A 56,676-nucleotide genomic window follows, 5' to 3' on the forward strand; every position below is an offset into this window, starting at 1 on the left:
TTGGATAATTAAGATAAGGATAGTGGATGTAGATGTTGTAAAAAGAACTTTCAAACCAATTCAAGAAGTATACAAACAGTTTGAGGAGGAGGCAAAAAGAGTTGTTAGATGATAAAGAAATAGTACTAACCGCGTTAGAAAAAGTGGATAAGTTTCACGTTTACCTTGCTGGGATAGATGGTAGCGAGATACTTTTGGTCACTACCTTAAATGTTCCTAATGAACTTGAGATTGAGGGAATGAAGTTCAAGATAATTAAATATGACCCAGAAGATTATTTGAATCAAGTAGTTGAAAAAGAATATGAAATTTTTCGAAAATTTAAGATATACTATTTTGTGAAAGTGTATATGAGAAAAATACTTGATATGCTTTCATCTGCTGAAGTTGAACGAATGAGTATTGATCTTAAAGATAATCTCTCATAAATTTAAGTTTATAGTAAAAAATTAAAGAAAGAAAAGAGATTACACCAACAAAAGTCCATAAATATGTATATGTAAATAAGTTTATGAGAAGAGGAGCTATTATGGAGCCAACTATACCGCTAGATTGCCAGAAGAAGTTAGCAAATCCGGTCACGCTACCGCTTCTCTCTTTCCCTCCAATCACAGCTACCGCTGTAGAGCTTGTTGGTGTTATAATAAACCTGAAGAAACCTAAGGCTAATGCATCAGTACCAATAATTATCACGTTTCTTGAAAATGAAAAAAGAAGTAACGAGATAGTGTAGAGACTTATGAACAATAAAAATGTTCTTTTAACGCCTAATGACTTTATTATATATCCAGCTACAATAGTAGAGAAAATTCCGGTTAATGCAGTGAACGAGTATATAACACCAGCCACATACTCATTTCTAAATACACCCAGTAAATATTTATAAAGATATAGAACAAGTACCCAATATGTTAAATAGAATAAAAAACCTCCAATAGATATATATATGGAGTTCCTATCTCTAACTACACCCTTAAATTTAATTATATTTTTAGATAACTTTAAGGAAGGAAGATAGACTAGAGCTGAAATACCTAAAATTACAGAAAGTGCACTTATAAAATAAAATGAGAACTCCCAACCAAATGTTAAGGCTAAAAAGGGTATTATAATACCGGAAGCTACTATAGATAAGGGCCAAGCTATACTGTAAATGCTCATAGCAGTAGGTAAGTCTTCGCCATCAAATGAGATGCTGAGTAGTTTTACTGTAATAGGATATATCCAACCAGCAGAAAATCCCATTAAAAAGCTCATAATATACTCTACCATAATGAGAGGAACTGTCGCTGAGATAAAAGACGTGATTCCTACGCCCAATAAAGAGAGGAAAAGCAAGCGATTTACAGAAATACTGTCTGCTAACATTCCAGAAGGAATTTGGACTAGGATATAACCTACGAAGAAAAGTGCAAATATTATGCTATCTTCAGTAGTAGTTGTTTTCAATGCGGAAAGGGGTGCCACAATACTCCAGGTTACTCTGGAAAAATAGGAGAGGAAAAATGATGATGCTGAGAGAAAAATTACTCTCTTACCTTTCACAGCTTAAAAACATACTGGTAAGTTAAATAACCTTCGTGACTTACTACAAATTAGACAGAACATCATTGGGTCTATTTTCTCCTTATTTATCATTTTGGTAGTTAAAGCATTGATCATCTCACTAATTTCTCTATTTTCTCTAATTTTCTGAATTTTATCCATACTATCTTTCTTATGCCTCTCATATGCTGTTATTGACATGTTAACATATTTACAAGCATCACGTAATGATAAACCCTTACTTAATAAACTCATTATTAACGTAACCTTTAGAGCAGGTACAACGTTAATATATCCATCCTCACAAAATGTTGAGTAATGCATATATACTATCTCTTCGTAGAAACATTTAACAGCATTTATTGTTAGCCTTTATAATTGACCTTTAACAGCGTTTATCGTAATAAAACAATCTCTTAGAAGATAACTGAAATACACTTACATACATTTGTATACAAATGTATATTTGAATATACACGACTTTTTTAAGTAAGTAAGCTAAATAGATATATGGTGAAAAAGAAATGGCTGAAAAGGTTAGGTTCCCCGATGGAAGGGAAGTAGATATACACGACTTCATAGCCTTCATGTACGGTCTATCTAAAAGTGATGTAGAGGTACTGCACATATTACTACAAAATGGAAAGATGACTACTGACGATCTATCCCAAAAATTAAACGTAACTAAGGCCTCTATTAGTAAAGCATTAAATAACTTACTTGATAAGGGTTTAATACAGAGAGAAAAAGCTCCAGCTGAAAAAGAGGAAAGAAAGGGAAGACCAAACTACATCTATTGGGTAGAAAAAGATAAGTTATATAGAAAATTAGAAGCCGATCTAGAAAAACTTGCAGGGACAGTTAAAGAAGCTTTACAGAAGCACACTGCGTTAGAAATAGTTATTTAAACTTTTTCAACTAATCTATTTTATATGGCTGAATTCAAGTCTATAAGGCAAATTTTATCCATTCCTAACTTTGGTACTTGTAGTCAGTGTGGAAAAGAGGTAGATTACGCTGAATTTATTTTAGTACACAAAAATAGGGCTTATCTATTTTGTTCTAAATCATGCTTTAGAAAATGGTTAAGGGAGACTAGAGTCCACTATGGAGATTGAGAAGTAGTCCCTTGCTCTTGTTTCTTCTCTTCTTGCTTCTTCTCTTCCTTTTTGGCTTCCTCCTTCTTTGGCTTCTTAATTCTCTCTATATTAATTTCGAAGAAATACTTTACTTGCTCACCTTCACATTGTTTAGTCATTAAAGTTTCAGACTTACTTAATGGTGTGCACTTTACTCCATCTTCTCCTACTAGCTCATCCATAAACCTTCTTGCATTAGCTAATTTTCTAAATTTCCTCTCTATGATTATAGGCTCTTTTCCAGCTCTTTCAATCTTAACCTTCAAATTGTACTTTACAACTTTCATATTTCTTGCTAATCCATACAAAGTTATAAGTTTGATTACAAAATATAGTTAGCATGTTGCCCGCATTAACTACAAGCGGAATAATTTCAATCGTTATAGCATTTTTGTTAGGGTTACTAATAGGTTTTCTCGTGAAAAAGATCATCCAAATAGGTCTCATATTACTTGCTATCGTTATAATACTTATTGCAGTTGGTTACATAACGCCTCAAGACGTGATAAACTTCTTACATACATTATCAGCAAATCTGCCTTATGTAGTTTCAAGTGCTGAAAACTTGAAATCGATAATACCATATACCTCAATAACATTCATTATAGGATTCATAATAGGAATAATAAAAGGATAATTTACCTTAAAATTGATAATATATCTTGTAATTTTTTCTTTAATTCTGAAATTTCTTCTTTTAATTTTTCATTCTCGCTAATGACATTTTTATACCTCTCTGCACATTGTTCTTCAGTAACATATCTTATTATTCGCAAATTACTGAAAATTAATTTTTTGTTTTGATAGTCATATTCGGCATCTACTGATATCCTAATAACATCCAATTTACCTAGCTTCATCTCCTCCACAATTTTGGAATATAGTTGTTTATTTAGCTCACTCACATCTCTAATAATAACTTCCTTAGGAGCTATCTTACTAAAGGCTACTAATGCGACTCTCCTTAACTTATCAGCGTATCTAGCAGCAATTATGAGCCCAGTACTTAGTTCAAATTTATTTTGACCTAATGCAGAGACTCTAGTTGTAGTTTGTTCATATTCTTCTGCTCTTTCCATATCACGGTTAATCTCTTCGCTCATCAATTACTATAATATCATTTTACAGTAAAAAATTTTATGGTATCTTGGTTTCTTTACCTAAATTATCCTTTATTATAACTGTACCATTTTCATTATACGTAACTTGCACGGGATTCTTAACTAATTCCAACACTTTAGATGGTTTGGCACAATTAATTTTAAATTCACTACAAGTAACCTCGACAATCTTGTCTAAACTCCAAAGCGATAATGGTGCCTTCATGCGTCTAATAAGGACTATATCTGAAAACTCATTACACACTGAAAGATTTAATTCTCTACATCTATTCTTCAATTCATCGTTTTTTAATGGAATATTTTTTAGATTAATACATGATTTCCACTGTATAATACTTCTCAGAGCCTTAAAGGAGTTAGAGATAGTGGAAATTTCATCTTTTCTAAAAAAACTTGTAACTGCTGATGACATGAAGGAAAAAATTGATCTTCTAATCCTTTCACAAGTAAAATTATTCAAATTGAATTTAAGGTTCTTAGGAAATTGCCCACAGATTACATTAGAGTCATAAAGTAGATAGTAACAAATTGGATCACCTTTCTCACATATATCTATGAGTGTCTTTTCAGAAAGTGCAATTGGTGAGTAGCCTAAACTCGCAAGTTCAAGTATCAAATATTTATCCTCAGTTATAGCAAAAATATTTATATCTGAGATACCTTCTACGAAGTCTTCTTGCCTTGTGTAAGATCCGAAATATGCCAGTAGTTTAACTTTTTTGCAGATCTCTAAAATCTCACTCACATACAATACTACATTCCGTTGCAAATATCTTTATCACCGAGAGTCGTTTTATAAACTAATTTTTTTGCTCTGAGTAAGTATGTTTATATATGCCAAGTAAATTTTCATATAAGGGTTCAGAAATATATTATTATCCACTAAAAGAATTGGAAGAAAAAGGTTACAAAATAAGTGATCTACCCTATTCGATAAGAATACTTGTTGAAAACGTCTACAGAAATTTAGATGGAAATAAGATCACAGAAGAAGACTTAGAGAATATAGCAAAATGGAAAGTAGGAGAAGAATTAGCTTTTATGCCAACTAGGGTTGTTATGCAAGACTACACTGGAGTTCCCCTATTAGTTGATTTAGCAGCAATGAGAGAGAAGATGATTCAATTGAAAAAAGATCCTAAGATCATAAACCCAGTAGTCCCAGCTGACCTAGTTATAGATCACTCGGTACAAGTGGACTATTATGGCACGGTTTACTCACTAGAGTTTAATATGAAAAAAGAATTTGAAAGAAATTTGGAAAGATATCAATTTTTAAAGTGGGCTCAAGGAGCATTTAGGAACTTAAGAATTGTGCCTCCTGGAAAAGGGATTATCCATCAAGTAAATCTAGAATATCTAAGTACCGTAGTAACAAAAGCTGAAGTAAAGGGTTTGTTAACTGCATTTCCAGAGGTAATTATTGGAACAGATTCTCACACTACTATGATTGAAGGTCTTGGAATCCTAGGATGGGGAGTCGGTGGATTAGAAGCAGAGGCTGTACTCTTAGGAGAGCCATACTACCTTAATGTACCAGAGGTAATAGGTGTAAGGTTAACTGGTGAGATACAAGAAGGAGTAACTCCTACTGATGTAGTTCTTTACATTACGGAGTTATTAAGGAAGAAGAACGTGGTAAGTAAATTCGTTGAATTCTTCGGACCATCTTTATCATTACTTTCTGTACCAGATAGAGCAACTATAGCTAACATGGCACCAGAGTATGGTGCAACAGCAGCTTACTTCCCGATAGATGATGTAACAATAAGCTATCTTGAACTCACGAATAGAGATGGAGAATTTGTTAAAAGATATGCTCAACTACAAGATCTATTCTATGATGATTCTAGGAAAATAAGATATACAGATGTAGTAGAAGTGGATTTAAGTAAGATAGAGCCTGCAATAGCGGGACCTAGAAATCCTGATGAAAGAATAAGTCTGAGAGAAGTTAAAGGAAAACTAAGTAAAGAGAAAAAGAAAAAGGGCAAATATGTTGAGGATAACGCTGTAGTTTTAGCTGCAATTACTAGTTGTACAAACACTTCTAATCCAACTGTAATGTTAGGTGCTGGTATCTTAGCCAAAAAGGCTGTTGAAATGGGATTAAGAGTACCTCCTTACGTTAAAACCAGCACTGCACCTGGATCACCAATAGTAGCTGAGTACTTAAAGGAAACGGGATTATTACCATATTTAGAGGCTCTAGGTTTTCACTTAGTTGGTTTCGGATGTACAACGTGTATAGGTAATGCAGGGCCCTTACCAAAGCATGTAGAGGAGGACATTAAGGAGAATGGTATTGAAACATATGCAGTAATTAGCGGAAATAGGAATTTCGAAGGTAGAATAAACCCACTATTAAAGGGCACTTTTCTAGCCTCTCCTATATTAGTAGTTGCTTATGCATTAGCGGGAAGAATTGATATAGATTTTTACAATGAGCCAATGGGATACGATCCCAATGGAAAACCAGTATATTTAAAGGATATCTGGCCTTCCTTAAAAGAGATAAAAGCCTATATGAACATGGCCTTAAGACCAGAATTATACAAGAAGAATTCCAATATCTTTGAAGGAAACGAATTATGGAACACATTAAAAACTCCACAAGGAGATGTGTATAGTTGGGATGAGAAATCAACATACATAAGATTACCACCATGGTACACTGAAGAAAAACAGGAGGAGTTAGATGATATAGTTAACGCTAGAATACTATTATTGCTAGGAGATAAGATAACTACTGACCACATTTCACCAGCTGGTCCAATTACCCCTGACTCACCTGCAGGATTATACTTAAAAGAATTTAATGTAAACGATCTAAATACGTATGGTGCCAGAAGAGGGAACCATGAGATAATGTTAAGAGGGGGATTTTTCAATCCTAAGCTGAAGAATCTATTAGTGGAAAAAGAAGGAGGATATACTGTCCACTTCCCAGATAGGAAGATTGCTAGTGTATACGAAGTGGCAATGCAGTATAAGAAGGAAGGAGTTCCTCTAGTAATAGTAGCGGGTAAACAGTATGGAAGTGGAAGTTCAAGAGATTGGGCAGCAAAAGTAACCAAATTGTTAGGAGTCAAGGCTGTCTTAGCAGAGAGCTTTGAGAGGATACATAGAAGTAACTTAGTAGCTATGGGTGTAATACCTATACAAATTCAAGACTGGAGAAGTCTAGGAATAAAGGGAGATGAAACTGTTAACATAAAGGGTATTAAGGATCTTAAACCTAAAAAGGAGTTAGTTATAGAGTTTGTAAAATCTAATGGAGAGAAAATAACTACTAAGGGAATTGCAAGAATAGATAATAATGTTGAATTAACGTATGTCAAGAAAGGAGGAATATTAAATTATGTGCTAGAGAAATTCTTAGAAAATGAAAGGAAGAGTTAGAATAAGGGGAATTTACGCTACAGCCTTAACGTCAATTTTTTCTTCTCTTTCGTACGAAATTGTACAACAATCTATTGAGATAGCTGAGCGATTTATGCAGGAAATAAACAACTCACCTGCCGACATTACCATAAAGGATTTTGAGGACGATAGAGGCAAGATCACTGTAATGGGGAATGGAATTATTGAGGAGGATCTACATAGTATCTTCAAATACTCATTTCACTGGAGAAGTCCTATCAAACTATACTCTATCATAGAAACGGAAGAAAGTTGCACTTACTTGAACTTTAAAGTAGAACCTTGTTTAAAAGAAGGAATCGTTACAAAACCTCCTTATGATGGAAAAATAATATTAAGTGAGACTAAGGCTGTGAGTAAGTATGCAATGGTGTGGAGAGGGAAGGGAATAACTACTTTTTCTGAACATATTAGAGATGAGGAAGAAAGACTGAGGCTATTATCATTGAGTTCACCTCTTAATAGAAAGGGATATAACGTAAAGTGGAGAAGTAATGCAAAATATGCAACGTTAAATGAATTAAAAGAAGACTTGGAAAGATTAGTAATGAAATATGAAAATAGAGAATTTAAGGATCAAGGAGAGGATTTCCATTTAATAACTCTTTCATTACCAGATAAACTACAGTTGGACGAAGTCAGAAAGAGTGTAGTTGATACGGTTAAGTATCACCATATGTTAAAGCTAAGCTATAATAGGGAAATTGACTCTCTAGAAAAGAATAAGGAAGGTAGTCCGGGAAAACTATTGGAAGCACTAATTTCTGATTTCATGAAAATTGAACACATTAAGGCTGATGGAAAAGTAATCTATTTGAGAGGTGGGAAGGTAATTGAAAAGGAAGTTAATGATAACGGATATAGGATCGTTCTTAGGCGAGAGTTTACCAGTAATGGAATTCTGGACGGTATAGGCAAACGTATAGAGGATGGTGATTATGATATTGTGGAGTATAATTCTAATAAATGGTATCAAATTCATAAATATTATAGCGGAATAGATAACTCATTAAAGGGAGTCTATATTAATATATCGACACCACCAGAATTACTTAGAGGGAAAATAAGGTATTTAGATCTGGAAATTGATATCGCAATTAAGGATTCCGAAACATTAGTATTAGATGAGGATGAACTAACTAAAAAAAGCATTTACATGCCATCTTCATTGGTAAATAGAACTAAGGAAGTCGCTAATTATCTACTAAATCAAATTAGACAAAATGGGCTGATTTGATAAAATAATAGCAAAAATGTTCTATAAATTAAATCCCATACTTTGTTAAAAACTATTCAATTTCCTAGGAAAATATATAATGATAAACTAGGTTTTTGTTTATTTCTATCAACGTTAAATAAGAAATAATTAAATATTACTGAGGGTAAGATATACATATGAAATTAAATGGAATTGACATTTCATCTATAATTGTAGCTGAAACTAGTTACATAATAACTAGGTACGAGTTCGTGGATTTCCTGGCAGAGGAATATCCAGCTTACGTATCATATGATTTAAATAATAACGTTCTGCGAAAGCTTATAATATTTGATCCTCCAAAAATTGGTTTTAACTTCTACCCTAATTACAAATATACTGTAAAGGTAGTTAAAAGTGCTGATACCTTGTACTCACTTAAAGGTAGTGATAAAGTGCTGATAGCAATAAAAGCGTACAAAAAGGGAATAGGAGAGATTAGTGGATTAATGGCAAAGCTGTATTTTCTTGGGTCAAGGAATGAGAGACTCTACCGAATGCTAATTTTAAATGACGTGCCAATCATAGCGTCAAATAAAAAGGAATTAATGAACAAATTAATAGATTATTTAAGAGAAAATTATAATATTACAGTCTCTGATATACCTACAATAGTGGATGGGATAAAATACAGAGAAAGAAATGATATAAAGGTTTTGGACGTGGATTACTCTGCTATCATTCCCTAAGCTTTCTAGTGACCTCACTAGTAACTTCTTTCGATAGCCTCCTAGTCTGTTCAATAGTACCTATCCTTTTAGTGGTCTCTAGTCCCTCTGACAACCTTCTAGTAGTCTCCATGAAGTCTATCCTCCTAGTCTGCTGAGCTATTTCATTTAGCTGATTAAGAGTTTTGGTAGCTTCAATTAATTGTTCAGCCTGAACTTGTTTTGCATATTTCTCCAACAATTCATAGTACCTATATTCATTTATCAGATCATTGTTTATGCCTGATACAAACATGTTTTGGTCTTGTGCTTTCTTAACTTGAACAACTTGCAAAAGTGATTCTGACTTATTAGTTACTGGATCTTCATAATTAACTTTTACAGTTAAGAAGCTACCCTCATAATTGGCTGGTAAAATGGTTTCTCCAAAGATTTTAATAACGTTCTCTATCCCATTTACTTTTACGGGCAATGTAGCATAATTCAAAAGTTTTACGCTACCTTCAGCAGTTATATCAACTGTAACATTCTTTGCCGCTATTTGCGTCACAGCCTTTTGAGGTAGTTTTTGCGGTATTTCAGTAGCATCAGAAATATGATACATTACTCCACCTGTCTTATCGCTAATATTTTGTAATAGTTGCTCATTATAGTCATCACCTATTCCAAATGAATAAACTTGAATTTTTTCGTAATAGGGTAACTTCAAATAATTCCCAATATTAGTTTCATCTGTAGGATTTCCATCAGTTAGTAGCAATAGATAAGTTGGCATTTGATATTTCTTAGCTAAGCTATTTACAGTTAAGATCGCTGTATATAGTGCTGTTTGGCCTCCTGCAGTTATCTGTAATATCTCATTCGTCAAGTCCAAAGGATCGACAAACTCCTTAATTATATTCACATTTGATGAAAAAGTTATGAAGGAGACCTTATTACCCTTAGGTATCTTTTTGAATAACTCTATAGCACCTTGTTTAGCTAGCTCTATTTTATAACCTGACATAGATCCACTAGTGTCAAGAGCTATTATATAATGGAAACCTGTTGCAGAGCCCAATTTTTCTGGAACTAATAATACCTTAAAAATATACCTAACATCCCCACTAAATGAATACTTATGACTTGTATCTACTCTTAATGAAAGGGTCACATCTCATCACCTAAACATAGACGTATTCAAATTCACCATCTTTTTTTAAAATTAAAATTCCAGCTCTCATATGATGATACCTACTAGAAAAAACTGTAATGATCTTGCCACCCATATCAATCCTAAAACCATCAGCAACCTCATGTCCTCTTATTATACCTTTCAACAAATTATTTTCCAAAAAGTTATCAACAACGCGTTTTCCGAAGAAATATATCCCTTCTCCCCGAATACTAGGTAAGAAATCTAAATCATCAATTCCTTCTCTTGGATCATTCCACAATAATTGAAATGCTATCGGATTATCTGGGTTTACATCTGGTCTGGGTAATTTCTCAATCTCTTCGACCTTTTCCATCCCTATTGGTAAACCCCCATGAACACAAAAATAACCATTAACTACTACAGCATAAGGCATATAGGAGAAAAGCTCTACAAACATGCTGTAACTATCTTCACCCAACTTTTCCTTTACCTCCTTTTTAAATCCATAATACTCATTAGTTATAGGACTTTCATGATTTCCTCGCAAAACAATATATTTGTTCGGATTTTCTATCATTTGTCGTAAAATCAGAAGTAAGTTACCTAACTGCTCTTCTCCCCTATCAACATAATCCCCTAAAAACACTACTAAATCTGCATTATTAGCGAAATCGGAAAAAACCTTAGTAGTAACATCAATAGCCCCATGAGTATCTCCAACGAAAACTACATTACCGTTAATCTCAATATTTCCAACAAATGGAGACCCATACCTGGATTTATACATTTCAATAGCACTACTCACAATGCTCCTAATTTCCTCTAAACTAATCATTCTCCCACAATTCTTACTACAGTATTATTACCTAGTTTTATAATCGAATTAGGCTGAATCTTAATCTTCCCCTTAACTGGTTGAAATATCTTACCGTCGTAAATATAAGTACCATTAGTACTATTCAAATCCTCTAAATATAACTCATTGTTCTCAAAACTAATAATTGCGTGCTTTCTAGATACTTCCGGATCTGGAATCACTATTACATTTTCTGGACTTCTGCCTACCGATATAGAAGGAAATATGTCAAAATCTAAAGGTAATTTAGTTTTATTAAATGCAGGATTAGGAGTATTAATGAAAAGAATATAATACTTACTAACAGTAGTTGTAGCTGACTGAGGCTGTTCAGCTTTTACAGCCTCAGCTGGTTGTTCAACTACCCCTTGCTGAGATACTTTTTGCTCAACTACTGGCTGTTGCTCTGATGTTGCAGATTGTTGGACTAGTTGTTGCTCAACTACTGGCTGTTGTTCCACAGGCTGTTGATCACTTGTTTGTTGTTCAACGGGAGGTGCTGGAGTTTGTTCTACTTGTTGCTCTGGTTTTTTAGTGCCACACTTGATGCAAAATAAAGAGTCGTCCGCATTTTCATAACCACAAACTGGACATTTCCATGTCATGTTTGTATAAAAGGCGTCATAGTACTTAAAAATTTCTACTATAATATCATAGATATGACTATTGCTCTTAACTTAAAACAATCACATACTTACGCTTATAGTGATAGGCCAACTGAAGTAGGCTTTGTACTCTATATAACTCCTCAGCAAAGTACAGTAATGAGTAGCATACACTATATCATAATGATAGATAATAGCCCGTCAATGCGTGGTGAAAAACTCAATACTGCAGTACAATCAGCCCAAAAGCTTTTATATAATTTAGACTATGGTAATTACGTAACACTAATTCTCTTCTCTAACCACCCGGAAATTAAATATCAAGGACCAGCTAAAGGAATAATAACTTTCGATATAGGCAAAGGATATACCACTAGGCTTTATGAAGCCGTGAATTTCGCCCTTAATCTAGCTAAACAATCACAGGTACCTACTAAAATCATCATGTTAACTGACGGAAAACCAACTGATAAGAAGAACGTTAAGGACTATGAAAAACTTGATATCTCACCGAACACTCAAATAATTACTATTGGAATAGGCAGGGATTATAATGAGCGAATTCTAAAGAAATTGGCAGATAAATCATCAGGAAAATTTTATCATATAAAAGATATATCTGAATTACCGACTGTTTTTGAGAGCCAAAGAACCACATCAATATATGCACATAATTTGGATTTGAGGGTTCCTCAAGGCTTTATGCCATTTAACTATGATCTTCCCATAAGAATACCGATAGTAGAGAAGCTAATTGCAATTTACGGAAGTTTTATCATACCCGCTGGGAAGGAACCATACACCATTACGTTCGCTGCAGAATATGTTGACCCTATAGATAATCAAAAAAAGACGGTAACAAAAAGCGTTATTTTACAAAGAGGTAATCCGCAAGCTGTAGAAAGTCATATAGATAGAGACGTTATACTGGAGATAAAATACTATAGATTACTGAGAGAGTACTTAGAAGCTTTAGAGACTGGAAAAGATACAACTAAAGTGCTCAACGAGTTAAAGAGAGTTGCTGAAGAAACAAGGAGACCAGAATTAATTGAGGAGACTAAAAAGTTGAGTAATGATAGTAAGAGTGATTTATCAGAAATAACTAGAAAGATGCGACAATGATCTTAGGTAAAGCTTTAGCAAAATATCTCACAAACACTCTTGGCATTGAGACATTAAAAATCACTACTCTAAAAAAATTTTTCAAAACAGGATATCTACAATCAATTGCGATAAATATGTTTCTTTATGACGATTATGGAATATCTAAAAAACGTGATTATGGCAAGATTATATCTATTGAAGAGAAAATAAAGATTCTAAAAGGGAAAGGAATGGAAATTACAGATTACGTTTTTTTGAAAAATGGGGAGATAAAGGTACCCAGTAATATAGTACCGGAAAGTCCCCAATTCATAATAGATTTAGGGAATATGGATTTCTTACTAGACGAGGAGAAAACAAGTCTAGAACAGCAAATACGGGTTTCGATAAAAACCATCAGAGAATATTTGTTTGATTATAATCTGAAGTTAGCTCATACTCCTGCTTCTTTCAAATTGGAAGGGAGAAATAAAATAGAGATTCTCAATTATATTCCCAAAGATAATACCATTGTGCTAAATCCTTATGGTGAGATTACTGCAACTGAGGAGATGATAAGGAATACAAAGTTTTTCATAATTGGCGGGATAGTAGATAGGGGAAGAAGACTTAAGAACGCAACTTATGAATTGTCAAGAAAATATGGATATGATGAGTTACCGCAAGTCAAAATCTCTTTAAGGGGTTCAACAGTAGGAGTCCCAGACAGAATAAATTCAATAATAGAGATACTATTAAAAGTCATAACAGGATATAACTTGGAAGAAGCTATTATATCAACGCAATCAAATGCTGACAAAGTAAGTAGATTAATTAGGGAATTAAATATGTTAGAAAAATTTGATTATAACACAATAATCAACTTGAAAAATTGGCTAAAAATTAACGACAAATTATTGAAATTAGCATTGAAGAAAAGTAAATTTAAGGCTTGTCTCTCCCATGTGTAAAAGCTTCACCGGATTTTTTATATCAATCAAACTCTTCTTGAATCTTCTTCCTCCCTTCAACAAACTTTCTAGGGAATGGAATTTCCTTAACCTCTTCTATCTTAATACCACTACTTCGTAGTTCCTCTACTGCTTTTTTTAGATCTTCCTCATGAGTAGCGTACTTTACCGCTTCCTTCACTTTGTTAATGGAAGGATCGTTGGTCCTAAATCTTTCCGCACTAACGCTAACCCAATTATTATTATTTTTATAAACGAAAACAACATCTTGTAAATACCCTTGAATAACATGCTCTACACCAGCTATGTAATAATCCCCTATTTTGTAAACCTTTACCATCAATATCTTTAATAGCACGTAAAAACTTAAAATTATTTATGAAAAGTTACAATGTAGATTATGTCATAAAGGCTATTTCGACATTATTAGATGATGGTGAATTAGTGTATATTGGGTTAAATTCGATCCCATCGCTAATTGCATCTTTCATGGCCAGAGATCTTTACGGAAAAAAGATAAGAATAATAGGAGTAGCAGAAGCCTCAAATCCATCAAAAGTTACATTATCTCCATCTACTGGAAATCCATTCTTTGTGGAGGCTGCCCCAGTTATGATTACAGCTGACGCGTTTGACTTAGCACAGAAAGGTAAACTAGATGTTATGTTCCTAGGCCCAGCCCAAATTGACGAGGAAACCAATGTAAATTTAACTATAATTGGAAATGATTACTATAATCCCAAAGTTAAACTACCCGGGGGAGCAGCTACAGCATTCATACTGCCTCTAACTAAAAAGGCAATATTATGGAACCTTAAACACTCTAAGAGATCTCTTGTCAAAAAAGTGGACTTCGTAACTGGAACAGCAAAGTTTTCAAATAATAAAGTATTTGTAGTTACTAATTTGGGGGTTTTAAGATATAATAGAGAAGACAGAAAATGGTACTTAGATTCAATCTATCCATTTAGCTCATATGAGAAAGTAGTAGAAAATACTGAGTTCGAGATAAAGAGAAGAGATAATGAAAGATTAATAGACTTGACTGATGAGGATCTAAGATTTATCAATAATATGGATCCATATAATCTTAGAAGTGCTCTAGAAACTCTATGATTTTTTCATAATCTGCATCATAAAGTGGGAACATACTAGTAGGCTCTGCCCCTTTTGGTGCATGAACTACAGCGGTAACATGTTCTCCATTAATAGTTGGTCTCCTACCATAAAAGTAAGATCTAGGGACTATCTCTTCAGCGGTTATTATCACTTTTTTGGATGCTTTAGCTTTGTACTCATCTTCATACAGTGGACCTAGGATTTCCGCATTCCCCTCTTCATCAGCCTTATTTACATGTATAATAGCAACATCTGGGTTAATGGCTTTTACAAGTACGATTTTCTCTCCATTGAATGGGTCCTCAACAACTTTCCATGTGCCCTCTCTCTCATGAATTTTAATCAGATCAGACCCTATTATTCCCCTGACCGGCATAAACGGTACACCGAAGCTTCCAGCTCTTATCCCAGCAATAAAAGCACCACAAGTATCTTCCAATATTTCAACCTCTCTTTCTTCGATCATTTTCCTAAAATGCTTTGGAATACTTGAGAACCACTCCAAAGTAGACATGGCTATTCTCAATTTTCTTACCAATCCATATTTTAATAGGACCTCAAGACCAAAGCCAGGCTCTCTATCGATGAAATAAAGATTCTTAACTCCCCTCTTCACTAAAGCGTATATAAACGCCATAGGATTTCTATGTATACTTATACCACTTATTGTCACAGAATCTCCATTATTCACTAGTTCTACTGCATCTTCTAAACTCAAAAGTTTATTTTCCATATTTATAATTCTATAAAAAAGATATATATAAATGTCTTCTCCACTCAAAACTAGGATAAGACTCTCTTTTTAGTGATGAGTAAAGTAAAAATATACTATAAATATTCTTTCCAGATAGGATTTTGCGAGTTTTTGTAATGAGGAAAAACTTTATTGTTTATAAAGTTAGATATCTAACTATGATATTAGCTACAAAATATTCCGAAGTTTGGGATCTAATAACTGGACTAACAAGAAAGATAAATAAGGAGACTGATAAGGCTCTTGAGCAAATTGGACTATCATACTTTGAGTTCAAAGTAATGTGCGCGTTAGAAGAAGAAGGAAAAGTTCCAATGAGCAGAATAGCTGAGAAATACATGCTTACAAAGGCAGGGCTAACCAGCATCATTGATAGGCTTGAAGAAAAAGAACTTGTTAGAAGGGTAAGAAGTGAAAGTGATAGAAGAGTAATTTACGTTGAGCTAACCGAAAAGGGAAGTGAAAAGCTAATGGAAAGTAGGAAGATATTCTTAAGCGTGTTATCTTCTTTTCTAGGCAAATTGTCAGACGATGAAATAAGGGAAATAGAGAGACTCTTTAGTAAGCTTTTTTCCTAACTACTCGTATCTCAAAGCCTTATTTGGATCTAGCTTAGATGCATTATAAGCTGGTCCTAGTGCTGCAATGACGCTTAAAATTGTAGAAAATATCAACACTAATAACATAAAGGTAGGAGAGTAGATGGGTGATACTGAAAGACCTTTTAGAAAACTAAAGCCTAGTCCGAAATGCTCTTGTGTTAATATTAATGCCACTACTGAACCTAAAGCAAGTCCTATTATACTACCTATGAATCCCATTACACTAGCCTCAACTAAGAACATTGTGAGTATATCAAACTTTGTAAATCCTAATGCTCTTAATATCCCTATCTCCTTAGTTCTTTCTACGACTGTTGTAAACATTGTTGTGGTTACTCCCATGAACGAGACAATGAAAGATGTAGCACCTGCAGATACTAGCAACCCATTAAGAGATTGTAAAGTATTATCTATTAGCTGTATAAATTCCTCAGCCACTACAATATCTAAGGAATTTCCAAACTTTTGTTTTATTTCATTTGCAACTTCATTAACTTCGCCCAAAGAGTTCACTATTATTATAGCTCCACTATAAGAACTTGAAATTGATTGACCAAAAGACAAAGGTACTATTATTGACTTATCTATATCGACTCCGAGAAAGCTTCCATATTCATTTAAAATTCCGGTTACTAGGAATGTCTTACTGAAATTATTCCCGTTATAGAATATAATTGTTTGTATCACTTGATTTGGCCTTATTGGACTATATCCACCTTGCGGATTTCCCAATTGATAGCCTATCGACGCTTCATAATCAACCTCTGCAGCTGGAAAATAACCAGACGATAAGCTTATTGCCGGAGCTGCTACCTTAAGTTGGTTTATGTTAACTGCAAATACTGTTGCCCCTTCATACCCATTAGGTGTTCTAATTAACGCTGGAAATGAGTAGAACGGGATAACCATCTTGACTCCAGAAATGGCCTCTAATTGGAGTATGAGATATTGTGATAATGGCAATCCCCTTCCGGTAGGGGTTACTATAATATCATATGGTGAGAGAAAATTCGATATTTGTGAAATTATTGTATGCGAATAACCTAATACCATAGAATTTATTGAGATTATTGTAGCTGGTCCAACAACTATCCCAAGAATAGTAAGTATTGCCCTAACCTTTCTTTCTTTTAGTGAATTCAAAGCATAAGATATAAAATCCAGAATTTTCATTTTCTTAACCCCCTAAGACTCAAATAGATTATAATAACCAGCAGAGTTATTATCACCGCTATCAATAATACTGTAGTCACTGGTATTTTATCTTGAGAATTAGTTGACGTTGGATAAGATACGACATAAGATAATACATAATATGTCATATTAGGTTGATATAGTTCATTTTCGTAATTTGCAGTAATGTTGAACTTATATAAACCCGGGGGCAAGGTTAAGGTAAAAGAGAACGGTGTTGGACTATTTGGAGGTACGTTTCCAATGTAAATTGAGGAATAGTTATTAACAGATATTGTTACATATTGTGCGTTCTGAGAGCCGGTATTTATTAATAGTCCGTTAATTACCACTGTATTGTTTACGATCTGTGCTGAAACTTGAGTTATCTCCATTTTAACAAACCCTGTACTGAGCAAGTTTAATTGATATTGATAGGTCTGTGGAGATCCTTGACCCAACACATAGTTGAGAGTAACTACAATAGGTATCGACATAGTTTGCGGGATTTGTGGTATAACATACAATGGAACAGTGTAAATAAAGTGAGAAGGAAGATATGGAATGTAAAGCTGATTTTGTGAGAGGTAAATTTCTTGTGAGGGATAATTTAAGTCAAGCCTTATGTTATATATCGTAAAGTTGGCCAAGTTTTGAATCGTTAAGATCTCAGTATTGTTCGTATTATAATAAACTGTGGTTTTTAGAAAGGATATAAGTATTGGTGACTGAGACGAACTTACTAGAACTGGAATTGTAAACGTCCTCACTATTTCATTGGTAAAATAGGTATAAGTCAATTTAATTACCAGTGGGTACACAGCTGGTGGCAATCCTTGCGGAGCGTAGAGTGTATAGTAGAATGTTACTGATGAGTTAGGCTTTATGAAAGGAATTGTATTGTTAACAGATGTGATTATCTCTAAGCCTTGTGTGATGGGTATTAGATTTACGTTATAAACATATTCTACTCCAAGATTTACAACTCTGATTGGTACTAATGCATATTCTCCATCACCTATTACTGTTTGATTAGCCTCAATTATCACTGGAGCAGGAGGTAAAACATAGATACTATTTATTCCATCCACACTTTTATCTTGATTGTAAGAAATCTTGTAAGTGAAATTAAGTAGACCTACTGAGGTATTTGGAGTTATTTCCACCGGGATGGATATTGGTATAGAAGAGTACTGAGGTATTCCAGGTAAGAAAATGAACGGTTGTAAAGGAAATATGCCATTAGGAAATGTGTATGTAATGTTGACAGCAGTTATAGGTATTGGTAATGGATTATAAATGACCAGTGTTAAGGGAATTGTTCCAATTCCGGGGAATGGTGTTATTGTAGTATTCCAAATTGCCTCAACTATCCTAGGGGTTTCGTTATAGTAGATATTTGCATATGTTAGGTAAGCTATTGTTAATTTTTGATCGAGTGCAGTGTAATTAACCTCTATTGGAATAGGGTATATTGAAGGAATCACTCCTTGAGGTATGTAAATCTTGAAAGCGTATATTATCCTTTGTCCCGGTGAAAGAAAGCTAGGCGTAAAGTTTGAGGATATTGGTAGGAAGTTTGAGGGCAATTCTGGTCTTACACTAATTATAAAGCTACTAACGTTAGTTGAAATTGTTACTATGAGTGTAGTTATATTATCTGGAGTTGACTGGATGGGATCAGAATAAATATTGATCTTAGCTTGGGGATATATTGTTATATTTACACTTCTGTTTAAATATTGTTTATAGAAATATTCTAGAAAATTCGTAAATGAAAAAGAATAATTAAGAGTATACACTCCAGGTTTAACAAGGTTACTCACGTTTACTATCGAAGATACAAATATTGGTTCTCCAGCAGGTAAGGCTGGAATTGTAACTGTTAACTCTCTACTACCAGTTTGGGAAAATATTCCCTTGGGCAGGAATACGTTTAAGGTGACGTTTAACATAGGTTCAGTTGTGGGATTAAAAACGCTAAATGTAAGAGGTAATAAGCCCTCTCCTACTTGAGCGAATATCAATTGTTGCGTAGTTCCCCAAAATACTTGAGCTAAAACCGGAAAGGTTACGTTATAAATGGGTATAGTTATTTCTTGAATTATTTGACTTTCAGCACCATTAACTGCGTTTTGATATACGACTACTAATGGTACATCATAAGTACCCGGCTCAGCGTTATCATTTACATTGAGGAAGAACGTTATTTGCGAAGTTGTTAAAGACGTTGAGGTCACAGAACCGTAAGCTATGCTACTTCCCCCTTCAGATGTTATTGGCGTTCCAGATAAAATTAAATATGCGTAAACAATCTGATACCCTATAGGCTGTGAGACTAAAACATAAAATGGCGTATCGTTATAACCCGGATGTGCTCTTATTGGATTTTGTGGCGTTCCCCATCCCCAGCTAGATATGACGACAGTACTTTGTGAGTTTACAGGAATTATAGGGAGAATCAATGAAAGCAATAAAAAGATAACTATCAACTTCTCTATCATCTTTCTTCACCAACTATCTTTCCATCTCTGATGTAGATCTTTCTTCTTGTATAACTTGCAACTTCTCTATCATGTGTTGCTACTACTATTGTACTTTTAAACTCCTCATTAATCTTTTTGAATATATTCATTACAATTTTCGCATTATTACTATCTAAATTTCCAGTAGGTTCGTCAGCTAATATTATCTTTGGATTTTGGGCTAGTGCACGAGCTATGGCTACTCTTTGCTGTTGTCCTCCAGAAAGTTCTGATGGTTTTTTACTAATTAATCCATCTAATCCCACTAGTTTTAGAGAATTTATTGCTATTTCCTCCCTTTTCTTTTTTGGTATTCCTCTGGCTACTAGTGGTAATTCAACGTTTTGTAATACACTAAGTCTTTGAATTAGATTAAAGTTTTGAAACACAAAACCTATATACTCATTTCTGATTTTGGAGATCTCGTTATCACTTAGCTTAGTTACATCCTTCTCATAGACATATACCTTTCCTTGTGATGGTCTATCTAAAATTCCCAAGATCGATAAGAGAGTTGATTTTCCACTGCCAGAAGGGCCCAATATTGAAATAAACTCTCCTTCATCAATACTCAGATTTATATCTCTAAGCACAACAGTCTTGACATTCCCCTCATAAATCTTGGTAACGTTTTCAAGTCTTATTACGGACATATACATTGGGTATTACGTAAACTGGGTTAAAGATTTTTTCAAAGGCAATTGCCTATAAAGATTTAATACAATGGATTATGTTCCTATATTTATGAAGTATACCGATACCGCGCCAAGGCTTTTTATGAATACTGGAACCAAATTTCCTAGAAGAATAATTTGGTCTATGGGAATTTTAAAGAAAGCTTGCGCTAAAGTAAATGCAGACCTTGGATTATTAGATAAAAAAATTGCAGATGCAATAATAAAGGCATCTGAAGATTTAATTGATGGAAAATTAGATGATAAAATAGTACTTGATGTCTTTCAAACAGGATCTGGGACTGGACTTAATATGAACGTAAATGAGGTTATAGCAGAAGTTGCTTCTAGTTACTCTAACCTTAAAGTGCATCCAAATGATCATGTGAATTTTGGCCAATCGTCAAATGATACTGTACCTACAGCAATTAGAATCGCCGCAGTAGCTGAGGTCACGAATAGATTACTTCCTGCATTACAACAAATAATATCTTCTTTGAATAAGAAGGCAGAAGAGTATAAGGATGTTGTAAAAGCAGGTAGAACTCATTTAAGAGATGCCTTGCCGGTAACTTTAGGTCAAGAACTTTCAGCTTATGCTGACGCTTTCCAACACGAAAGTGAGCAAGTTATGAATATTTTAGAATATGTGAAGGAATTGCCAATTGGAGGTACTGCGACGGGTACTGGATTAAATACTCACCCAGAATTTCAGGAAAGAGTTATAAATGAAATAAATAGAATTACTGGTTTAGGGTTTAAACCTGCCAATAGGTTTAGGGCAATGAGGTTACTTACAGACCTCTTACTACTAAGTGGAGCGCTAAGGAATATTGCAGTAAACTTGTACAGATTAGGACAAGATATAAGATTAATGTTTTCCGGTCCTTTAACCGGTCTTAATGAAATCGACTTACCTACACAAGAAGAGATAGCTGGTAGCTCAATAATGCCTGGTAAAACTAATCCAGTCACAGTTGAGGCTGCTTTGCTAGTTTCAGCCCAAGTTGTTGGATTAGATCACGCAAACCAATTCGCTTCGATGTTAGGAGAGTTTGAGTTATCAATGGGCATTCCCCTAGTTGGTTATAATATTGTAACTCAAGTTAATTTAGTCTCAGAGGCCTTAGAGAAGATGTCAAAGTTAGTAATTGATGGAATGGTAGCAAATGTGGAGAAAATGAAGAGATATGCTGAATCCTCTCCCTCACTTATAACTATAGTATCCCCAGTAATAGGTTATGATAAAGCTGCTGAAATAGGAAAGAAATTAAATAAGGGAATGTCTATACGTGAAGCCTTAAGGGAATTAGGATATAGTGAGAATGAAATAAATAAAATATTAGATTTAAGCAAACTAGTTAGGCCTGGATTCACAGTAAAATGACCTGGAAAATAGAGAATTAAACACCTAGAACATGAAAGATTAAGTTATCTTTTTTTAACTCCTTCAATTATCCAAAATCCTTCCTTCTCTTTAACCATAACTACTCTAAATTTACTAGAAAACTTTCTTAAACCTTCTAACGGATCAATTCCACCAAATAATTTATCACGTAAAATCATGTATACCTTTGAGCCACTTTTAACTACTCTATTTACTTCTCTAATTATATCTAGATCTAGAACCTCAAAAATTATAGCAGAACTGAACGATGAGTCTCTAAAAGGGAATGGGTATGTGAAAATTACATCCTTAAAAGATATGCCAGAACAATTGACAGTACCAACACAGATCCCCTCTTGTCTATTTAGAGGTAACTGAAATGGAATTTCACTGGCCAGCCTACTTTTATCTACAAGAAAATCCACATAGTTTTTCAGAAATAAAATTTCACCTTGTAAAAAATCCTTCCCAATTAAAACGTTAAGTTTAGGTATATCTGACAGCTTTCCGTAAGCTAAACTTATAATCTCCTTAGATCCATCAACGACCTCTAACTTAATTGCATTACTGAGGTTAGTAATATCACCATTACTACCTATCAGATAGCCTACTTTCACATTATAAGCATATATGAATACTAATTAATATTTTTAGCTAGCTATAAACCTTGTGAATATCAGTTATCGAGAACATTCCTATAATATTTCCATTCTTGTTCTTAACTGGCAGATGCCTAATCTTATTTGATGCCATTATTTTTAACGCCTCAAAGACATCGATATCTTCATCAACAATTATTAGGTTCCCCATAGTAGCTGCTAATCTAACCTCATCGCTGGAGCTTAAACCTATAGCGATTGCCTTAATTGCGTCTCTATCAGTAAATATTCCCTTGGGGACTCCTTGTTCTGTCACTACTACTGACCCTACCCCCCTTTCTAGCATTAACTTACATACTTCTTGAAGAGAAGTATTTGCTTCAACTTGGAAAACTGGTGATGACATGAAATCTTTAATTCGTTTAAGCATGTATAAAAATTTTAAGTAGCTTCCCAATAAGCTTTTAGTTTCACTTTTTTTGGTTCTCCTCCATTAGATAACAGATCCTCTATTACCGATTCAAGATAAGTCTCCTCTTGAACTCCCCTAATAAGCCAATAGTCATTAACCAATAGTGCTGGAACTCCCCTAATTCCCATGGCGTGAGCTTCAGCTTCATCCTCATAGACTGACATCCTAGCCTTTTTAGACTTAAAATCTTCCTTAAATCTCTCAATATCCAAGCCTATCTTCTCAGCAATCTCAATCAAGACATTATCATCATTAACGTTCTCACCTTCCAAGAAGAACTTCTCTTGAGCCTTATCAAAGTAATCCCAATATCCATTATCACCCTTTTGGTATTCGGCAGCCTTACATGCCATTAAAGGAGGAAGAGACCAAACCCACGTTATTTTACCTTTACCTATTACTTTTTCCGGATCATAGTCCGGAAAATACCTTTTTATGATAGAAAATTCTTGTTTAAACAATTCTCTAGCCTCCTCTTCCGTTGGAGCAGCAGCTTTTAGATCATCGAGTGATGAGATTATCATAAAGGCCTTGTGCTTTACTACTATTTCGTCATTGAATTTCCTTACGACACTTCTTAACCTCCGAGATGTTACAAAACAAAAGGGACACAACACGTCATGGAAAAACGTTATTTTTACAACCATTATGTTACACCCTTTTCCAGAACTAGCTTACTCAAAGAAAGTTATTAAAACTTTTGAATGATTCACTTGCTAATATTTAGCTATAATATTATTTGTATTTAATATTTTTCTAAAATAAATAAATAATAACAAAATAGAATTAAGTTTTCCAAAATGAGTAAGCTTATATATAAAAAGTTATAACCGATATCTCGGTAAGACATGACCAATCATAAGTTACTAATGGTGAAGATTTATATAGTTTATATTTTAAGCTCAATTATGTCTGATAAAAGAACAAAAGTTATTGCATAATAAAATAATAAACTGCTAAGAAAAGAACTAACCCTCTTAGACATGTCATTTTTAAGGGTTTAGGCGTTCTATAGAGAGTTCCCGTGACTTTAATGAAGCCCAAGGGCTGAGAATTGGATACATGAAAATTCAATGAAGCCCAAACCCCTAATATAATTCCCATGGGAAACCATAAATAGTACTTGCAATTACTGGTCTAATATTCTATTACACTGTAATATATAGTGGATTTAGAGCTGATGAGATAGAAGAGATAAGCAGAGATCAGTTAAGAGAGAAATGACTATTTGATTTTAAAAAGGACTTTTATTTTTTTATTAAATTGTCTATACGTAGAAAAACTTTTTATCTATAGGCTAGATATCTAAATTATGGAATCGAAAAAGGTCTTATTCATAGTTGGGGAAGAGTTTGAAGATATTGAGCTATTATATCCCTATTATAGGGTAATTGAGGAGGGTTTTAAACCAGTAATAGCGTGGAAAGAGGCTAATTCGAAAGTTACCGGAAAGCACGGATATACTGTAATTTCTGACCTCTCGTTCAAGGACGTTAGACCAGAGGATTATGCAGCATTAGTTATACCAGGCGGTAGAGGACCAGAACACATAAGAACTTTAGAGGAAGTCAAAAATCTTACTAGAAAATTCTTTGAGTTAAAAAAACCAGTTGCGGCAATATGCCACGGGCCTCAAGTCTTAATTTCAGCTAATCTGGTAAAAGGAAGAAAACTAACCTCAGTTACGTCAATAAAAGATGATGTAATCGCTGCAGGTGGAGTCTATATTGACAGTGACGTCGTAGTTGATGAAAATTTGATATCCTCCAGAGTACCTAGTGATTTACCAGCCTTTGCTTCTACTCTAATCAAGGCACTAAAGAGCCTAAAATAAATTACTATTGACTTTTTTTCTCTTCCTCATTTAATAGCTCATTTATCTTTTTATTGTATTTTTCAAGGATTTCTGATATCTCCTTTTGTGCCTCTTCATAGATACTTAACAGCTTATCTAACTTTTCATTAACTCTAGAACCTCCCGCATTTTTTCCTCCTTTTCTCATTTCTACGGAGTCACTCAATATTTCATTAATTTTTTTGACGTACTCCCAAGCAAACTTATATGAGACACCAACTAATTTGGAAGCACTGGAAAGAGAACCAGTACTTTCAATTGCTCTTAATAATTTCACTCCACCTTTCCCTATAAGGGGTTTTCCCTCTTCTGTCTCAATCCAGATTTTAAATTTGAACCTCATAAATCTAACCCATTAGGATAAATTAGTTGCATAATTTTATCAATTTTTTGCTTAACTTCCTCAAGATTATTCCCTACGACGTTTATATGACCCAATTTTCTCCTCTTTCTCACTTCGCTTTTAGAGTACCAGTAAATCTTGCCATATTTTAATACTTCGATTGGTATTTTATCTGTACCTAAAATATTAACCATTCCGCTAGGAGATAAAATAGTGGTTGGGCCTAATTCCATGTCAACTATAGCCCTTAGGTGCTGTTCAAATTGAGAGATAAGAGCACCATCTAGAGTGTAATGACCCGAGTTATGAACTCTAGGAGCAAACTCGTTAATAAAAACCTTACCGTTGGTTACAAAAACCTCAACACCCATAGTTCCTACATAATCCAATTCCTCACTCAACCTCTTAGCTACATTAATAATCTCTTGATTAAAATAAGGCCCATAATTGTAAACTAGGATACCCTTTTCGTTGTAATTGTATGTGGGAGGATAGCTGACAAAATTCCCTTTTTTATCTCTAGCTATAATAACTGAAGCCTCAAAGTCAAAATTAACGTATTCCTCAACGATCATCTTTTCCTTCTTTTCTCTTAAGAATTGATATTTTTCAGCGTCATTAAATATAAAATATTGGCCTTTCCCATCATATCCACCTCTAGACTCCTTAATAACTCCTATGTTGTTAAACTCTTCCCTAAGTATTCTTAATGCGTCTTCACCATCCTCTGCTATAAAAAATCTAGGAGTAGGCAAGTTGTGCTCTCTGTAAAATAGTTTCTCTTTATAACGTTCTCTCTTTAACTCAACAGAATTGAGTCTAGGTAACAACTTTCCACTCTCTTGAGCATATTTCAGTGCTTCTTCATATACATGTTCGAATTCAAATGTAACTACGTCTGAGGAATCAACAAATTCTTTGTACTCCTGAGGAGAGAAGCACCTATCTGCAATCCTGCAAGCTGGAGCATTCTTATCGTTTTCTAATACGTAAAAGGTGAATGGGAATTTCCTTCCCTCTAGTATCATCATCCAACCTAATTGTCCTCCTCCCAATATTCCAATTTTAGGCTTCCAATCTAGTATTGAGAACATCATTGGTCATATCTTCTGAGAATTTTTTAATTTTATCTGCTAAACTCTTGTATTTTATTCCTAAAATTCTTATTGCCAATAGTGCAGCGTTTTTAGCACCACCTATTGCGACTGTAGCTACTGGTACTCCATAGGGCATTTGTACTATTGAAAGAAGTGAGTCAAGACCATTTAGATTCTTTGAGGGAATAGGAACACCTATAACTGGAAGACTTGTAAGTGAAGCAACCATGCCGGGTAAATGAGCAGCCCCACCTGCCCCAGCAATAATAACTTCTATTCCCCTCTTTTCTGCTTCTTTAGCATATTGCATCATAAATTCTGGGGTTCTATGAGCTGAAACTACCCTAGCTTCATATTCTACACCAAATTGTTTCAAAATCTCTACAGCTTCTTTCATATACTCCCAATCATTTTTACTTCCCATAATTACAGCTACTTTTGGCACACTTGGTAAGTGGGTTTTATGGTTAAATATCTTTTTGATAAAGATAATACTTGTGTTAGAAGTAAACCCAGCTGATGAGAATGAGGTATTTCAGATAATCAGTGAATCTAAAAAGGATAATAAGAAAGTTGGAATAAGGGGATTTGGGAGTCACACTAAAAGGGAAATCAAACCAGATATAATGATAGTTACAACTCAAAGACTCAATAATTTTGAAGTAAGCGAAAACAAGGTAATAGCTGATAGTGGTGCTGATGTTAAAAAAATAAGAGAAGAGGCATCGCAAAAAAACTTACTACTCCCAGCAATTTATGATGGAAGTATAGGTGGCCTATTGGCGCTTAATGAAATATCAAGTTTATCCACAGCATATGGTACACCTTGGAATTTCACGGAATGGGTAGATTTCATAACTACCTTTGGCAAAATTAGATGGAGAATTGTAATTGGTTCACAAGGTTTATTTGGAGTAATAACAAAGGCTAGTCTAAGACTATATGAGAAACCAAATAGGGTGTTTATATACGAAAAAGGGATAACTGATAAGAGGGAATTTAAACATGAATTAAGAAAGTTAATAGAACTGAAGCCAATTTCACTCCTAGTAGAATATGAAGGAGATAGCAAGACCTTTGAAGTACATGCATCATATATAAGTCAACATGACTTAGAGGGTTACTCTAAAGATGAGGGAATTCCTATGATATCAGAGGTATCTGATAAAAATAGTTATATAGTTGAGATAGGCGATTTTGTGGAGGACTTCATATCTGTTGCGGAAAGAGTCTCACCTTATTATATGTATGGAATATATGGGGTTAATTTACTCAAAGTTTACGTTACTGATGATTCATTACTAAAAGATTTCAAATATTATCCTAGAAATAAACCTAATCCGGTCTTTTATAAGCTTAAACGAATATTAGATTTCTATAACATTTTCGCATGATTAACAGTCGAATTTACTACATAACACATTCTCCATTTCGTTTATTAGATCTCTTAAATACACGAAGTTTTTATATAACATTTCAAGTCCATATTCAGTAATTTCAACTATAACATCATCTCCAACATATGCCTTCTCTTGAATATAACCTTTCTTCTCCAATTTTCTTATAGTTTTGACCAGATTCCTTCTTGGTATGCTTACGTATTCTTGTATTTCTTTAACGCTTAATTCACCTTCTGACAACAAAGTGAGAATTGCTAACTCTCTAACATTCATTGCAATCAATCCTTGATAAATAATATTATCAGGCCTAATAAAAAAGCTATAAGGCAACTACTTAATAATAAAATGCTTATATTTGGCATGAGATAATCTATTAGATATCCAAAAATCCACCCTAGACCTTGCATTATATTGATCAGTGCAAAGTCATATACGGTTTTCCTAGATGAGAAGTATTCTAAGGTCAACGGTACAATTGACTCCCAACAACCAAAAAAGATTGCAATAGTTGGGGATATAAAATACAAGGATGTTAAAGAGAATAGAAAGAGAGATAGTGAGAGAAAATATTTCTTTTTAGATATGAGTTTTGATGCTAGATAACTTAATACCATACCAAGAATCTCTGCTGAAGTCGCTATGATCCCAACAATCTCCTTAGTTAGATGAAAATAGTCATAGACTACCAAATAAATATATGGAAATTCCATTGCTATGGGTAAGATCAAGATTGCTGGAAGGAAAGACCTAATACCAATTTTAAAGTTCAATGAAATTCGGTTCAACGGATTATATGAAAGATTTACCATAGGTAGGAAAGACGTAGCAAGAACTATCCCACCTATCATAAAAAGCCATCTTAAACCTAGATATTGAGCTATAAGCCCGCCTACTGAAGGCATTACTATTGAAGGTAAAATCGATAATGACCATATTCTAGTTATAGTACCTTCACCAATTTCTGACATTAGAGAATAGTAGGAGGGAAGTGACAAAAATATGAAGTAATTAAGGCACATAAATATTATAACCTCTAAAATATTTCTGGAAAAAGGAAGCATTATCATACCTATCCCTCCTACTAGCATTCCAATAATTATTGGAAGAATTCTATTAACCTTGCTTATTTTAGCACCTATTAATGGAAGGGGCAAAGATACTGCTTGGAATACTACAAACAATAGGCTTAATTTGGATTCTTCCACGAAACGAGAAAGGTAAATAGATATAAACGGATAGTACATATAATACGCCGCACTCCATATTATCCAGCTTCCTAGCAATGATCTTTCCTTAGTATTCATATCATAGATTTAACTATCTAAAAAATAAGATTTCGTTATTCTCATTTTTCTGATAACTGCTTTCTAAAGCAAACTTTTTTAGTTAATTAGACATATTATATTACTGATCTAATATGGTAGTTGAATCGAATTGCGAAATACCAGAAAATCTTTACTACTTTATAGAAGGTAAGAACACAGTTTGGGCTAGATTGGAGGGTTCAGATACAATCGTTGTAGGGATAACTGATCTCGCACAAACAATGGCAGGAAAAATAGTTAAGGTAAGAATAAAGAAAAAAGGCACTAAGGTGGAGAAAGGGAGGCCAGTAGCCACTATGGAAAGTGGAAAGTGGGCTGGACCAGTTCCAGCACCAGTATCTGGAGAAGTAGTTGAGGTTAATGCGGAAGCAGAGAAAAGTCCAATAATTATAAATCAAGACCCTTATGGAAAAGGATGGTTAGTAAAGATGAAGATGGCCAATCCAGAGGAGTTGAAACAACTAATTAGTGGACAAGCTGCTATACAAAAATTAAAGGAGTTAATAGCTTCGGAAAAGTTAACATGCAAGAGGCTGTAAAATGAGCTGGAGATTTGTATCTCTCCCTCCTCAAGATGGATATCACATGGTAACTTCATTTGTATCCGTAGCAGAATATGTGAATAGAGGAGGGAAAAATACATTATTGGTTTTTTCAGTTAAGGAGCCCTTTGTAAATGTAGGAGTACATCAAGAAGTATGGTTAGAAGTTGATTTAGAATTTACCAAAAAGATGAAAATTCCAGTCGTTAGACGTGATTTAGGAGGAGGGACAGTAGTAATAACGCAAGGTGAGCATGACTATTTTATTGTTGTTAGGCAAGAAGATTCGCCTAGAAATCCCACTGAATTATATAAGAAATTCCTTACACCCGTAGTAAACGTGCTACGTTCATATGGATTAAACGCTGATTTAAGAGATCAAGATATAGTAGTCAATGGAAAGAAAATAAGTGGAAATGGAGCAATGACACATGGTAATTCAATCGTAATAGCTGGCAATATTTTGTTAAGCCTAGATGTTGATCTAATTAGTAAGTGCATAAAGGTTCCTACAGAAAAGTTTAGGGACAAAATGGCTAAGGATATGTCAGAATGGTTAACATCATTAGAAAAGGAATTAGGATATATTCCGCCTAGAGAGGAAATTAACAGAAAGCTTAAGGAATCCTTTGAAAAGGAATTAGGCATTAAATTCGAGGATGCAACCTTAACACCAGAGGAAATAGAGTTATGGGAGAAATTAGCAAGTGAAAAGGCTAAAGAAGAATGGATATTTTACAAGGACAATAGACACCCTGATATTCACACAGAAAGATGCGTTAAAATCTCGTCAGCAGTAGCTCTTTGCCACCTCGACTATAAAGCTAGAAAACTGTTAAGAATTACGATTAAAATAGTGAATAGGAAAATTGATGAAATATCAATTTCTGGCGACTTTTTCGTCATGTCGCCAAATGGATTTATAGAATATTTGGAAGATAAACTAAAGGGAGTATCTGCTAATTTCGAAGAGATAAGGAAAATAATTCTTGACACATTTAACGAGAAGAAACCAGTGATATTTGGCTTTAATGAAAATGATTTAATAAACGCACTAACAGAAATTATGAGAAAACCAGAAATACAAGAGGTTATTTAAATTTTCCAACTTATTTTCTTATCATATAAAATCACTTAAAATTGAATAGTAATATTTAATAGATATATAGTAGCGTAAAAGTAAAGAAAGATTTTTTACTCATAAAAAAATATGATACATATATGAAAGAGATAGATTTGACAGTAGAAAAAGATCCCAACATTAGGAAGTTTATAGTAATGCAGAATATACAATCTGACGAAAATGAGATTATATTTAAAGTAGATAAAGATGGAAAAACTACATTGGAAGATATATGCAATGAATTAGAATATGAGTGTGAAGAGTATGAGAAGAATGGAGTATTTTCTGTAAAAATAAAGAAAAGTACTGAAGTTAAAGGATCCGTGAGTGACACTATTGATTTTCTTGCACCTTTACCGCCTAAGAATATTAATGAAAAAATTATAAATCCAGCAATTTTAACATTGTTTATACCGCAAATCAAAGCAGTTTCTAACATAAGAGAGGGCGTGTATTTATTGAGAATTAAATGGGTCATAAGTTGGGATACTCCTTTAACTGTGTATAATGTAAAGTTAGATGATGCTAGGTACATAACTAGGTATTACGCTTCACAGAAAACTCCACTATTTAACGTATCATTTGGATTTGATTTTTACACAACGTCAGAAGGTACTGGAAGTAGGATAAAGATGAAAGAGTGGTATAAGGGACCTTTTAAACAGTTAGCTAAAGGCGAAATAGAAAAACACTTAAAGAAAGCAAAGGAACTACTGCCAGAATTTCTAATTAAAATTTAGCTAGCTGTCTCAGACTATTTATCTTCTCTACTAATTCCTCTATATCCTTTAACTCATTTGCAATCTTCTGATCTCGCTTAATTGTATCAATTATACCTACTAATTCCTCCCAGTAAACTCCCATATATACTTCTGGATTATACTTATGCATAGTAATTATCTCAGTTATAATCTGTAACCTATTAATTACACCCATGTTCTTTAATTCCAGCTTATACTTTACCATTAAATCGTTAATTGAATCTAAAAGCATCTGAATATAGCCTACTATTTCTCTTCTCTCCCTCTCTCCGATCCCTAATATACTTTTTTCTGTCGCCATCTGTATCCCCTTATAAAATATAATTAAAAATTAAAAAAGTTAACTTTTGATTTTCCAGTTAATATTTACTTTAACGCCCCTAGTTAACGTATCCCTCATTGGACATCGCTCTTCAGCTTCTTTTAATATTTCACTTATCCTAGTATCTTTAGAATCAATTATTAATTCATAATTAACCTCCAATAAACCTGGAGGAATATCTTTTGATCCTTGAAATCCTTTAGTATCCATTTTCCCCTCAATATATCCTTCAATTGAATTGATAGCAACATCTTTTTCTCTTGCTATATAGTACACAGTCAAAATAAGACAAGATATCGCAGAAGCAAGACAGAATTCCTCTGGAGTAGGATTATCAGATCCTAACAAACCTACTTTTATCTCAGTTCCGTTTAAGTCTACAATAACCTTATCCCTCTCTAGCTTGCCTTCTGCAGTAAACGTTATTATTGTCAATTTATTGCACCTATGTCTCTTAATATTGCAGTTTCTATTCCATACTTAATATATAATCTCGTCCTCTCTTCTTCATTAAATCTCTTGCCAAATTTCTCCTCAACCTTCTCTATTTGCCTAGTAATTACTGTGCTAATATTAGTCTCTATAATAGAGGACTTATTTACCTTAAACGTATAATAAATGTCCAATAACAACTCATACATATCTTCATCTAAGTTAAGTAAAAAATTTCCTACTGCAGGAATAAGTTGATTATTAATCTCAATCATCTTGGCCTTAAAATAAGGCCTCCATGTTAGCATATGTGATTTTACAAACTCCCATGAGGGAGGGAATCCCTTATACTCATCAGCATTAGGTACATTCACAACCTTATATTCCTCACCGTTAATGTCCATCACTGCCTCAACTTCCAGCTCTAAATTTCCTACCTTTTCTTTCATATTTAGTTTTCCTTTCATCCTAATAGAAAAATTTTTTTCTATCTCATTTATCAAATTAACATTGGTGATTACATGTCAAAAGCTGAAGATCCTTGCATACGTGAGTGCTTCTCACCAACTAGTCAATGGAAATTTGTGGATATCTCAGAATGTATCGCAAGATGCAAAACACTTAATGTAATTAAACCTTAGGTCAATTTTCTTAGATAAATTAAAAAGTAGTAAAATATAACTATATTTTGTCGCCTTTGGATTTTCCAGAACTCATCTAAAAAATTTCGGGATGAATGTGTCCTATAGTTTTATTATATTTTGAGATAATGCCATATCTTTTAGTTCATTATTTATAGAGAACGAACTTAGATATTTCCTTAACATCAGTTTATAATTGATTATGAAATATATATATATATGAAACTTATTGAAGCATGTCTATGCAATAAGTAGTTCATAGAGTTATTATGTACTTCATCAATTTGTCGTATATTACGATACTAATTTAAGGGATATTAATTGGAATCTCAATTCATTTATTCAGAAAAATCCTACGCTAAGAAAAGTCTCAAACTAGCTATTATATTTATCTCAACTTTTTATCAGTGCTACAATGGATCATCATAATTCAAGCCGCCCATCGGTCATCATAATAATGGACCGGCCGGGATTTGAACCCGGGACCTCTCGGGTGCGAACCGAGCACTCTTCCAGGCTGAGCTACCGGCCCACTGATTTAAAACTAAGATATAACAAGTTATTAAGCGTTTATACAATATATCCACAGACAAAAAATAAATCTTGCTAGTTTAAAGAAAAAGTTACAATTATACCCATTATTCTTCATCATTATTTTTCTCTTCTTTCTTAGATAAAACGACTGGTTTTTCCTTAGATTTAGCACTCTCTGGAATTGTAGCCAATAATTCCGAATATGCTACCTCACCATGCATAGCGTAATCTCCTATTGCTAGTTCTTGAGGTGCTGCTTGTAATGGTATAAATAATCCTATGAACTTTAGAAGGCCAAAAGTCATTGCGAAGTCATATATAAATACTACTACTACTGCCAGTGCTTGAATTTCTAGTTGATACCAATTACCATAGAGAGCTCCTCTTAATCCTGGAGCCACAAACTGTGTAACTGCCGGATTCGCAAAAACTCCAGTTAATAAGCCACCTAGTATTCCAGCTATCCCGTGAGTTGAAAACACTCCAAGCGTATCATCAACTCTTAGCTTTGGTTCTAACCAATATAGGGCCATCCATGGTATACTTCCGGAGGCTATTCCAATTAACGCAGCTTCCCATCCGTTCACGTAACCTGCAGCTGGTGTAATTGCAACTAAGCCAGTTATAGCACCACTAGTGGCCCCAACTAGCGTTGGCTTTCCAAAGAATTTCATATCCATTAACATCCATACTACGGCACTTACTGCAGTAGCGATATTCGTATTTAGCACCGCTATTGCAGCATCTACTGTAGCTCCTAATGGATCACCGCCATTGAAGCCATCCCAGCCTAGCCAAATTAAGCCAGCACCAACTAAAATTAAAGGCAAACTATGCGCCTCTAACTTCCGTTCAGTAGCCAACCTAGGACCTATTGCTAATGCTGCAGCTAGAGCCCCTACTCCAGCATCAACATGTATAACATAACCTCCAGAGAAGTCCACAACCCCTAGTTGATTTAACCACCCACCTGCAAATAACCAATATGCAACTGGACTATATACTAGGAGAGACCAGAAGGGTACAAAAACCATCCAAGCTTTAAAGTTCATTCTCTCTAATATTCCTCCAGCTAACAATACCGGAGTTATCGCAGCAAAAACGAACTGGAAGAATATAAAGGTAGCAGTTGGTATATTAGCGTGAGCACCACTAGGACCATAGGTAGTTTGCGAAGCTTCAAAAAGTCCTCCCCAGGATGGAACAGGATACCCTAATATTCCATAACCATGAAGAGAAAGCAATGCGGGGTATCCGAAACCAAAATTATAGCCAGCTATTATCCATATAACTAACACTACAGCAAATGCATAAAATATCATTAATGCTGAATTAACTGCATATTTCTTTTTAGATAATCCAGCATAATATAATGCCACACCAGGAACACTTTGCAATCCTACAAAAGTAGCTGCAGTTAACATCCACGCGTTGCTTCCAGTATCAAGCCAAGATGGTACTGCTGCAGCAGGATAACTAGATGTTCTGTTAAGGATTGATTGTATTGACTGATTAAGTTGCTGGATTACAGACGAATTTGTGGCAGTTTGAGAGTGCGTTAAAATAGTTGAAAACAAAAACATTATTAATATCATTTGGACGATCAATAACATCTTGTATTTCCACGTTTTCATCTCAATCTAGGTAAAGAGGTAAAAAATAATTATTAAGAATTTCTATGGATCTGCATAATAACTTTTCATGGATATGGCTATATTTTTAAAATATATTTATATGTATGGCAAGCCACTGATGCTTCTTTCTAAATTATTTTCATATTACTTGAATAGAAATGTTACATATTATTTAGATTTTTCAAAATTAGAAAATCATTCAATCTTCTTTATATTCAAGAATAGCAAGTGTCTTCTTATGAAATTAAAAAGAAGACAACTAATGCTAAGTAAGCTTTATATTATGAAATTTAAGATATAAATTAAGAGGGCCCGTAGCTTAGCTTGGTGGAGCGCCCGGCTGATAGGGTGCTCAGAAACCGGGAGGTCACGGGTTCAAATCCCGTCGGGCCCACTACTTATATTGACAATAAATTCAGTAGACGATGTAGGTATATATATAATATTGCTAAAATTATAGTATTTATTTAAAATTAAAATATCTCCCTTCTTAGGAACATACGAATAAACATTAAAATAACTTAGATGAATTGAGCCATTATCTGAACTTATATTTTCATACCACCAAGAGGTTATCCTAAATGATTCAATGTTAAAAAACAAATATGATACATTAGAACTATTCAATATTATATAAGGTAAAATTTTAGTTTTATTATAGAAATTTGGAATGGAAAAACCAGTGAAAATTCCATAAGTCCAAGGAATCCATTTACCTAAAAAATAGTATGAACCATTAAACGTAGTGTACCATAAGTCCCAAGATACTATAAAAACCATTTGCATGAAAGCTTGATACTCACTACCCTCTTTGCTTAATAATGCCATAGTGAAATTTTGGGCTGGTTTAGAGTAATTTATCTGCATAGAAATTTCTGAAGAGAGCAACAGTAACTCCCAATTTGAATACTTATCATATTTTTTGTCGGTAGTAAAGTTCTTCACTATTTCACCCAATAACTTATTAAGACCGTAATAGTAGCCTACTTGTTGCAAATACGTATTAGCATAATTGCTCTCATATACTTCATTAAATGGCATGTGATTAAAAACCCAGTCTGGTGGGGTTCCCATCATGTGATTTTGAATAATAAAAATCAATTCAAAAAGCTTTAAATTTCCTTTATAGATAATATACGTCTGTGGATAAATTACTATATATCCAGGGGACCAATATCTATCAATATAATAGCTTCCCACTTTTATAGTATCGTAAGTATATAGGCTAATATTGAAAGTTTTAGGCGAAAGACTAGTTTCCTTGAACTCTAAAGTGAAATTGAAATCTCTCTCATCTGTTGCATATACCTTACTGCTGTTAAGTAAAATGAAAGTTATAGGGGATGAACCATTATAAACGTCCACTTTTAGAAAAAGATAAACTGAATAATTATAAAAAATGTATTCATAAAACTCTGGATTAACTTTAGGGGGGTAAGAGGGAGTAAGTACATAGGAATAATTACCTATCTGATGCTTTACTGAATTTGTGGACAAATGAAGAACTAAGGGAATACTTAAACTCTGATTATACGTCACATAGATTGAGATGATGTCTGGAGAAACTCCCCACGGTTTTACAGTTATTCGAAAAGTAAGAGATCCATTATAGTAGTAGTGGAAGTTATTAACAATTATATACTTATTTAAATTTAATATAGCAGTATAGTAATAGTAAGATTCGTTTTGAGAGATATTTCCCCCAAAATGCCATTCGATATTAGTAAAGTTCCAACTAGCATAGCTCTGAATTGAATATGAACTTGTAGTAATAAAGGAGAAGCTAGTGCTAATATTATCACTTGGAGGATAAGAAGTATAAAAGGGAGAAGCATATACATCTGAAATGTTTAGATAGATCGCTGTGACATTAGGTTGTTCAGATATATTGTCATAATAATATGGGTTTAGATAATATATGGAGTAATTTCTCGCTATAGTGTAATTAGAGAAAAAACCTGCTAAATCTGCAACTCTCCAATAAGCTTCCGGGGTTACTTGACTAGCATTGAGCTTTAAAATATCAATAATTTGCCCTAAGATCGGTCTTCCGGATGCATTATAAATGAAAAGAGGTTTTGGATTACATGACGTTAATGAAGAGTAATTAGTGATTACTGGAAAACTTTCAGCATATTTTATAGGATTAAAATCGTAAATAGGCCCAGGTAAGAAGGTGGGATAAAATGTCGAGAACATAAAAGGCGTATAGAGAAAAGAGTAGATAACAAGAACGTTAATGACTATAATCCCTAAAACTATAAACGCGCTGTTCCTTACCATATGAAGTTAAAGCTTTAATTAAAAAATATCCTCAGTAAACTAAAACTGTATGCTTGGAATAAGTTTAATAAATGTATAATACTTAATACACTACAGCCATGCAATCAGTTAAGGGACTAAGGAGAGATTTACAGAAGTTATCACTTATAGACTTACCTCTGATAGTAGGTCTTTCATTAGTTTCGATATTAATTAGAAGTCTAAGTGCTAATTGGCCTTTGGCTGTTAATGAATTCGATCCTTGGTATCTTTTCTATAACGCATTGTTAATAGCTCAAGCTCATGGAAACTGGTATGCAGTAGCTCCGGATGTACTGGGCTGGTTCCCATGGGGATACTTCATAGAATTGGGAAATACTATAGGTTTGCCTTTCTTAGTTGCATTAGTTTCATTGCCCTTTTATGCAACTTATGGCGCCAACGCAGTATATACAGTCGCAATATTTTCTGATATTTTATTAGCTGGACTAGGCGTTGTAGCATCATATCTTTCAATAGAATCAATAACTAATAGCAGATTGGCTGGTTATATGGCAGCTGCTATAATCGCAGTTTCCCCTGCGTTAACATATAAGAACTTGTTAGGTGGGCTTCCCAAGACATCTTGGGGTGCAGTGTTTATACTATTTACAATATTCCTCTTCAATCAGGGTTTAAAGAAGAAGAACGTCTGGTATGGAATACCAGCAGGTATATTATTATTCTTAGCTGAGATCTCTTGGGGAGGCTATACTTATATTGACTTAAGTTTGCTCGTAGCAGCATTCTTACTAATTCTGCTAAATAGAAATGATGAAACTACTGCAAACTTGTACACAATAATGGTAGTTGTAACTTCATTTCTAACTTCATTAGCCCCAAATAATATAGGTTTCATGTCCGGTTTAGCACATGGCTTGTCACTGCTCTTAATCTCAGCTGTTCTTTATTTAGATTTATATCTATCAAGAGCACTTCCTAAAGAAATAGTAGATTCAAGAAATCTAATAGTAATTGCAGTATTAATTTTCATATTCACTATAGGCTTATCTGGATTATCGATTCTAAGACCAACATCAGCACCAATACCCTCTAGATATTACGCTATAATAAACCCGTTTTATCAGGTTACAATACCGATAGATAAGACAGTAGCAGAATATATTCCACAACCAATAACTGCAATGATACAAGATTTCGGAATAGCACTATTCTTATCAGTAATAGGGATGTATTACTTGATAAGAAAAGGAAACCTAGTAGGTTTATGGTTATTAGTATTAGGAGTTGCAAGTATATTTGGTACATCAGAACAGCCCTATCTATTTAACTATACAGCATACATGGTAGCAGCGTTGGGAGGTTTAGGAGTTTATTACATTACAGATAACCTACTAAAGGGAGTGAAAAATGGAAACGGTAACAAAATTTTAGTAGGCTTTGTCTTAGCAATGGTAGGAATATCCCTAGTTGCAGATGCTGGGTTAGCAACTTTAGCGAGTAATGAACCTCCAGCAATAACCAATGCTGCTACAAGCTTCCTAACAACTAACTACTCTTGGGTATCTGCAGCGAATTGGATAAGAACCCATTCACCACAGCACGCGTTTGTATTATCCTGGTGGGATTATGGGTATTGGCTGGAAGTTTTGACAAATAGGAGTGTGATAGATGAAAATAACACGCTCAATGGCACACAAATTAAACTTATGGCAGAAATGTTCTTGAACAATGAAACTTTTGCAGCAAATGTCCTAGAGAAATATTTCCATTTGCATCCTTATGGTAGCCCAAACTATACTATTCCAGTTTATATAGTAGCGTATGACGCTGTTACGTTAGTATATTCCGGGAGCCAAGCCCAATGGTATATAGGATACCCACCTAGTTTCCCTGGCGCGTTCTTTGGATATACAACCAGTTTAGGGGATATTGGAAAAGCTATGGGAGCAATGACAACAATAGCTGAATATCCTCTAGAAGAATATATAAACTTAACCGAAATAAACAATACAATAACACAAATTATTGATACTTATGCATCTACAAATCCAACTATTGCCGAGAACTTAGCTTCACAAGTTTCACAAGCTGAACCATTTGCGTGGACTCCAACGGCTTATAACTCACTTATAGTACAAATGTTCATTGAGAGTCTATATCAAATTGGATATGGACAACCAATAGCTCCATTTACAACGCAGATAGTTCCTACCAGTACTGGATATACTATAACTGGATCTCCATTACCACGTGTTCAACTAATGTACTTCCAACCTGCATATATAGCACTATTCCCGGTAGGAAATGGAGGTGCTGGAGGAGTGTACTACACTACTTACATAATGGTAATGGTATATCAGTTTACCCAACCCGGTGTAATACTAAAACCTACAGTAGTGATTAACAGTTAAGCTTTGCTCCTTTTTTTAATTCAATTCTATATTTTACATATTTATCTTCTGGTGAAAATCTAGATGGATGAGGAATTATAGTCTTAGAGCCACATACAGGGCAAATATCTTTAAAAGTGTAAGTGTTATCTTTAGGGCATTTCTTCATTTTCCACTTCATTTCTTAACCACACTTATATCTACGTTTTCCTCTTTTCCTATCTTAATTAAATTAGAGATAAGTTGGTTTAGAACCTCTGAGGTCTCTTTTGGATTAGTTCCTATTACATCTACCCTATATCGAGGTGCTCCGATAGTATATATCTTTACATTCAGTATACTCTCATGGTCTTGTTCTATATTTTCTAGTGCTTTTGATATTACTTCTTTAATTTTCTCTACTCCTAAGGGATCGTTTGTCCTAATTGTTATAAGCCCGGACATTTTCACTTTCCTTTCTTCTGAATGCTTTGAAGCTTCTTCTAATAATGGTTTAATCCAGATATCCGGAACTCCTGCATCAATTAGTATTTTTTCTCCTTCTTTAACGGCCTTCTCAATTGCCGAAATAGCATCTCCGTACTTAGCCTCCAATTTCCATGCTACTTGCTCCCAGGCCTCTTTCTCACTTAATTTTAGTTGTTGTGATACCAATTCCAAAATTTTATCTAATCTCTGAATTTTCTTCCATTGTAAATTCTTCTTTCTTCTCTCATCATCAGTAACCTTTTTTAATGATACATCTACAGTACCTTTTTTCCTATCAATTCTAATTACCTTTACCACAACTTTCCTATTTTCCTTTAAAACATCTCTAATGTTCTTAACCCATTTACTACTTACTTCACTCCAAGGTAAGAATGCTTGTAAACCCCCATATTCGTCTAAGGTAACATAGCTACCATAATCAAAAACTTGTTTTACAGTTGCGATTAAAATTTCCCCTTCTGAGGGGATTTTGCTTCTACTGTAAATCATCTTTAACCCATTATTCTAACTACTTCTCCAACTATTTTTGCTTTACCACCAGCAGAGTAGACCAATTCTGTCCCACAACTCAAGCATCTAACTGGAAATGTAGAGTGACTAAATATTGTTTGCTCATTACCGCAATTTGGACACTTTACTCTAAGGAATCTACTTTTTGGTTCTGGTATTAGGACCTTCAATTTCTTCATCACTTAGCCACCTCCACTAATTCTAACTTCTTTACTCTAATTCCCTCTTTTACTACAGTATAACCACACTTAGAACACTTCAGTACTAGCGTTTGTTTCTTTGTAACTTTTGCAAATCTCTTCTGTTCTGGTTTTCTTTTACTTCCATATCCAAGATTCTTTCTCTCATATCTTCTCTGCCCTTCAGCAAGATTTCTTCTCTTACCGCTCTTATATAGCGACACAGAGTGATCCGTATGAGTCTTACACTTTGGACAATATGTACTAATGACCTTAGGGACTTTCATAACTGTTCTTCAATATCTATTTTATAGGGAGTTAAATAACTTGCTATTATCAATGGTAAGGCTTCTCTCATAGGTAAAGCCAAAATATCTCCTTCATCAACCTTATGATTATTATAAATTAATGGCTTCTGCACTATACAATAGATCTTATCATTATAAATTATATATCTCCCAATTAATAACTCAATGTAAAATTGTTTTAATAAATTAAAAATATTGAAAATGAATTCGTCAAATCCTTTACTAACTTTTCCCTCTAGGATCTTAGCCAATCTAAGCTCAAATAACGATTCAGCCAGTTCTGAAAGAAATTTCAATTCCTCCTTTCTGATTTCGGCATCAACAAATGTTTTAGACTTTTTAATAAGAGTCAAATATTTGATAATCTCCTCTAGCTTAAGTTCAGTAATTTCTTCCTCTGATAACTCCTTTCTAACCAATTCATCTAACATAAGCTTTCACCTCCCCCAAATTCTTCAAATGAAGATAAATCCCAACACTAGATTCAATCTTAATCGGTATACCCCTATTTAAGTTAATCCTCTTGCCTAGAACTTCAGTTTCTATACTGATATAGGGCAAAAATATTGTATAACCAGTAAAAGGGGACAAGGTCTCGTTAAACTCAAAATCATCTAAATTAGTTACCTCCTTTACAATCAATCCAGATTTTCCATGCAGAGAATTTGGGATCCTAATTAACCTCTTAACGTCAATGGTAACTTGCTCATCAATAGTAACCCCGTTTATACCGCGATTTTTTCTACCAACCCACCCAGGAGCATTTTCACTACCATTAGGATAGCTTGGAACGTCAATACCCATAACGTATTCTGCGATTTCCTTTCTATCGTCAGAATCTAAAAGTGCGCAATCACCATAGCAATCAACTTGAACATGAAAACCCCTATTTCCGGAAAAGTAAACCTTAGGTTTTAATCCGAAATCGTTTTCAAGAATCTCAACCAAATTTCTAGCCTCTTCTAAACCTCTTTTTATACATTCGCTTGTCATCTCGACATACTCTATAGCCTCTACGCCGTCTTTCTCACATTTCTCAGAGGCGACGGTATTACCACAAACTGGACAAAACCTAATTGATCTTAGTTTACATATGTGATCGGCATCTATATCAAATAGCAAATCTGACCCCATCCAAACCTTCTCTTCCATGTCTCTAGCACTTGGCAATTGATATCTTGCAGAAGAGTAAAATAGATGGAGTGGCAAATTTTTGTTAACTAAATAGTCCCTTAATTCCTCACTAGAAGAGAAGGAGAGATGTCTTACGTACGTGTCCGAACCAAAAGGTTGAAGGGCGAATTCCCTTAATTCCATATCCTTTGGCAATCCTAATTCCGCGTTTAAATAATAGTTCCTAAAAAAACTCTTAATTAAGTTACTCTGCCCTTGGTGCAATGTAAAAGTCCCCATAGCCTTCTTGCGGTAATTTGAATCTAAGCTTCAAAGGTATTTGAGAACCGAAATATAATTCCATTGAATCAGAAGCTCTTCTCATTTTAGTGGTATTCGCTACATATTCCATTCCATAGCTACTATTAACATCTGCACCTGAAGCTTCTAATAGCGTTCCACTATCCGTTGATAACTCTACCCTTGTGGTGGCGAGATCTCCAATAACTTCAAAATAAAGTTTATTCTCCTTCGAGTATATATTCAAAACTTCACCTAAATCAGATAATTCGTCAATTATGTCAGCAAAAGTCACAGTAAGTAGCTGTGCCTTAAATGGAAACTCTAAATTAACTGAAGGTGGCTGGGTGCTTTCAACTTGAATTAATGGAAGTTCAAAGGATCTAGTAAATTCTCCATCAAATGTAAGTGTTAACCTAGATTCGTTCGAAGAAAGCGTTAGCGTATCGTCCTTTAAAACGCGTTTCAAGACGTCATTTACATCCTCTAGCTTAAAACCTATTATTTCCTTATCTTGATTAACTTCAAACCCCTCAAAGTAACTTGATGGTAAAAATATGTCCAGAAAAACTACCCTTGAAGGGTCAATCCCGCTAACTCTTATACCTTCTTTAGTCACAATAAAGTTAGCTTCACTCAGAAAATCTCCTACAGTCCTTAAAATATAAGAGAATGAAACAGCATCAATTACCTTAGCTTTCATTAGTTATCTAATTACTCTATAGGACTAATAAAGCTTATAACTTTGGATTGGGTTCTTCTGTCAGATAATCCTCTCCACCGGCCATCACTCTCTGAATTTCAGCATATAGTTCGTCAAATCCCTTACCCTCTTCTGATGATACGGGAATTAAGTTAGAAGATAGGCTCTCTATTAATAAATTAACTAACTCAAGGGAATACTCGTCCACCTTACCCAACTCATCAACCAAATTCTCAGCATTCTCCCCCCACGCCAATATCTGTTCTAACTCCTTTTCTGTGAGGAGATCTACCTTATTAAGAACGTTTATAATAGGTAAGTCTAGCCTAAATTTTATGGAACTTGAAAGTAGGAGTAAGGATACAAAGCTTCTAGCTTCTTTAGCAAGAAAAGAGTCTAGAAGAAATAACCCTACTGCCTTATTACTTCCCCTAATTAATTGAGAAATTAACTTACCAGTCTCCCTATACGCGAACAACTCTATTTGTCCTGGAGTATCAACTAGCACGTAATTAGCCTCAATTTGGTCAATTTCTGACTTAATCTCGGCTGCTCTAGTCAAAATTAAATCAATAGAGGCCACTAAACTCGAATTAGGCCCTAAATGATAGGTTTGCATCACCTGATATGCATCAACGTAATCCCTTACATCGAAGTCGGGAGTATATGGTAACTGTTCAACTGCTGGATCCAGGTTTATTATAGCAGTATCCATCTCTTGATCAAGTAAGTAATCTTGCAAATTTTTTGTTAGCGTGGTCTTCCCAGATCCTGCTGTTCCAAGTATAAAAACGTAGTACATATCTCTTTTCACTCAGCTTTTAATCTTAAAAACTTCCCCTTAAAGATAATAATAATGATAATAATAGGTGGAACAGCCACAAATGGAATAGATGAAAGTTTATCAAAAATATTATCCATACCTTTAGTAAAAGTGGAAAGTAAGATATTCCCAGATGGGGAATCTTATATAAGAGTACCCTCTTCAATTAGAAATGAAGAAGTATTATTAGTGCAAACAACGGACTACCCCCAGGATAAACATCTAATAGAATTATTCCTAATTGCAGAAACTATCAGAGACTTAGGAGCTAGAAAGCTAACTGTAATAGTCCCATACTTAGCATATAGTAGACAAGATAGAAGATTCAAAGATGGAGAAGCAGTTAGTATAAAGACGATATTACACATACTCAGTGAAGTAGGAGTTAACAGTTTAGTAGTAGTAGAACCACATAAACCAGAAGAACTCTCATACTTTAAAGGAGAACTCAAAATAGTCCATCCTTATCATCAAATCTCGAGAAAAATAAAAGAAATCGTTGAAGATCCATTCATATTAGCACCAGATAGAGGAGCGTTAGAGAGAGCCAGAAAAATCGCCGAAGAAATTAACGCTCCATATTCTTATATAGAAAAGGAAAGGGATAGAACAACAGGTGAAGTAAGAATAAAAGAGGCACCAAACATAAACCTAAAAGGTAAGGATGTAGTTCTAATAGATGATATAATTAGCACTGGAGGTACAATTGTGCAAGCTACTCGTTTAGCCTATTCCTTAGGTGCTAGAAGCGTTACAGCAGTAGCAGTCCACTTATTGTTAGTGGGAGATGCAAAAGAGAGGTTAAGGGAAGCGGGGGTAAAAATGTTGATAGGAACTAATACCATTAACGTGAATGACAAAGATATAATAACCATAGACATCTCACCATCAATAGCACTAAGCTTATGAAAACTAAAACCTATGCTGTATTAAAAGGAAACAATTATTTTTTATCATTAGCTGAATTGAAAGCACTACTTAACGACGATAGTGTAGAGATTAGCTACTTCACTGGAGTAGCAGTATTCGAAGGAAATAAGGGAAATATAGCTAATAGGTCAGCCAGGATAAAAAGAAGTGGTGAACTTATATACATCTCAGATGATCCGAAAGAAATTAATGAAATATTAAGAGGAGGATGTTTCTGGATAAAGGAAGATGTAATAATGGGCTCTCAAAAGGATAATTTATACGCGATAAATCACGAGATAAAACGAGGGGTAAAAGTGTCCAAAGAATGTGAGAAAATTGACATAATATTAACTGACGGAGTAATTATATTGGGAAAAATAAAGGGGCAAATTGACTCTAAGAGTCTCCTTGCACACGAGAAGAAACCGTTTTCTCAGTCGGGCACAATGAATCCCGAAACTTCAAGATTACTTGTAAACCTTTCTAGACCTAAAAAAGAGGTACTCGATCCTTTCGTTGGTACTGGGTCAATATTGATTGAAGCAAGATGGTTAAACTATGAGTGTATAGGGAGCGATTTAGATAAAAAAATGTTACAAAAAACTAAGGCTAATCTAAATTATTTCAATTATGATTGTAATTTGCTATTTTCCTCAGCAACCAATCTACCATTTCACCATATAACTTCAATAGCAACAGATCCCCCATATGGAAGGTCAACAAAAAATAAAGGTGCAGAGTTAATTCAGCTTTATGAGGAATTCTTCTCCTCAGCGTCAGAGACATTAACAAAGGGTGGATTTCTAGCCTTCGCTACTGATTCAAGATTCAATTTTATAGACAAACTAAAGGAAAATAGTTTTATTATAAAAGGCTTACATTACTTGTATTCACATAAGAGTTTAACAAGAGCAGTTTACGTGGTGCAAAAAAAGTGATTCAAGTATTCTTTTTAGGGACAGGGGCAGGTTCCCCTTCTAGAAAAAGGAAATTACCAGCATTCTTGATAAGAAGAGAAGGCCTAAATATTTTATTAGATTGTGGGGAGGGAACACAATATACACTAATGAATAATAAACTTGGAATAAATTCAATAAAAATTATAGGAATAACTCACATGCATGGAGATCATGTATTTGGATTATTAGGAGTAATTGCAAGCATGGGTCTCCTAGAAAGAAAGGAGACACTATACATTCTCGGGCCAAGAGAACTTAAGAATTTCCTCTACACGTCTTTTGAATACTCTAAATTTAGACCTTCATTCAAAATAGAGTTTATAGATAATTACAGTGATCAGAATATTACAATATCTACATTTAAAACATGTCATACCATAGAGTCACAAGGATACTTAATTTCAGAAAGGGATAGAGTAAAAATAGATGAAGAAAAACTAGAAAAGGAAAAAATAAAGGACTGGAGGGTAATTAGAAAATTAAAAGAAGGAAAAACAGTAGAATATAATGGAAGGTTGTTAAAGCCAGAAGATTATTTAGTTACAAAAAGGGGATTAAAAGTAGCCTATACTGGAGACACTTTGCCTTGTCAATCAGTAATAGACTCCGTTAAAGGGGTTGATCTCCTAATTCACGATGCGACATTTTTAAATGAACCTTCAGCCTACACATACGGCCATTCAAATGTAGCAGACGCTGCTAAGGTCGCATTGGAAGCCTCAGTGAAGCTATTAGCCCTAACACACATAAGCCCCAGATATGAGGATATAACTGAGCACTTAAAAGTGGCTAGAAGAATTTTCTCTAAATCAATTTTACCAGATGACTTATCTTACATAACTCTTAAGTAGTTAAACATCCGGGGGAATAGGATTATCCCAGAGAGGTACACCATGGGCCGTCCTTGGAGCTAACCAATCGACCACTTCTTTAGGATTTTGATATTCTATATAAAATTTGATTGCACCTAACGGAGATTCCTTATCACTGTCGACAAAACTTAGGACACCAACTGCTGCAGCTTGTTTATGTATCATAAAAGCTATCGTATTGCCCTCTATACCCCTCATCAAGTATTTTCTAGCGGAATCCAAAATTCGCTCATTCCTTAACACCCTATGAAGTTTTATCAAGCTTCTAAGTGTTTTAGCTTCTAGAACCAAAATATCAATAATTCCCTCCTTCCTCGTGTTAATTTTTTCGAAATCAAAGAAGTTTGAAATTGCTGAAAGAACCTTATTTACGTCCTCTGAAGGTCTGACCTCTGCAACTACCATAACTTTAACCATTTTTTAACACTCTATCCGTTACTTCTTCACAGCGTCTCTTAAATTCCTCGTAGTTTGAATCATTAGCTATAATATAATCTGCCATAGCTATCACTTCTCCGATACCTAGTTTTAGTTCCTCCCTATCCCTTCTTATTAAGTCAGAAATTTCCTTAGAATCATCACTTCTCATCCTCTCAATCATCCTCTTATATCTTAACTTGGGTGGAGAGTGAACTGCTATAACGTAAACATCATCACCTAAAAGTCTTTTAAATTCATCAACTTCAGCCAAACTTCTCACACCATCAAAAACTACTAGATCATAGTTACCAGTACCCAATTCCTCAACACAGAGTCTAGCAACTACACCGTCTCCATAAATTTCCCTTAACCTCTTTGCAAAATCCATTAACCTTTCTCCAGGTTTAGCGTCAATAAAATATCTTTTCTTTACAACGTCACTCATCACTATAACCTTTGCTCCCCTTTCCTTTAATAGCTTTGCAAATTCACTTTTCCCAGAGCCTGGCATTCCAGTAATTAGAATGACTTTAATTGTGACCACCAAATAACTTATTATAGAGGTTTAAAAATTATGAGGCTCTTTATAGGCATAGAAGTACCACAGTCCCAAAAACTACTTGAAATATTCGAGATAGTAAAAAATACGGGAGCTGACATAAAATTGGTCGAACCATATAACATTCACATTACATTATTATTCTTAGGCGAAGTTAGGGATGACAGATTAGAAGAAGTGAAAGATTCAATGAGAGAAGTAAAATTCAATAAATTTAGAGTCACACTAAAAGGTTTAGGAGCATTTCCAAATTTAACAAGGCCAAGAGTTGTTTGGGTTGGAATCACTGAGGGTCAACAACAGCTTAAACAGATTAGATCTTATATACTTAACGAGATATTAAAGCGAAAAATTAAACCAGAAGACGATAAGGATTTCTCACCTCATCTAACAATAGGAAGAGTAAAAAGCTACAACTCTATTAGCAACCTCATAAATGCAATTAATGAGAATATGAACGTGGATATTGGAACCTTTGAAGTTAGTAATGTCGTTCTCTTCAAAAGCACGTTAACTCCAAAAGGCCCAATATATGATAGACTGTTTGAAGTGAGTTCAATTGATAGAGGAGGAAGTGCTAAAGATAATAAAACCTACTGAAGAAGACAAAAAAGGAATAGAAAAAGTATTGGAAATCATTGGAGAAAGATTAAGTAAATTAGATTTTGAGGTCGAGGGATCATTTAGGAAAGGAACCTGGCTAAGGCAAGACACAGATGTAGATATCTTTGTATTTTATCCCAAAGACGTCGGAAAAGAATATCTAGAAAGAAATGCACTAAACGATATTATTAGTAGAATAAAAGATCTCAATTATACCTTGGCATATGCTGAGCATCCTTATGTAATAGTTAATATAAATAACATAGAAGTAGATATAGTCCCAGCCTTGAGGGTAGAGAGTGGAGATAAGGCAATAACAGCTGTAGATAGAACACCATTCCACACGAAATACGTTACTTCCCACCTGGATGAAAGAGGAAAGGATGAGGTTAGATTATTAAAAAGATTCATGAAAGGAATAGGCGTTTATGGAGCTGAATTAAAAGTACAAGGGTTCTCTGGATATGCTGCAGAACTCTTAATTATATATTATGGAACTTTTAGAAAAGTTCTAGAAGGGGCCTCTAAATGGAAACATCCAGTAAAAATAGAATTAGCAAAACCAATGAAAACGTTTTCTGAGCCATTAATTATCCCAGACCCAGTAGACCCTAGAAGAAACGTAACAGCTGCAGTATCATTAAAAAATATAGCAACGTTCTCAATTGCGGCAAAATATTATCTAAAAAACCCCTCTATAGAGTTCTTCTTCCCATCAAAAAAAGTAGAGGAGAAAATTAAGGGAGACGTGCTTATTTTGAGGCTAAATTTGAACGAGAAGAGTTCAGAGGATATCATATGGGGTCAGATAAAGAGAAGTATAAACAAAATAGAGAGAGCTTTAAAGCAGTATGGTTTTAGAGTAATCGATATACAAGCGTGGGGAGATACCAGCAATATCGTTATTGCAATACAATTGGAAAGCAAGAACATTGGACAATACTATCTAAATATTGGACCACAGTACTACTCAGAAACTATAGATGATTTTATTCAGAAAAATGATAACATATGGGTTGGAGAAGATGGGAGATTATACTCTATAAAAGAGAGAAAAGAATACGATGCAGAGGCCATAGCCAAAAGGAATATAGTTCTAAAGGTGAAGTATAATATCGAGAGCTATTGGCTGCAAAATACGGAAGATCCACAAATAATGAAATTCTTGAGGAAAACCCCAACTTGGTTAAAATAAGCTATTTCATTTACCCTTATTATTCTAAAGAAGTCGAAGAAGAGCTAAGAAAGGCTGGATTTGATTACGCGTTCTCATTTGGTCAAAAGAGCTTGGGGAGGCTAAAAGTATTAGGAAAAGGAAAAACTGGAATAGTAGTATTAGTTGAACCATATAAAGCCCTAAAAATAAGGAGAACAGACGCTCCCAAAGAAACCTTAGAAATTGAAGCGAAAATGCAAATTAAAGCTGGAGAAGAAGTAGCACCAAGAGTTTATGATTACGGTAAGAATTTCATTTTAATGGAGTATATACGTGGGAGAAATTTAACTAAAAATGAGACAAGAGAAACAATAATTGATTTACTAAAAAGGGCTAGAATCTTGGAAGAGAAGTTCATAGAGCATAAAGAATTGAGAAGACCGTGGGAGAACGTAATGGTCACAAACAGCAGAACGTATATTATAGATTACGATTCAGCTACAATAAAAGAGAAGCCCAGAAATGTTACAAAACTACTTTCAAACTATCTAAATAGGCGTGACTTAGCAGTAAAGTATTCTAAATCCGAAATAACTTTTGAGCAGCTCTTATCTCAGTTGTTCTAAAACCATAACTTTCTGTGGCTTCTTTCTAAAAAATATTTTTATATCATCCAAAGTTGGAGTGCTTAGCTCATGTCCACACCTAGGACATTTACCACCAAATATTGATTTTATCTCTGATGGAGTCCTCACGCCATAGAAGTCTTGTCCAACCTTTTCAAACTTATGTAATATTGTTCCACAATTCTTGCAAACATATTTTATCGGAATTGATGACCACCTATTAACAAGTATTTACACCATTTAATATAGCCCAAACTACTGTGATACCCGTTATACAAACGTGTCAAGCAGGGAGAGAGAGTAGACCGAAAGTGAAAGTATTATGTGAGTATTAACAATAGGTTAATTTTTAAACCCATCATCTATCTTTATTAGAGGGGCCGTAGTCTAGCTTGGACTAGGATGCCAGCCTGGGGATACCTCCCTAACCACCAGAACGCTGGTGGTCCCGGGTTCAAATCCCGGCGGCCCCACTATTTTACCAATCAAATCCATTACTCCTATTTCTCGTAATGATAGCAATACTCAACAAAATCATCACAGCCAATAATATGATAACAATACTTTGACCTAAACTTAAACTATTACCATTACCAGATACTGCAGAAACTATCTTATTGACGATAGTTACATTAACAACTTTCATCTTAACTACAGTAACGTAATCTCCAGTATAATGAATTACAGCAATACCAGGGGACGAGGAACCAGCTGGATTTACACCGATCACCTTTACCAAGTAAGTCCCATTACTAATATTAGTTACAACGCTATTACTTGGTCCTTCATAAACTAAGCTATTATTAACATAAACGAGATACGTAATTACGTTAGGTTCATCATTCCAGCTAATATATAGATTATTTCCAAATCCCACAAGCGAGACTTGCGGAGCAGTAGGTGGTAAATAATAAACTACATGGTAAACATATTTGGAAACCCCAGCTGAGTTTACAGCTATTATCACTAGCGTATAATTACCTTGAGGCACCCTAAACAAATAGGTATTATTACCCTTTACGTCCACAATCTGAGAAATTAGACTACCATTAGTACTATACAATTCCAAACTTATATTAGCTGGAAATGAGGTAGTCCAATTGACTAGAATACCACTTCCCAACTTAGTTATAAATGCGAAAACACTAGCCTTAGTAATTGGAATAACGGTAAGCACCAAGGGAGAGCTATTACCAAGCTTATTAACTGCATAAATAAAAACGTTATAAGTCACATTTGGAATCAAATTCCCTATTGTAACACTAGTACCATTAACAAAATGTGAGCTAACCATTGAATTCCCGTTCTTAACGATAACATAATAACCTAGTATAGGATAGCCCCCAGAAAAAGTTGGAGCTAACCAACTTAATGTAACATTATCGTTACCGTACTTCACAGAAACGAGTTGGGGAGGATTAGGAACTGAAGCAGGAGTTAACGTGACTATACTTGATGGAGATGAATAGCCAATAGAATTATAGGCTAAAACCTCAAAGTAGTACGTTACACCGTCTTTCAATCCATTTATAGTGTAACTAGTAACGTTGCCAACGTTAATTGAATTATTGAACCCCATGTTATTCCAATATATTATCTCATAACCGGTAGCCAGCCTAACTGGACTCCAGGCTAAGGTAACTGTCTCATTTCCAGCAGAATAAGATGTTATCTTAGGAGGAAGAGGCGGAAAGTTGAACGTAACTAGCTGTAAAGCAGAAACATCACTTAATGAACTACCAATGCCTCCGGCAAGATATAACATATTTCCTACTTGTACGTATCCAGCAGAATATACTGGGACGGGAAGATATCCAACTCTTTGCAAATTACCATTATAATAGGCTAGGATCGCGTTATTAATCCCACCAGAACTTGCAGTATAAATATAACCACCTACAATAAACAAAATACCCCTATAATAGGCTAAGGCAGTATCGTGAATCCAGTAGGGAAGAACACCATTCAGAATAGTCCAATTATTATTTTGAGGATTGTAAATCAAAATATCATTAGTATAGGCACTATACCCAATATAGCCACTAACTATTATTAAAGAAGTTCCATTAAATATATAACCACCTCCATATGTAGGAACTGGCATGTAACCTATTACCCTCCAACTATCATTATTGGGATAGAACACTCTAACTACATTAGAAGGTGGAAAATAAAGACCAGACGGGCTAGTAGTATTCTCTCCGCCAATAACATAAATTGCATTATTATAGACAAATACGTAAGGAGAATATGCTGGAAGTGGCATTTCGCTTACGATAACCCAAGAATTACCATTAAGTTTAAGAACATAAGGGATTATCCCAGAGTTATTATAACCACCTATAACATAAATTGTATTATTATAGACGACTGCTGAAGGCGAAATAACATTAAAAGGCAAACTAGGTCCAATATTCCATGTACCATTAGAATATATCCAAACTTGATTTGAATGCGAATCCCCACCAATAACGTATAAACTACCTTGATAGAATACTACTGCTGCATGAGAATTGGCATAAGGTAACGATGCTAAATAACTTGCACTCACGGAAAATGATGGTGAAGAGGCATGTAGAGATATTCCTTGTAATAATAATAGAGAAAATAGAAATAATATTAATGGCGTCCATTTTTTCATATTACCATACTTCATTCCTTAATAATTTAAAAGGATTTTCATGTCTTATATAAGAAATGGTTAACTATTCTGCTTGCAACAATTAGTATAAGAGAGAAAAGTAGAAGAGTAGCTGAGGCGCTTATTGAGGCGTTAAAATAAGTTTCGTACTCATTATAAATATACACTGAAGCCACGTATGCGTTATTAAACAACCACCCAGTAACGTAAGGTGCAACTATCACCACAGAACCAAATTCACTTATAGCCCTAGCAATAGAAGTTAGCCCAGCGGATATTATCCCCCTAACTGAAAGAGGGAAAACTACGGAAGTAAATACCCTAAATTCAGAAGCACCTAAGCTCATCGCATATATTTCATAAGACCTTGGAAGAGACTCGAAGAAATTCTGCATCGAACGAATATAGATAGGACTAGAAACGATAATCAAAGCCAACAATAAGCCAGTATAAGTGTAGTAAAAAATAATACCATGCGAGTAAAGGAAAGCACCGAGAGGATTGGTAGGACTATCGATGAAAATTAAAGCAATACCAACTAACGGATGTGGAATAGATGCTGGTACATCAACTAGAGTTTCAATGATTGGATTCGTATGTCTTGATAAATAATATGCCAAGGGAGTAAAGACTAAAATAATTATCACAATCGAAATGGCTGAAGCAAAAAACGTCAAACTTATTGAGGAAAGTAAAGAGCTACCGAACGCAACTGATTTAACTAAGAACGGACCATAGCCGTAAAATAATAGATAGAGAGTAGGTAATGCTAAAAGGAGAGAAAGAAAAAAGGATATAGCTTGTAAGCTATTAAACTTCAGAGAAGTTGCCCGCATATTTTAACTCACCAGAGTTTAATAAGTTCATTATAGACTGTGGAATATTACTGGTTTCGTTAAACAATAAAGCTGGTTGTATAGGAATAACATTAAACTTAGTAAGTTCTGATTCGTGACTTAATATAAAGCTAATAAACTGATATGCTACTTGTGTATTCGAAGCGTTTAATGGAACAGTAATATATAGGTAAACTGGATTTCCGTGAATTGTAAGCGTTTGACCATTCACACTTATATTATACGCAAATTGGCTATACCAATTTGTCTCGTTAGGATAATATCCAAAACTTAGCCAGGGAGGTAACTTTAGATACTCTAATCCTTGAGATACTGCATAAGACACATAAGAGAAGGTAAAGTCTAAAGTACCGGCTTTTAAGGGCGCCACATAGTTAGCCGTACTAGGTGCTACTTTGACATTTGGATTCGCTTTAACGAGATTCACAAAGTAGCTTATATTATGATTAGAATATAAATAACCAGCCATTTGAAGTATCAAATAAGCATATAATCCTTCAGGGTCAGTGTTAGGATTGGCAATTCCCAGACTGAACTTGGTAGTTAGTAAGTAGAAGAAATTATACCAATATTTAGTATCATTAGTCTCCATAGCCATAGTGTAATTAGAATATAACTGAGACCAATAAGGAGATTTCGTAGTATAGTTAGAGTAAACTATTGCCATCTGATCTGATAGAAAAGCTATAGCCCAACCAGGATTCCTACTGCCAGTTAACTCAACAGCTTGAATATAGGCAACTGGAATGAGAACATTCGCGGGTACTGGAGTCTGAGAAGCTATTTGCGAAGCTAACGCGAATGATCCGCTACCTACTACATGAACTGGAATTCCAGTAGCGTTCTGAAATTGGCCAGCTAAGTAGTTAAGAATAGCAAGATAGGCTCCCGCTACGAAGACTGTAACACCTTGAGATGAAGTGCTAGTAGTTGACGGAGATGTGGTAGTACTAGATAGAGAAGAACTAGTTGTAATAGATGAAGATGTAGTAGTTGACGAAGTAGTTATGGATTTAGATGGATGATTACTTAAATAATATCCCACCATCCCCGCTATCACAGCGATTATAACAACAACTATTATTACGACAGCTTGAACTCTAGTTAACCCTTTATTTAACGTCATATGTATAGTCAGTAATATTTCCAGTAATAAATTTTTTCCTTGTAAAATGATCTTAATATTTTATAAATTTTCTCCAATATATATTAACTAAAATACCTACTTATTATACTATAAGTGAAACTCTGGAAGAGGTTAGCAAACTTAAGGAAATAGGGGTCCAATTTCAGTCTGGAAGGCACATAAATCTCCCTCTTACCAGTCCTTATTGCTTTTAGAACGGCTTTAGCAACTGCTTCTGGCTCAACACTGTACTTAGCAAAAGGATCACCATTACTCTTCTTAAATGAAGGATGAGAAGTGAAGTTAGTCCTAACAGGGCCAGGATAAACACCACTTACCTTAACATTATACTTTCTCATCTCAGCCCACAAGCCATTAGTTATACTAGCCAAACCAGCTTTAGTTGCTGAATAAACTAAAAGCTTAGGCGTAGATATATAAGCGGCTTCCGAAACAATGTTAACGATATTTCCCTTCCTCCTAGAAACCATATGGGGAACCACAGCTTTCATGAAGTATAGTGGAGCTAGAAGATTAGTCCTAATCATATACTCTTCTTCATTTAAATCAGTCTCTAAAAAAGAGCCATAAACTCCAAAACCTGCATTATTAACCAAGACGTCAATCTTATCAAACTTCTCTAAAACCTCATTTACAATCTTAAATACACTACTCCTATCACTGACATCAGCCTCATAAATTACATCACCAACATCCGATTTACTCCTAGAAATTGAAATAACAGTGTAATTATTCTCCTTAAGTAACCTAGCTGTAGCTCTCCCTATACCTTTAGATGCTCCGGTTACAATAGCAATTTCGGGCATATGTAAAAAATAACATTCTTTTTAAAAATAATTTATCCCGAATTTTTCCTGACCTAACAAAGGTTATCTTATGCCTTAGACTAATCAACCCAAATAAATTACTTCCTTCAACCCTAGTCTCATAATTACAATAAATCATAATACACGTTAGACCTCATTTACTTCTTTAATTCGCTGGCAATCTCGTTAATTGATTCACCTTGATGGTTCTAATGAAAGTATCATTAACTCTGACTGAACTACACCTCATCGACGAAGCATCCACTATGAGGATTTCTTGCTTCTCAGACTAACCTACATCTATATCCTAAAACATTCTAGAATTTTCCCTTGTAGAAGAGAAATTACTAAGAGTTTGCTCTCTCCTTATCCAAGGATATGGCCTAGCTTTTCCAGTAAAAGCTCATGCTCCTTAACTTTTTCCTCCAGATAAGAACTTTATCTACAATAGGACTATCTCAAGAAAGGGACTTTAGTCTCCTTAACCCCCATGAGTTAAACAATCAATGTACAAATGACTTTTGAAGTAATACCCCCCTTTACCACAAACATGATCTCTGCTAACAGCATGTCCTTGTTATAGAGATATCTTGAATAAAAGTTATTCTCTATATAAAAAATCTAGTCCAAAATCCACACCACAGAAAGTTCATGTAGTTTCCCTAACTTGTATAGATTAGTATAGAAGATTCAAAACACTCTTATAATATCTATATTAACTGTTAACCACATTTAGTCCATAGGCTTTATAAAAATTATCACTTACACTTTTTATCAATTTCTGCTCCTCTATACCTAGAAAACTACTCATAAATGAAATAGCGTTGGGTATGTCACTCGGCTCTAGTAGCTTACCCCTATACTCATAACCACCATCACTTTCAGTTAAAATAAATCTCAAATCAGCGTTCCTT

Annotated in this window: 66 protein-coding genes and 3 tRNA genes (2 of these 69 cut by a window edge); 27 read left to right on the forward strand and 42 right to left on the reverse strand. The window is 34.4% G+C overall.

Annotated elements, in window-relative coordinates:
• Positions 1–112, forward strand: the 3' end of a protein-coding gene (locus GFS03_RS06430) for a glycine cleavage system protein H (RefSeq protein WP_153423042.1). The gene continues 311 nt to the left of window position 1, outside the view; only the last 112 of its 423 coding nucleotides appear in the window; its start codon lies beyond the left edge, outside the window; the stop codon is at positions 110–112.
• Positions 102–428: a hypothetical protein gene (locus GFS03_RS06435; RefSeq protein WP_153423043.1), complete on the forward strand. Its 327-nt coding sequence runs from the start codon at positions 102–104 to the stop codon at positions 426–428. Before GFS03_RS06430 ends, GFS03_RS06435 begins: the two co-directional genes overlap by 11 nt.
• Here GFS03_RS06435 and GFS03_RS06440 read toward each other — a convergent pair.
• A complete protein-coding gene (locus tag GFS03_RS06440; protein WP_153423044.1) occupies positions 409–1,545 on the reverse strand; it encodes an MFS transporter in 1,137 nt (378 codons plus the stop codon). The two genes, GFS03_RS06435 and GFS03_RS06440, sit on opposite strands and share 20 nt — an antisense overlap.
• A 3-nt stretch (positions 1,546–1,548) precedes the next feature.
• Positions 1,549–1,869 (reverse strand): hypothetical protein, encoded by a 321-nt coding sequence (locus tag GFS03_RS06445; RefSeq protein ID WP_153423045.1) that lies wholly within the window; start codon positions 1,867–1,869, stop codon positions 1,549–1,551.
• Between the two features lie 200 nt (positions 1,870–2,069).
• Here GFS03_RS06445 and GFS03_RS06450 point away from each other — a divergent pair, with 200 nt between their 5' ends.
• Both GFS03_RS06450 and GFS03_RS06455 read left to right on the forward strand, forming a co-directional pair.
• Positions 2,070–2,453: a helix-turn-helix domain-containing protein gene (locus GFS03_RS06450; RefSeq protein WP_153423046.1), complete on the forward strand. Its 384-nt coding sequence runs from the start codon at positions 2,070–2,072 to the stop codon at positions 2,451–2,453.
• Positions 2,454–2,477: 24 nt separating this feature from the next.
• On the forward strand, positions 2,478–2,663 hold the full coding sequence (locus GFS03_RS06455) for a TRASH domain-containing protein (RefSeq protein WP_153423047.1): 186 nt from the start codon (positions 2,478–2,480) through the stop codon (positions 2,661–2,663).
• Here the strand turns inward: GFS03_RS06455 and GFS03_RS06460 are convergent.
• Positions 2,651–2,971, reverse strand: a complete 321-nt coding sequence (locus tag GFS03_RS06460) for a hypothetical protein (RefSeq protein ID WP_153423048.1) — start codon at positions 2,969–2,971, stop codon at positions 2,651–2,653. The two genes, GFS03_RS06455 and GFS03_RS06460, sit on opposite strands and share 13 nt — an antisense overlap.
• 53 nt (positions 2,972–3,024) lie before the next feature.
• On the opposite strand from GFS03_RS06460, the gene GFS03_RS06465 reads away from it, so the two are divergent.
• A complete protein-coding gene (locus tag GFS03_RS06465) occupies positions 3,025–3,321 on the forward strand; it encodes a hypothetical protein (RefSeq protein WP_153423049.1) in 297 nt (98 codons plus the stop codon).
• A 1-nt stretch (position 3,322) separates the two neighbouring features.
• On the opposite strand, the gene GFS03_RS06470 is transcribed toward GFS03_RS06465, so the two are convergent.
• Complete coding sequence (locus tag GFS03_RS06470) at positions 3,323–3,787, reverse strand: DUF2258 domain-containing protein (RefSeq protein ID WP_153423050.1); 465 nt, start codon at positions 3,785–3,787, stop codon at positions 3,323–3,325.
• A gap of 34 nt (positions 3,788–3,821) precedes the next feature.
• The gene (locus tag GFS03_RS06475) at positions 3,822–4,574 is read right to left on the reverse strand and encodes a hypothetical protein (RefSeq protein WP_153423051.1); all 753 of its coding nucleotides are present in this window, start codon (positions 4,572–4,574) and stop codon (positions 3,822–3,824) included.
• Between the two features lie 65 nt (positions 4,575–4,639).
• Here GFS03_RS06475 and acnA point away from each other — a divergent pair, with 65 nt between their 5' ends.
• The 3 genes from acnA (at position 4,640) to GFS03_RS06490 (ending at position 9,175) form a co-directional block, all read left to right on the forward strand.
• Positions 4,640–7,207, forward strand: coding sequence for an aconitate hydratase AcnA (gene acnA / locus GFS03_RS06480; RefSeq protein ID WP_153423052.1), 2,568 nt, complete (start codon positions 4,640–4,642; stop codon positions 7,205–7,207).
• Entirely contained in the window at positions 7,191–8,465 is a 1,275-nt protein-coding gene (locus tag GFS03_RS06485; RefSeq protein ID WP_153423053.1) for a DUF402 domain-containing protein, read from the forward strand. Before acnA ends, GFS03_RS06485 begins: the two co-directional genes overlap by 17 nt.
• Positions 8,466–8,623: 158 nt before the next feature.
• Positions 8,624–9,175: a hypothetical protein gene (locus GFS03_RS06490; RefSeq protein ID WP_153423054.1), complete on the forward strand. Its 552-nt coding sequence runs from the start codon at positions 8,624–8,626 to the stop codon at positions 9,173–9,175.
• Here GFS03_RS06490 and GFS03_RS06495 read toward each other — a convergent pair.
• The 3 genes from GFS03_RS06495 to GFS03_RS06505 are packed head-to-tail and all read right to left on the reverse strand — an operon-like array spanning position 9,165 to position 11,753.
• Entirely contained in the window at positions 9,165–10,307 is a 1,143-nt protein-coding gene (locus tag GFS03_RS06495) for a vWA domain-containing protein (RefSeq protein ID WP_153423055.1), read from the reverse strand. The two genes, GFS03_RS06490 and GFS03_RS06495, sit on opposite strands and share 11 nt — an antisense overlap.
• Before the next feature lie 10 nt (positions 10,308–10,317).
• Entirely contained in the window at positions 10,318–11,127 is an 810-nt protein-coding gene (locus GFS03_RS06500; RefSeq protein ID WP_153423056.1) for a metallophosphoesterase, read from the reverse strand.
• Complete coding sequence (locus GFS03_RS06505) at positions 11,124–11,753, reverse strand: FHA domain-containing protein (protein ID WP_153423057.1); 630 nt, start codon at positions 11,751–11,753, stop codon at positions 11,124–11,126. Before GFS03_RS06505 ends, GFS03_RS06500 begins: the two co-directional genes overlap by 4 nt.
• Positions 11,754–11,807: 54 nt before the next feature.
• Here GFS03_RS06505 and GFS03_RS06510 point away from each other — a divergent pair, with 54 nt between their 5' ends.
• Both GFS03_RS06510 and trm10 read left to right on the forward strand, forming a co-directional pair.
• The gene (locus GFS03_RS06510; protein WP_153423058.1) at positions 11,808–12,878 is read left to right on the forward strand and encodes a VWA domain-containing protein; all 1,071 of its coding nucleotides are present in this window, start codon (positions 11,808–11,810) and stop codon (positions 12,876–12,878) included.
• Positions 12,875–13,810, forward strand: coding sequence for a tRNA (adenine(9)-N1)-methyltransferase Trm10 (trm10, locus tag GFS03_RS06515; RefSeq protein WP_153423059.1), 936 nt, complete (start codon positions 12,875–12,877; stop codon positions 13,808–13,810). Before GFS03_RS06510 ends, trm10 begins: the two co-directional genes overlap by 4 nt.
• Positions 13,811–13,832: 22 nt before the next feature.
• On the opposite strand, the gene GFS03_RS06520 is transcribed toward trm10, so the two are convergent.
• Positions 13,833–14,150, reverse strand: coding sequence for a hypothetical protein (locus GFS03_RS06520; protein WP_153423060.1), 318 nt, complete (start codon positions 14,148–14,150; stop codon positions 13,833–13,835).
• A 38-nt stretch (positions 14,151–14,188) separates the two neighbouring features.
• Between GFS03_RS06520 and GFS03_RS06525 the strand changes: the two genes are divergently transcribed.
• Positions 14,189–14,926 (forward strand): CoA-transferase subunit beta, encoded by a 738-nt coding sequence (locus GFS03_RS06525; RefSeq protein ID WP_153423061.1) that lies wholly within the window; start codon positions 14,189–14,191, stop codon positions 14,924–14,926.
• On the opposite strand, the gene GFS03_RS06530 is transcribed toward GFS03_RS06525, so the two are convergent.
• Positions 14,901–15,662, reverse strand: coding sequence for a CoA transferase subunit A (locus GFS03_RS06530; RefSeq protein WP_153423062.1), 762 nt, complete (start codon positions 15,660–15,662; stop codon positions 14,901–14,903). The genes GFS03_RS06525 and GFS03_RS06530 overlap by 26 nt on opposite strands.
• A 137-nt stretch (positions 15,663–15,799) precedes the next feature.
• On the opposite strand from GFS03_RS06530, the gene GFS03_RS06535 reads away from it, so the two are divergent.
• Entirely contained in the window at positions 15,800–16,261 is a 462-nt protein-coding gene (locus tag GFS03_RS06535) for a MarR family winged helix-turn-helix transcriptional regulator (RefSeq protein WP_153423063.1), read from the forward strand.
• Here GFS03_RS06535 and GFS03_RS06540 read toward each other — a convergent pair whose 3' ends face one another.
• From GFS03_RS06540 to GFS03_RS06550, 3 genes are read right to left on the reverse strand one after another with little or no spacing between them, the layout of a single operon-like run.
• Positions 16,262–17,458: an ABC transporter permease gene (locus GFS03_RS06540; protein WP_153423064.1), complete on the reverse strand. Its 1,197-nt coding sequence runs from the start codon at positions 17,456–17,458 to the stop codon at positions 16,262–16,264.
• The gene (locus GFS03_RS06545; RefSeq protein ID WP_153423065.1) at positions 17,455–19,962 is read right to left on the reverse strand and encodes a COG1361 S-layer family protein; all 2,508 of its coding nucleotides are present in this window, start codon (positions 19,960–19,962) and stop codon (positions 17,455–17,457) included. The genes GFS03_RS06540 and GFS03_RS06545 overlap by 4 nt, the downstream gene beginning before the upstream one ends.
• A complete protein-coding gene (locus tag GFS03_RS06550; RefSeq protein WP_153423066.1) occupies positions 19,959–20,636 on the reverse strand; it encodes an ABC transporter ATP-binding protein in 678 nt (225 codons plus the stop codon). Before GFS03_RS06550 ends, GFS03_RS06545 begins: the two co-directional genes overlap by 4 nt.
• Positions 20,637–20,706: 70 nt before the next feature.
• Here GFS03_RS06550 and GFS03_RS06555 point away from each other — a divergent pair, with 70 nt between their 5' ends.
• Positions 20,707–22,044, forward strand: a complete 1,338-nt coding sequence (locus tag GFS03_RS06555) for a class II fumarate hydratase (protein ID WP_153423067.1) — start codon at positions 20,707–20,709, stop codon at positions 22,042–22,044.
• Positions 22,045–22,088: 44 nt separating this feature from the next.
• Here GFS03_RS06555 and GFS03_RS06560 read toward each other — a convergent pair whose 3' ends face one another.
• From GFS03_RS06560 to GFS03_RS06570, 3 genes are read right to left on the reverse strand one after another with little or no spacing between them, the layout of a single operon-like run.
• On the reverse strand, positions 22,089–22,646 hold the full coding sequence (locus GFS03_RS06560; protein ID WP_181443803.1) for a hypothetical protein: 558 nt from the start codon (positions 22,644–22,646) through the stop codon (positions 22,089–22,091).
• A 52-nt stretch (positions 22,647–22,698) separates the two neighbouring features.
• Positions 22,699–23,073: a cyclic nucleotide-binding/CBS domain-containing protein gene (locus GFS03_RS06565; RefSeq protein ID WP_153423069.1), complete on the reverse strand. Its 375-nt coding sequence runs from the start codon at positions 23,071–23,073 to the stop codon at positions 22,699–22,701.
• Between the two features lie 11 nt (positions 23,074–23,084).
• Positions 23,085–23,762 carry a DsbA family oxidoreductase gene (locus GFS03_RS06570; RefSeq protein WP_153423070.1) on the reverse strand — a complete coding sequence of 226 codons (678 nt, stop codon included), beginning with the start codon at positions 23,760–23,762 and terminating at the stop codon, positions 23,085–23,087.
• A gap of 665 nt (positions 23,763–24,427) precedes the next feature.
• Between GFS03_RS06570 and GFS03_RS06575 the strand changes: the two genes are divergently transcribed.
• A complete protein-coding gene (locus tag GFS03_RS06575) occupies positions 24,428–24,949 on the forward strand; it encodes a type 1 glutamine amidotransferase domain-containing protein (RefSeq protein ID WP_153423071.1) in 522 nt (173 codons plus the stop codon).
• Between the two features lie 4 nt (positions 24,950–24,953).
• Here GFS03_RS06575 and GFS03_RS06580 read toward each other — a convergent pair whose 3' ends face one another.
• From GFS03_RS06580 to purE, 3 genes are read right to left on the reverse strand one after another with little or no spacing between them, the layout of a single operon-like run.
• Positions 24,954–25,313 carry a winged helix-turn-helix domain-containing protein gene (locus GFS03_RS06580; RefSeq protein ID WP_153423072.1) on the reverse strand — a complete coding sequence of 120 codons (360 nt, stop codon included), beginning with the start codon at positions 25,311–25,313 and terminating at the stop codon, positions 24,954–24,956.
• Positions 25,310–26,407 carry a 5-(carboxyamino)imidazole ribonucleotide synthase gene (locus GFS03_RS06585; protein WP_153423073.1) on the reverse strand — a complete coding sequence of 366 codons (1,098 nt, stop codon included), beginning with the start codon at positions 26,405–26,407 and terminating at the stop codon, positions 25,310–25,312. The genes GFS03_RS06580 and GFS03_RS06585 overlap by 4 nt, the downstream gene beginning before the upstream one ends.
• A complete protein-coding gene (gene purE, locus GFS03_RS06590) occupies positions 26,379–26,855 on the reverse strand; it encodes a 5-(carboxyamino)imidazole ribonucleotide mutase (RefSeq protein ID WP_153423074.1) in 477 nt (158 codons plus the stop codon). The genes GFS03_RS06585 and purE overlap by 29 nt, the downstream gene beginning before the upstream one ends.
• A 34-nt stretch (positions 26,856–26,889) precedes the next feature.
• On the opposite strand from purE, the gene GFS03_RS06595 reads away from it, so the two are divergent.
• The gene (locus GFS03_RS06595; RefSeq protein ID WP_153423075.1) at positions 26,890–27,804 is read left to right on the forward strand and encodes an FAD-binding oxidoreductase; all 915 of its coding nucleotides are present in this window, start codon (positions 26,890–26,892) and stop codon (positions 27,802–27,804) included.
• On the opposite strand, the gene GFS03_RS06600 is transcribed toward GFS03_RS06595, so the two are convergent.
• Together GFS03_RS06600 and GFS03_RS06605 are read right to left on the reverse strand one after the other, a co-directional pair.
• Positions 27,805–28,083 (reverse strand): helix-turn-helix domain-containing protein, encoded by a 279-nt coding sequence (locus tag GFS03_RS06600; RefSeq protein WP_153423076.1) that lies wholly within the window; start codon positions 28,081–28,083, stop codon positions 27,805–27,807.
• A 5-nt stretch (positions 28,084–28,088) separates the two neighbouring features.
• Entirely contained in the window at positions 28,089–29,114 is a 1,026-nt protein-coding gene (locus tag GFS03_RS06605; protein WP_153423077.1) for a hypothetical protein, read from the reverse strand.
• A 113-nt stretch (positions 29,115–29,227) separates the two neighbouring features.
• Here GFS03_RS06605 and GFS03_RS06610 point away from each other — a divergent pair, with 113 nt between their 5' ends.
• The 3 genes from GFS03_RS06610 to GFS03_RS06620 all read left to right on the forward strand — a co-directional run bounded on the left by GFS03_RS06610 (position 29,228) and on the right by GFS03_RS06620 (position 31,540).
• On the forward strand, positions 29,228–29,674 hold the full coding sequence (locus GFS03_RS06610) for a glycine cleavage system protein H (protein WP_153423078.1): 447 nt from the start codon (positions 29,228–29,230) through the stop codon (positions 29,672–29,674).
• Between the two features lies 1 nt (position 29,675).
• Positions 29,676–30,776 (forward strand): lipoate--protein ligase, encoded by a 1,101-nt coding sequence (locus tag GFS03_RS06615; protein ID WP_153423079.1) that lies wholly within the window; start codon positions 29,676–29,678, stop codon positions 30,774–30,776.
• 122 nt (positions 30,777–30,898) lie between these two features.
• The gene (locus tag GFS03_RS06620; RefSeq protein WP_153423080.1) at positions 30,899–31,540 is read left to right on the forward strand and encodes a hypothetical protein; all 642 of its coding nucleotides are present in this window, start codon (positions 30,899–30,901) and stop codon (positions 31,538–31,540) included.
• On the opposite strand, the gene GFS03_RS06625 is transcribed toward GFS03_RS06620, so the two are convergent.
• The 5 genes from GFS03_RS06625 to GFS03_RS06645 all read right to left on the reverse strand — a co-directional run bounded on the left by GFS03_RS06625 (position 31,530) and on the right by GFS03_RS06645 (position 35,124).
• Positions 31,530–31,862, reverse strand: coding sequence for a hypothetical protein (locus GFS03_RS06625; protein WP_153423081.1), 333 nt, complete (start codon positions 31,860–31,862; stop codon positions 31,530–31,532). The two genes, GFS03_RS06620 and GFS03_RS06625, sit on opposite strands and share 11 nt — an antisense overlap.
• Before the next feature lie 39 nt (positions 31,863–31,901).
• The gene (locus GFS03_RS06630; RefSeq protein ID WP_153423082.1) at positions 31,902–32,318 is read right to left on the reverse strand and encodes an OsmC family protein; all 417 of its coding nucleotides are present in this window, start codon (positions 32,316–32,318) and stop codon (positions 31,902–31,904) included.
• Positions 32,315–32,764: a hypothetical protein gene (locus GFS03_RS06635; protein ID WP_153423083.1), complete on the reverse strand. Its 450-nt coding sequence runs from the start codon at positions 32,762–32,764 to the stop codon at positions 32,315–32,317. Before GFS03_RS06635 ends, GFS03_RS06630 begins: the two co-directional genes overlap by 4 nt.
• 650 nt (positions 32,765–33,414) lie before the next feature.
• Positions 33,415–33,488 (reverse strand) — tRNA-Ala (locus tag GFS03_RS06640).
• A 106-nt stretch (positions 33,489–33,594) separates the two neighbouring features.
• Positions 33,595–35,124, reverse strand: coding sequence for an ammonium transporter (locus GFS03_RS06645; RefSeq protein WP_153423084.1), 1,530 nt, complete (start codon positions 35,122–35,124; stop codon positions 33,595–33,597).
• 308 nt (positions 35,125–35,432) lie between these two features.
• Here GFS03_RS06645 and GFS03_RS06650 point away from each other — a divergent pair.
• A tRNA-Ile gene (locus tag GFS03_RS06650) sits at positions 35,433–35,518 on the forward strand.
• A 1,987-nt stretch (positions 35,519–37,505) separates the two neighbouring features.
• Positions 37,506–39,800 carry an STT3 domain-containing protein gene (locus tag GFS03_RS06660; protein WP_153423085.1) on the forward strand — a complete coding sequence of 765 codons (2,295 nt, stop codon included), beginning with the start codon at positions 37,506–37,508 and terminating at the stop codon, positions 39,798–39,800.
• On the opposite strand, the gene GFS03_RS06665 is transcribed toward GFS03_RS06660, so the two are convergent.
• The 8 genes from GFS03_RS06665 to GFS03_RS06700 are packed head-to-tail and all read right to left on the reverse strand — an operon-like array spanning position 39,790 to position 44,183.
• On the reverse strand, positions 39,790–39,960 hold the full coding sequence (locus GFS03_RS06665; protein ID WP_153423086.1) for an RNA-protein complex protein Nop10: 171 nt from the start codon (positions 39,958–39,960) through the stop codon (positions 39,790–39,792). The genes GFS03_RS06660 and GFS03_RS06665 overlap by 11 nt on opposite strands.
• The gene (locus GFS03_RS06670; RefSeq protein ID WP_153423087.1) at positions 39,957–40,757 is read right to left on the reverse strand and encodes a translation initiation factor IF-2 subunit alpha; all 801 of its coding nucleotides are present in this window, start codon (positions 40,755–40,757) and stop codon (positions 39,957–39,959) included. Before GFS03_RS06670 ends, GFS03_RS06665 begins: the two co-directional genes overlap by 4 nt.
• Before the next feature lie 2 nt (positions 40,758–40,759).
• Positions 40,760–40,957: a 30S ribosomal protein S27e gene (locus tag GFS03_RS06675; RefSeq protein ID WP_153423088.1), complete on the reverse strand. Its 198-nt coding sequence runs from the start codon at positions 40,955–40,957 to the stop codon at positions 40,760–40,762.
• On the reverse strand, positions 40,957–41,244 hold the full coding sequence (locus tag GFS03_RS06680) for a 50S ribosomal protein L44e (protein ID WP_153423089.1): 288 nt from the start codon (positions 41,242–41,244) through the stop codon (positions 40,957–40,959). The genes GFS03_RS06675 and GFS03_RS06680 overlap by 1 nt, the downstream gene beginning before the upstream one ends.
• Positions 41,241–41,696: a hypothetical protein gene (locus GFS03_RS06685; protein ID WP_153423090.1), complete on the reverse strand. Its 456-nt coding sequence runs from the start codon at positions 41,694–41,696 to the stop codon at positions 41,241–41,243. Before GFS03_RS06685 ends, GFS03_RS06680 begins: the two co-directional genes overlap by 4 nt.
• Positions 41,686–42,678, reverse strand: coding sequence for a DNA primase small subunit PriS (gene priS / locus GFS03_RS06690; RefSeq protein WP_153423091.1), 993 nt, complete (start codon positions 42,676–42,678; stop codon positions 41,686–41,688). Before priS ends, GFS03_RS06685 begins: the two co-directional genes overlap by 11 nt.
• Positions 42,644–43,381 (reverse strand): DNA polymerase sliding clamp Pcn2, encoded by a 738-nt coding sequence (pcn2, locus tag GFS03_RS06695; protein ID WP_153423092.1) that lies wholly within the window; start codon positions 43,379–43,381, stop codon positions 42,644–42,646. Before pcn2 ends, priS begins: the two co-directional genes overlap by 35 nt.
• Positions 43,382–43,415: 34 nt before the next feature.
• Complete coding sequence (locus tag GFS03_RS06700) at positions 43,416–44,183, reverse strand: ATP/GTP-binding protein (protein ID WP_153423093.1); 768 nt, start codon at positions 44,181–44,183, stop codon at positions 43,416–43,418.
• 54 nt (positions 44,184–44,237) lie between these two features.
• Between GFS03_RS06700 and prs the strand changes: the two genes are divergently transcribed.
• The 3 genes from prs to rnz are packed head-to-tail and all read left to right on the forward strand — an operon-like array spanning position 44,238 to position 46,926.
• Entirely contained in the window at positions 44,238–45,113 is an 876-nt protein-coding gene (prs, locus tag GFS03_RS06705; protein WP_153423094.1) for a ribose-phosphate diphosphokinase, read from the forward strand.
• A complete protein-coding gene (locus tag GFS03_RS06710) occupies positions 45,110–46,054 on the forward strand; it encodes a TRM11 family SAM-dependent methyltransferase (protein WP_153423095.1) in 945 nt (314 codons plus the stop codon). The genes prs and GFS03_RS06710 overlap by 4 nt, the downstream gene beginning before the upstream one ends.
• Positions 46,051–46,926, forward strand: coding sequence for a ribonuclease Z (rnz, locus tag GFS03_RS06715; protein WP_153423096.1), 876 nt, complete (start codon positions 46,051–46,053; stop codon positions 46,924–46,926). Before GFS03_RS06710 ends, rnz begins: the two co-directional genes overlap by 4 nt.
• Here the strand turns inward: rnz and GFS03_RS06720 are convergent, their stop codons facing one another.
• On the reverse strand, positions 46,927–47,364 hold the full coding sequence (locus GFS03_RS06720; protein ID WP_153423097.1) for an RNA-binding domain-containing protein: 438 nt from the start codon (positions 47,362–47,364) through the stop codon (positions 46,927–46,929).
• Positions 47,357–47,923 carry an AAA family ATPase gene (locus GFS03_RS06725; RefSeq protein WP_153423098.1) on the reverse strand — a complete coding sequence of 189 codons (567 nt, stop codon included), beginning with the start codon at positions 47,921–47,923 and terminating at the stop codon, positions 47,357–47,359. The genes GFS03_RS06720 and GFS03_RS06725 overlap by 8 nt, the downstream gene beginning before the upstream one ends.
• 18 nt (positions 47,924–47,941) lie before the next feature.
• Here GFS03_RS06725 and thpR point away from each other — a divergent pair, with 18 nt between their 5' ends.
• From thpR to GFS03_RS06740, 3 genes are read left to right on the forward strand one after another with little or no spacing between them, the layout of a single operon-like run.
• The gene (gene thpR / locus GFS03_RS06730) at positions 47,942–48,526 is read left to right on the forward strand and encodes an RNA 2',3'-cyclic phosphodiesterase (protein ID WP_153423099.1); all 585 of its coding nucleotides are present in this window, start codon (positions 47,942–47,944) and stop codon (positions 48,524–48,526) included.
• Positions 48,486–49,724 carry a CCA tRNA nucleotidyltransferase gene (gene cca, locus GFS03_RS06735; RefSeq protein WP_153423100.1) on the forward strand — a complete coding sequence of 413 codons (1,239 nt, stop codon included), beginning with the start codon at positions 48,486–48,488 and terminating at the stop codon, positions 49,722–49,724. The genes thpR and cca overlap by 41 nt, the downstream gene beginning before the upstream one ends.
• Positions 49,712–50,311, forward strand: coding sequence for a serine/threonine protein kinase (locus GFS03_RS06740; protein ID WP_153423101.1), 600 nt, complete (start codon positions 49,712–49,714; stop codon positions 50,309–50,311). The genes cca and GFS03_RS06740 overlap by 13 nt, the downstream gene beginning before the upstream one ends.
• Here GFS03_RS06740 and GFS03_RS13770 read toward each other — a convergent pair.
• Complete coding sequence (locus GFS03_RS13770) at positions 50,294–50,518, reverse strand: hypothetical protein (RefSeq protein WP_153424567.1); 225 nt, start codon at positions 50,516–50,518, stop codon at positions 50,294–50,296. The genes GFS03_RS06740 and GFS03_RS13770 overlap by 18 nt on opposite strands.
• Before the next feature lie 169 nt (positions 50,519–50,687).
• Here GFS03_RS13770 and GFS03_RS06750 point away from each other — a divergent pair.
• Positions 50,688–50,784: transfer RNA gene (locus GFS03_RS06750), tRNA-Pro, on the forward strand.
• A gap of 5 nt (positions 50,785–50,789) precedes the next feature.
• Here the strand turns inward: GFS03_RS06750 and GFS03_RS06755 are convergent.
• The 5 genes from GFS03_RS06755 to GFS03_RS06775 all read right to left on the reverse strand — a co-directional run.
• Positions 50,790–52,967 carry a fibronectin type III domain-containing protein gene (locus GFS03_RS06755; RefSeq protein ID WP_153423102.1) on the reverse strand — a complete coding sequence of 726 codons (2,178 nt, stop codon included), beginning with the start codon at positions 52,965–52,967 and terminating at the stop codon, positions 50,790–50,792.
• A 23-nt stretch (positions 52,968–52,990) separates the two neighbouring features.
• Positions 52,991–53,788: an ABC transporter permease gene (locus tag GFS03_RS06760; RefSeq protein WP_153423103.1), complete on the reverse strand. Its 798-nt coding sequence runs from the start codon at positions 53,786–53,788 to the stop codon at positions 52,991–52,993.
• A complete protein-coding gene (locus GFS03_RS06765; protein ID WP_153423104.1) occupies positions 53,763–54,935 on the reverse strand; it encodes an extracellular solute-binding protein in 1,173 nt (390 codons plus the stop codon). Before GFS03_RS06765 ends, GFS03_RS06760 begins: the two co-directional genes overlap by 26 nt.
• 83 nt (positions 54,936–55,018) lie before the next feature.
• Entirely contained in the window at positions 55,019–55,762 is a 744-nt protein-coding gene (locus tag GFS03_RS06770; RefSeq protein ID WP_153423105.1) for an SDR family NAD(P)-dependent oxidoreductase, read from the reverse strand.
• A 715-nt stretch (positions 55,763–56,477) separates the two neighbouring features.
• Positions 56,478–56,676 carry the end of a TatD family hydrolase gene (locus tag GFS03_RS06775; RefSeq protein WP_153423106.1) on the reverse strand. The gene runs 500 nt beyond the window's last position, so the window shows 199 of its 699 coding nt (coding positions 501–699); the start codon falls outside the window, past its right edge; the stop codon is at positions 56,478–56,480.

This window comes from Sulfolobus sp. E5-1-F (assembly GCF_009601705.1).
In the GTDB taxonomy this organism is placed as follows: domain Archaea; phylum Thermoproteota; class Thermoprotei_A; order Sulfolobales; family Sulfolobaceae; genus Saccharolobus.

Bases quoted from the DNA above. Each gene is read 5' to 3' on its own strand.
- GFS03_RS06580 (WP_153423072.1), bottom strand. From the start codon at position 25,313: ATGAGGTTCAAATTTAAAATCTGGATTGAGACAGAAGAGGGAAAACCC.
- GFS03_RS06465 (WP_153423049.1), top strand. From the start codon at position 3,025: ATGTTGCCCGCATTAACTACAAGCGGAATAATTTCAATCGTTATAGCA.
- GFS03_RS06660 (WP_153423085.1), top strand. From the start codon at position 37,506: ATGCAATCAGTTAAGGGACTAAGGAGAGATTTACAGAAGTTATCACTT.
- GFS03_RS06470 (WP_153423050.1), bottom strand. From the start codon at position 3,787: ATGAGCGAAGAGATTAACCGTGATATGGAAAGAGCAGAAGAATATGAA.
- GFS03_RS06605 (WP_153423077.1), bottom strand. From the start codon at position 29,114: ATGAATACTAAGGAAAGATCATTGCTAGGAAGCTGGATAATATGGAGT.
- GFS03_RS06645 (WP_153423084.1), bottom strand. From the start codon at position 35,124: ATGAAAACGTGGAAATACAAGATGTTATTGATCGTCCAAATGATATTA.
- GFS03_RS06540 (WP_153423064.1), bottom strand. From the start codon at position 17,458: ATGAAAATTCTGGATTTTATATCTTATGCTTTGAATTCACTAAAAGAA.
- GFS03_RS06445 (WP_153423045.1), bottom strand. From the start codon at position 1,869: ATGCATTACTCAACATTTTGTGAGGATGGATATATTAACGTTGTACCT.
- priS (WP_153423091.1), bottom strand. From the start codon at position 42,678: ATGGGGACTTTTACATTGCACCAAGGGCAGAGTAACTTAATTAAGAGT.
- GFS03_RS06570 (WP_153423070.1), bottom strand. From the start codon at position 23,762: ATGGTTGTAAAAATAACGTTTTTCCATGACGTGTTGTGTCCCTTTTGT.
- GFS03_RS06450 (WP_153423046.1), top strand. From the start codon at position 2,070: ATGGCTGAAAAGGTTAGGTTCCCCGATGGAAGGGAAGTAGATATACAC.
- GFS03_RS06575 (WP_153423071.1), top strand. From the start codon at position 24,428: ATGGAATCGAAAAAGGTCTTATTCATAGTTGGGGAAGAGTTTGAAGAT.
- GFS03_RS06565 (WP_153423069.1), bottom strand. From the start codon at position 23,073: ATGCTTAAACGAATTAAAGATTTCATGTCATCACCAGTTTTCCAAGTT.
- GFS03_RS06455 (WP_153423047.1), top strand. From the start codon at position 2,478: ATGGCTGAATTCAAGTCTATAAGGCAAATTTTATCCATTCCTAACTTT.
- GFS03_RS06625 (WP_153423081.1), bottom strand. From the start codon at position 31,862: ATGGCGACAGAAAAAAGTATATTAGGGATCGGAGAGAGGGAGAGAAGA.
- GFS03_RS06490 (WP_153423054.1), top strand. From the start codon at position 8,624: ATGAAATTAAATGGAATTGACATTTCATCTATAATTGTAGCTGAAACT.
- GFS03_RS06600 (WP_153423076.1), bottom strand. From the start codon at position 28,083: ATGAATGTTAGAGAGTTAGCAATTCTCACTTTGTTGTCAGAAGGTGAA.
- GFS03_RS06685 (WP_153423090.1), bottom strand. From the start codon at position 41,696: ATGTTAGATGAATTGGTTAGAAAGGAGTTATCAGAGGAAGAAATTACT.
- GFS03_RS06525 (WP_153423061.1), top strand. From the start codon at position 14,189: ATGAAAAGTTACAATGTAGATTATGTCATAAAGGCTATTTCGACATTA.
- GFS03_RS06675 (WP_153423088.1), bottom strand. From the start codon at position 40,957: ATGAAGAAATTGAAGGTCCTAATACCAGAACCAAAAAGTAGATTCCTT.
- GFS03_RS06765 (WP_153423104.1), bottom strand. From the start codon at position 54,935: ATGACGTTAAATAAAGGGTTAACTAGAGTTCAAGCTGTCGTAATAATA.
- GFS03_RS06720 (WP_153423097.1), bottom strand. From the start codon at position 47,364: ATGGTTAAAGTTATGGTAGTTGCAGAGGTCAGACCTTCAGAGGACGTA.
- GFS03_RS06585 (WP_153423073.1), bottom strand. From the start codon at position 26,407: ATGTTCTCAATACTAGATTGGAAGCCTAAAATTGGAATATTGGGAGGA.
- GFS03_RS06615 (WP_153423079.1), top strand. From the start codon at position 29,676: ATGAGCTGGAGATTTGTATCTCTCCCTCCTCAAGATGGATATCACATG.
- GFS03_RS06550 (WP_153423066.1), bottom strand. From the start codon at position 20,636: ATGTCCGTAATAAGACTTGAAAACGTTACCAAGATTTATGAGGGGAAT.
- GFS03_RS06530 (WP_153423062.1), bottom strand. From the start codon at position 15,662: ATGGAAAATAAACTTTTGAGTTTAGAAGATGCAGTAGAACTAGTGAAT.
- prs (WP_153423094.1), top strand. From the start codon at position 44,238: ATGATAATAATAGGTGGAACAGCCACAAATGGAATAGATGAAAGTTTA.
- GFS03_RS06665 (WP_153423086.1), bottom strand. From the start codon at position 39,960: ATGAAGTGGAAAATGAAGAAATGCCCTAAAGATAACACTTACACTTTT.
- GFS03_RS06545 (WP_153423065.1), bottom strand. From the start codon at position 19,962: ATGATAGAGAAGTTGATAGTTATCTTTTTATTGCTTTCATTGATTCTC.
- GFS03_RS06535 (WP_153423063.1), top strand. From the start codon at position 15,800: ATGAGGAAAAACTTTATTGTTTATAAAGTTAGATATCTAACTATGATA.
- GFS03_RS06770 (WP_153423105.1), bottom strand. From the start codon at position 55,762: ATGCCCGAAATTGCTATTGTAACCGGAGCATCTAAAGGTATAGGGAGA.
- GFS03_RS06555 (WP_153423067.1), top strand. From the start codon at position 20,707: ATGGATTATGTTCCTATATTTATGAAGTATACCGATACCGCGCCAAGG.
- GFS03_RS06755 (WP_153423102.1), bottom strand. From the start codon at position 52,967: ATGAAGTATGGTAATATGAAAAAATGGACGCCATTAATATTATTTCTA.
- GFS03_RS06760 (WP_153423103.1), bottom strand. From the start codon at position 53,788: ATGCGGGCAACTTCTCTGAAGTTTAATAGCTTACAAGCTATATCCTTT.
- acnA (WP_153423052.1), top strand. From the start codon at position 4,640: ATGCCAAGTAAATTTTCATATAAGGGTTCAGAAATATATTATTATCCA.
- GFS03_RS06710 (WP_153423095.1), top strand. From the start codon at position 45,110: ATGAAAACTAAAACCTATGCTGTATTAAAAGGAAACAATTATTTTTTA.
- GFS03_RS06610 (WP_153423078.1), top strand. From the start codon at position 29,228: ATGGTAGTTGAATCGAATTGCGAAATACCAGAAAATCTTTACTACTTT.
- GFS03_RS06500 (WP_153423056.1), bottom strand. From the start codon at position 11,127: ATGATTAGTTTAGAGGAAATTAGGAGCATTGTGAGTAGTGCTATTGAA.
- GFS03_RS06510 (WP_153423058.1), top strand. From the start codon at position 11,808: ATGACTATTGCTCTTAACTTAAAACAATCACATACTTACGCTTATAGT.
- thpR (WP_153423099.1), top strand. From the start codon at position 47,942: ATGAGGCTCTTTATAGGCATAGAAGTACCACAGTCCCAAAAACTACTT.
- GFS03_RS06700 (WP_153423093.1), bottom strand. From the start codon at position 44,183: ATGTACTACGTTTTTATACTTGGAACAGCAGGATCTGGGAAGACCACG.
- GFS03_RS06635 (WP_153423083.1), bottom strand. From the start codon at position 32,764: ATGAAAGAAAAGGTAGGAAATTTAGAGCTGGAAGTTGAGGCAGTGATG.
- trm10 (WP_153423059.1), top strand. From the start codon at position 12,875: ATGATCTTAGGTAAAGCTTTAGCAAAATATCTCACAAACACTCTTGGC.
- GFS03_RS06670 (WP_153423087.1), bottom strand. From the start codon at position 40,757: ATGATTTACAGTAGAAGCAAAATCCCCTCAGAAGGGGAAATTTTAATC.
- GFS03_RS06620 (WP_153423080.1), top strand. From the start codon at position 30,899: ATGAAAGAGATAGATTTGACAGTAGAAAAAGATCCCAACATTAGGAAG.
- pcn2 (WP_153423092.1), bottom strand. From the start codon at position 43,381: ATGAAAGCTAAGGTAATTGATGCTGTTTCATTCTCTTATATTTTAAGG.
- GFS03_RS06680 (WP_153423089.1), bottom strand. From the start codon at position 41,244: ATGAAAGTCCCTAAGGTCATTAGTACATATTGTCCAAAGTGTAAGACT.
- GFS03_RS06505 (WP_153423057.1), bottom strand. From the start codon at position 11,753: ATGACATGGAAATGTCCAGTTTGTGGTTATGAAAATGCGGACGACTCT.
- GFS03_RS06520 (WP_153423060.1), bottom strand. From the start codon at position 14,150: ATGGTAAAGGTTTACAAAATAGGGGATTATTACATAGCTGGTGTAGAG.
- GFS03_RS06485 (WP_153423053.1), top strand. From the start codon at position 7,191: ATGAAAGGAAGAGTTAGAATAAGGGGAATTTACGCTACAGCCTTAACG.
- GFS03_RS06460 (WP_153423048.1), bottom strand. From the start codon at position 2,971: ATGAAAGTTGTAAAGTACAATTTGAAGGTTAAGATTGAAAGAGCTGGA.